The sequence below is a fragment of the Bartonella sp. CL436QHHD genome (assembly GCF_042195105.1).
Taxonomy (GTDB): Bacteria; Pseudomonadota; Alphaproteobacteria; order Rhizobiales; family Rhizobiaceae; genus Bartonella.
On sequence record NZ_JBHINR010000044.1, the window covers coordinates 1 to 57671 of the forward strand.

Below are 57671 nucleotides of genomic sequence, written 5' to 3' on the forward strand. Positions count from 1 at the left end.
TAAAAGAACTTCATGAAACCTCTAACAAGTCCACTCAAAACAGCCACTGCCCTATGACGCTTTTAACAAAAGCACATGCCTTTGTGACCAAAAAAGTGACACCCAAAAACTGCTTTATTTTAACTGCTGAAGATCTCTCCCCCACATCTATATAAAGAAACCTCTAAACAAAACTGTTTAGCCCGTCAATGGTTAATACATCAATATCCCCAGTTTAATGCTACAATATATTTATCAATAATTAGAGATAAACTCACTCTCCAGCTCCTCTAAGCCACTCAACACGCATATAAACGAGACATCATGCGATCAAGCACATCCTGTCGTCAAAAACCATCATAGAAAACAATAAAGAAACGTCTTTTAAAACTTTCTACTCAAATAGGCAAAACTCTCTGTACAGCCCATTAAGCACCCGTTCTCCAAAGATAATGATCTGAGTGACCTTATCAGAAGAGTTTTGTCAGTCTTGTCAGTTCATTCTAGCTCCTATATTATTTTTTTTAAATGAGAGAAAATTAAAAACATTATATTTCAATATGTTAGTATTTTAACGATACAACCTATATCGACAATACAACCTTAAATACAATCCATAATATATATTTGTCAGTTTGTGTCAGTAAATTGAACTGACAAAATAGACTATTTTAGTGACTCATAAAACCTATCAAAATACTCATTATGATATCTTAAAAGCACATGCTTCATTTGTCTTTTTTCCATAAAATAAACAGCAAATTTCACTATTTTGCTGATCTGACCCCGTGTCATGGGCTGTGGATAAACAAGCTTTAAAAAACTTTTTGAAAAAATTATCCGCTTTTTTAGCATTTTTCTGCATTTTTTCTCAATTCGTTCAAAATGGATTTAATAAGCTTCATTTTGATTCTTTTGAAGAGAATTAATCAATAGAATATATTGTCATGGAGTTTATTCTTTATGCTTCGCCCTCATCATTCTGATAATGAACATGTCACTTTACGCTCTCTCTTAGAATATTATCGTCAACAAGCTAAATCACCCCGTGAATTAGGAACCATGTTTGAAAACCTTGTCATGGCTTATTTGACAAACGACCCGCTTCAAAAGCAGGAATACGAAAAGGTTCAGACTTATTTGGAATGGGCTAAGGAGCATGATAAAGATGGACGTGATATCGGCATTGATCTGGTCGCTACAATCCGTGATCAAGGAGGTTATGCGGCTATTCAATGTAAATGCTATGATGCTTCTCACATAATTAAAAAGAAGATATTGATAGCTTTATCGCTACCTCTGGGAAAAAGATTTTTACGCGCCGTATTTTGGTTGATAGCACCGAAAGCAATTGGAGTGATAATGCTAACAACACTTGTGATGGTCAAGAGGTTCGTATTCAACAGATTAATCTGTTTGATTTAGAAAACAGTCAAATTGATTGGGGGGCTTATAAAGAAAAAGGTGAAGCTACCTTTAAAGAGCAACCTAAAAAAAAGCTTTTAGATCATCAAAAAGAAGCTCTTGAGAAAGTCTGTGAAGGTTTGCAAGAAGCAGACCGTGGCAAGCTGATTATGGCATGTGGAACGGGCAAAACGTTCACTAGCCTTAAGATAGCAGAAACCATAGCAGGAACTGGCAAGCGTGTGTTGTTTCTGGTACCCTCCCTTGCTTTGATGTCACAAACAATCCGTGAATGGACCCTTGATACAGAAGTGCCCTTGCGTTCCTTTGCGGTATGTTCAGATACACAAGTAGGTAAGCGTCGTAAAGGGAAACATGATGATGAGGCTAGTCTCGATGCCTCTGATCTTGTCTTGCCGGCTACGACCGATGCGCAAGCACTTGCGCGTAAAGCCAATAAGACTTCTCTTGATGTGATGACCGTGGTCTTTTCGACTTACCATTCAATCCAAGTGATTTCGGATGCGCAAAAAAAGTATAATTTACCCGAATTTGATCTGATCATTTGTGATGAAGCCCATAGAACAACTGGTGTTGTGTTGGGAACAGAAAAGCATGAATCTGAATTTATCAAGGTTCATGACAATAGCATTATTCGAGGCAAAAAACGCCTCTACATGACAGCAACCCCAAAGATCTTTAGTGACAAGCTGAAAAGGAATGCTTTCTTATCCAATAACGTTTTGGTGTCCATGGATAATGAAAAACTCTATGGCAAACAACTTTACACTTACAACTTTTCACGTGCTTTAGAGGATAAGCTGTTAGCACCTTGTAAAGTTATCATATTAGTTGTTAACGAAGAAGAAGTAAGCCAATCCATTCAACATCTTATTACCGATAAGAATTATGAACTTATTCTTGACGATAGGACCAAGATTAATGGCTGTTATAGAGCTCTTACTAAAATGGATCTAAAACTTGATCTTAAAGATGACCCCAAGCCCATGCGTAGAGCTTTAGCTTTTTGCAAAGATATTGAGACTTCTAAACGCATATGCAAGAGATTCAAAAAAGAAAAAGTGCAAGAATCTTTGCGCGCTCTTCATAAGAACTGTAAAGATACTCCTCCTCTTAACTGTACCCTTGCCCATATTGATGGAACCTTTAGTGCTAAAGAGCGCACAAAACAACTTGAATGGTTAAAGGAAGATGCGGGGAAAAATACCTGCCGTGTACTTACCAATGTACGCTGTCTTTCTGAAGGTGTTGATGTTCCTGCTCTTGATGCCGTTCTATTTTTACACCCGCGCAAAAGTCAAATTGAGATTATTCAAGCGATCGGACGCGTCATGCGTCGAGCAGAGGGTAAAAAAAGAGGTTATATCATTCTACCCATTGGGATACCCGCTGACATTCCGCCGGAAATAGCCTTAGAAAACAACAAAAAGTATAATGTCATCTGGCAAGTTCTCAATGCTTTACGTGCCCATGATGACAATTTTAATAAAATAATTCACCATATGCACAAAAAACAAGACGTAAGCGATTCTCTTGAAATCGTTGCTGCTTCTCAAGAACTTGCGTTAGAAGATACGACCACGGTTATTGATGATTTACCTATACGCTCAAAATTAGAGTATTCAGGACTTAATATTGGATTAGCAACTTACGAATCTTCTCACACATGTGAAGAACAAGGTGAACTCCCCCTTTTTTCTAAATGTAAAGATGTCATTAAAACTGCTATTGTTAATAGATTTTACGACCCTAGCTATTGGAAAAAATGGGCAATAAATGTTGGTGATCTTGCTCAAACTCATATCATACGCTTAACTGAGGTTTTGACGAAATCAGAAACTGAAACACGGCAGGTGTTTAATGATTTTATGACCGAATTACGTAACAATTTAAACACAACCCTCTCCGAAGAAAATGCGATTGAAATGCTTGCGCAACATCTTGTGACGCGTCCAGTCTTTAATGCTTTATTTGAGGGGCATCAGTTTGTTCAAGAAAATCCCGTATCTTGCGCTTTACAACGTGTACTCAATGCCCTTGATAAAGTTACTCCTAAAGAAGAATCTCAAGATCTCAAAAATATTTCTAAGAGTGTACAATTTTACACGCGTGGAATTACCACTCTTGAAGCACAACAAAGTTTAATTGTAGAGCTTTACAATGAATTTTTCCGTTATGCTTTTCCGCGTACAGTAGAAAAATTAGGCATTGTTTATACTCCCATTGAGGTTGTTGATTTTATCATTCATTCTGTTGATGATGTGTTGCGTCATGAATTTGGAAAAAGTCTAGGATCACGTGGTGTTTCTATTCTTGACCCTTTTACGGGTACTGGAACCTTTATCACAAGGCTATTACAATCCAATCTCATCAAACCAGAGGATATGGAATATAAATACCGTCATGATATCCATGCCAATGAGATTGTTTTGCTTGCCTATTACATCGCAGCCATTAATATCGAAGCAACCTATCATGGTCTTATGAAAGGAAATTATATCCCTTTCAAGCATATTGGTTTGACTGATACGTTTCGAATGATTGAAGAAAAAAATTTGATGGAAGGTATTCTCAAAGAAAACAGTGAATATTTAGAGCATCAGAAAAATCTAAACATTGAAGTTATCTTTGGTAACCCTCCTTATTCTTCTGGTCAAAGGAGTGCTAATGATAATAATACAAATGTAGAATATGAAATACTTGATAGAAGTATCCAAAATACGTTTGCACTTAAATCTCAAGCAACATTAAAAAGAAATCTCTATGATAGCTATATTAGAGCGATTAGGTGGGCTAGTAATCGCTTAAGTTCCCAAGGTGGTATTGTAGCTTATATTTCTGGAAATGGATGGATAGATAAAGCCTTTGCGGATGGCATGCGAAAATGCTTACGAAATGAATATTCTTCTATTTATATTATTAATCTTCGTGGTGATATTCGAAAAAATATAAAATCAAAAGAGCTATCAAAGGAAGGAGGCAATGTTTTTGGTTCTGGAAGCCAAAACGGAATAGCTGTAACGATTTTTGTGCGCAATCCAAATAAAAAACAACCGTGTAAAATTTATTATCACGACATTGGTGATAATCTTTCTACCGAAAAAAAACTTGAGATGCTTCAATACTTTGATAGTGTTGGTGGTATTACACGTGAAGATGGTTGGAAAATAATTACACCGGATGAACATGGGGATTGGCTTCATCAACGTGATAACAATTTCAAAACATTTTTAGCTCTAGGTATTAGAAAAGGTCATGATAAAAAGCTCTTTGAAACGTTTTCTCTTGGGGTTGTAACCAATCGTGATGCTTGGACATATAATGCAAGTCGTGAAGCTTTAGCAAAAAACATGAGTAATATGATCACATTCTATAACAGCGAAGTGGAACGGTTTAATAATGCCTATGGACATGTTGATCGCAGAATACGTACAAAGGCTGTAAATAATTTCGTTGATACAGATGAGAGAAAGATAAGTTGGAGCTATAATGTTAAACAAGAATTAGTAAGAGGAAAAATCTTTGAACTTGAAGATAGATGCCTTATTCAAAGTCTTTATCGTCCTTTTACAAAACAATGGCTCTATTATAATCGCGCCTTTAATGAGAGAGTTTTACAAATGCCGCGGATATTCCCTATGGGAAAAACTGTTGAAAATAAAGTAATTCAAGTTACAGGTACCGGAACTCAAGCGGGTTTTTCTGTACTTATGGCAAAAAGTTTACCTAACCTTCACGCAATAGATACAGGTCAATGCTTCCCACGTTATATTTACAAAGATACTGAATCTTTAAAAGATAAAAGTGAAAAACAATCCCATTTATTTACGAATTCTACAGACGACAGCACATCAGCTGGTTTACAGAAGCGTGATGCCATTACTGATGAAGGTCTAGACTATTTTAAAGCGGCTTATCCTAATGAAGCCATAACAAAAGATGATCTATTCTATTACGTTTATGGAATTTTACATTCGGAAGATTATCGCACCCGTTATGCTGATAATCTCTCTAAAGAATTGCCTCGCATTCCTTGTGTAAAAACTGCTGATGATTTTTGGAAATTTGTGACAGCAGGGCGTGAACTCGGTCATTTGCACGTAAACTATGAAACTGTAGAACCTTATCCTGTCACCTTTAAAAAGGGTAATCCAAAAGTTACAGAGATCTCTAATCCCGAAAAATTCTATTATGTAACTGAAATGAAATTTGCAAAAATTAAGAATAGTAAGGAAAAGGATAAATCAACTGTTATTTATAACAGCAATATCACAATAACAGATATCCCTCTTGAAGCTTATGAGTATATCGTTAATGGTAAACCAGCTCTTGAATGGGTTATGGGGCGTCAATGCGTTAAGACTGATAAAAAGAGCGGCATTGTTAATGATGCCAATCGCTATGCTGTTGAAACCATTGGCAACCCTGCCTACCCTCTAGAGTTATTTCAGAGGGTTATTACCGTAAGTTTAGAGACAATGAAAATCGTTAAGAACCTACCAAAACTAGAAATTAGAGAAACTGAATAGACTTGGCTTGCTAAACTCACAAGGGGTATAGAGTCTTATAACCATAATCTATACCTCTCTTGTTAAGTTGATTAGATACAATCTTTAAAAAGAGTGCTTATATGCGTTATTCTAAAAAGAAATCATTTGCACTTTTAGATACTCTTATTTGGATTGCTTTAAGACTTTTAAGAAACCCTATCTAAAGTGAATTAGATTTTTTTACATTGCCTTTAAGAGGTTATACCGTAATCTAAAATGATAGCTTTATGCTTTTCAAAAGCTTTGTTTAAAGAGAGTTATATATATTCATTTTCTTATATTACTTATAGGTTTTGAAGGTTTCTCAAACCCTCAAAATACTCAAAATCTTCAAAACTCATAACCATAATGGTCTTGATAGCACTTCTTATGAGTTACAAACTATCTTTTGAAGGCTTTAAAAGAGCATATGCTTTTCATAAAGCACATTTTAATCACTCACTAAAATAATCTAGTTTGTCAGTTCAATTTACTGACACATAACTGACAAGTTTTAATTAATTCACATCATTGGTTATCTTTAAAGATTGTACTCTTGATATGAATTATGTCTTAAAAACATTAACCTATTGAAATATTATGTTTTTAATTTTCTCTCATTTAAAAAAAATAATATAGGCTCTAAAAAGAACTAACAAAACTGACACGGTCTATTAAAAGGGATTTTGCTCATCTCTATAATGATCAGTTTCTATTGAGATATTTTCATAACAGTCTATAAATTACAATTATCCTATTTATCAACTAGTTGTATAACATCATCTAAGGTATAAGTTTTCATGAATCTTCCCCTGCATACTCTTTAATTCTTTTGCAGAGAAATTCATAAAAATTACTTGCGTAATATTCGGAATCTTCAGATGTATACTTGAGATAGAGAGGGCATTCACCATCCCTAAACTGCGTATAATCAAAATAAAAGGTTTCACCAAAATCAGTTGTGCAGATAACAAGTTGTTTGGGGTCCGTAAAGCCATCTCTTCTATCGAGCAAATTTCGGTAAACAATATCACCAGCAGGAATACCTGCACAGATTTCATAAATACTGAATATTTCTTCACCTCCAATTTCTCCTCCTCCATAATTTTTTAAAAAATTCTTATAGGAAGAGGTAAATTGTAAACCAAGAGTGTTCTCAGCTGTTTTAATCCGTACATCATCAGGGGCATTATCTTGAGTACCAAAATTAATAACATGACTATGCATATCAACATATTGTGCAACATCTGATAAAGTATAACTTTTCATAAATTTTTCTCCATAAGTCACAGCGTGTTTTTACTCATAATGAGTGTTCCTAATGATCAATCTTTTTCTACTATAGCCAATGGAATTGAGATGAGATTGATAAAATCATAAGAGATATGTTCTTGACGGAGCTCTTTTCTCATCTGTCTCTGTACAATCATCTCGCATTTACAATATATGATGGAATTAAAGGAGGTGATCATTAAAGTTTAGAGAGCGCCTTTTAGGGATATTATTTCAATATTTGCAATAATTACTCTTTCTTTTTTCCTACTTAGGAATTTTTTTTGAAATCCAACAAATAACTTTTCTGATAAAATTTGTCTTTGGATTCATAGGAGCAAGCAAACTCCTGCCTTGATAAAATGAGTAGAGAACCTCAACGAGAGGACTATCTTGTTCTTGTGTCACAGGATGTAACATAATAGGTCTAAAATCGACTCCAATAGGTGCTCTTCCTGATACCATTCTTTCCACATTTGTACCCGTTACTATCTGTCCTTCTTCTTTCCAAGAAGAAACTGTTTCAGGCTCAAACAGTTCATCTTCCTGATAAACTTTTTGACCTTTAAATTCCACAGGCTCAGCTGCCCCCATACTTTTTTTCTTTATCCATTTCATGATTCATAATCCCCTCGATTTTTTTCAAAATAATCAATGTATTCTGTGTTCTAAATAGACTTAAATAAACTCTCCTTCCAAGAGCGAGGTTATTCCTCGCTAGAAAGCTCTGAGTGATCATCAAAATCTTTTGCTACCCGTTCAATCAAAGCGTAGCTCACTTGCTTCACCTTTGCTACTTCTTTGGCTAAAGCTAATGCACGTTCAAGGTGGGTTTTGTTGATGCTTTCGTCAAAGCCTAGGTGATCACCTGCCGTAAAGCTTTGCTGATAAGATTGTAAGGTTTCAGTATCACCCAACAAAGCAAGAGCGCCAAGATGAAGTAAAGCATAATCCGTATCGTTTGCTTTAGACGTGGCGCCTTTTTCCCAAGGAGCAGTGCCATAATCAGAGCGAAGTCTTTTAGAAAGGTCAATGTCTGTTACCGCCCATTTTAGCGCGTCATCAAGTGCTTGCTTTAAGCGATCCGCAGTAACTTCTGGTTCAAAGATTTCTAAACCCTTTGCTTCAAAATTAAGCTGTATATCTGGAATATCTTCCGTGTGGGTAGGATCAATGAATTTACAAGCGGTGGAAAGAATGCCAGTACTAATCATAAAAGCGCTATCAAATTGTGGGTAATCTTTGGCAATTTCGTCGTTATAAAGAATGTCTACTTCACGATCAGCCAATTGATAGCTTGCCATATGGTCATTCTCATTGATTTTCTCGGTTGACCAGCCTAGGCTTTTTAAAAGTGCATGAGCACTTTCCATGGTGAGACGATCATCAGTGTCATCTGCTTCATCCACTTCCTCTGCCACTTCAACAGAAGTTGTTTTAGAAGCAACAGATGCTGCTTGTGGATCCAAGCTTAAAATCGGAGCGTTTTTTGGAAAACCCGCTCGATAACCCCGCGCAAGAGTAAGAGCGTTGTCAATATCATATTTTGTGATAGTATCTACAAAGCCTAGACGGTTTTTTCTTTGAAAACTCTCCTTATAAAACTTAAGTTTTTTGACATTGCCAGTCAAAATAAGTGCAATAAGGTGAAATTCTGCAAGGAGAAATTCACTTTTTGTTGGCAACGCCGTATAATCATAGATGATTTGGTTGGTGTTTTGGTTATCAGCCCATTTAAGAATATCCACACAGATTTGCTTTAGTTTGCCTTCTTCAACTTCAACACTAGAAACTGTATAAACTTCTTCTGCCTCTTTGAGAGCTATATATTGAGGATTCTCGGGAAAAACATCCCTATGAGCAGTGGAAAAGGCAAGTGTTGAAAGTGAAGCCTTGAATATAAGGATCGGTGTTTTTCCTTTTGTATCAAGGCTGTACATTATATTAATGATACGGTCTTTACTTACAAAATAAGCATTGCGATCATAGTTCTTATCGCGATAAACTGTCCACCCCATCCTTTTTAAGTCTTCAGAAACTGTATTAAGAAAAGACAAATCTTGCAAACTAAGACGATCATCTATGGCTTTTCGCTCATTAAAGATTTTCAGATGCTCTTCAGCAAATTGAACTGCGTGATTAACATACTTCTCCACTTCACGGTCTTCTAAATGTCCAGAAATCGTACCGGCTTCTAAAAAATTTTGATAAGATTTCAGGATATCAATTTGACCTGTCAATGCTAAACAAGCCAAATGCCAGACTATACGTATATTGTAGCTATACTTTTGAACACGTGTTTTGCTTTCTATTGATGCTTGTAAATCTTGGGCACGTGCCCATTGTATTATTCGCTCAGAGATTTTGATAAGCTCTTGCTCATCTAATGTCTCTACACAAATATCAATGCCTTTATCAAAACCACTAAAAATCCCCCCCAATCGTGTTAAAAGAATTATAAATATTTGTAGGTGATATGCACCGATACTCCCCACTATAGTGAATATATTTACAAGCTACAGAAATCATTTCATTAGATATTTCAGCTTCAATACGGACATTGTAATTATCATGAAGACGTATAAAACCAAAATCAAATTGAATAAAGCGGTCGGGCAAAACCAACCACATTTTTCTAGGCTCCGTAGAAAACCACCCTTGTGTTTTAAGAACGCGCATTGCTGCTGTGAGACTCATCTGTTGCTTTTTTGGCTTTTTACGCATTAGAATATCGTCTAATTCCCCATTTTTATAGGCCTGTGCAAAAAAAAGCAGGCGATCATCCGATGTCATTGTTTTATAATCTGCAAATTCTGGCACAGATAGTTTTGGGGTAGATCTATCACTCCTTAAAGCCTCCATATCACCAAGTAATGCTTGTGCAACGGCAGAATGATTAGTAGTTTCCTCGCACAACTTTTTTTCAATATCCTGTGCTTGCGCCCATGCAATCACTCTATTTAGAGCGTCCTTAACATGGCTTTCTGAGAGATCTGAAGCTGTAACATCGAAATCCTCTTTCGCAGAAAACAGCGTATCTTCATACTTATCCTGTGATACTTCACCACTAGCATATTCCCAAGCAAGGCAATAAGCAGCAGTGGTAAGATTAGCCGATAGCCGAAACTTTCCCCCATCCTCTCCATAATCTACAACATCATAACTAATGCCTACAATGCGATCGGGAAGATGATAATGCGCAAACATACTACCATCTTCAGCACGATAAGGTTCCCAGCCAAGCGTTTTTAAAATCTCTGTCACGTCTTTAGTTCGCATCGCTATTCACTTTCATTCAAAAAGTCCTAGACAATGAAAAACGTTAATGTCTGTTTTGTCTAACTTATTACTCAATTGTTCTTTAACCCATTTTTTACTAGCTTGGTTTAATTCTTTGCCACTTCCTTTAAAATCTTTGAAAGATTCTTGATATGCCTCTAAGAACTCTTTGTTCTCTTTAAAAAATTTTATAAATTTTCCTTTTGTGGACTCAGCATTTCCTTCTTTATATGCCTCTTTCAAAATCTTTTGTTGTTCACTTAATTTAGCATTCTTCCCCGTTTTTACCTCGCCAATTTTTATTTTACTATTCTCTATATAAACGATATCCGCACGAGATCTTACTACCCCCTTATCCGTCTTAGTTTTGAATACTATTTCTGTTTTGCATGTTCTACATCCTTCATCATTTAATTCTTGTTTTTTCTCATCGCGTTTTTTTTTCATGATGCTTCCTGACTTGTCCAAGCCTTTTACCCTTTCCATCATTATCATCATTATTGTTTTGTGGATTTTCATTGCCCGTTTGAGAATTTTTATTTTTTTCTTCTTTTGAGTTTTGGTTTGTTTTTTCGCTGTCTTCTTCTGCATTTTTCAATGCAAACAAATAGCCAAAGAAATCCGTTATAGCCGTCTTATTGCTAGAGGATCCAACAACAGTTGCTCCGCCAGCCATAAAAAGAGACAGAGCTGCCAACTCTTCTGGTGTAAGCGACACAATGAATGCTGCTAATGCTGCTACCGCAGGAAGAAAATTATTCTCCGCGGCATTTCCAGCGGCATCCGCGCCAGTATTGACATCACCACCAGCAAGGGCAGCAGCAAAGCCCCCTGTAATCCGTGCGACATCAATGGCACGATCGCTAAAGTCAGCAAACTGTGCTTCAATCTTTGCATTTATACGCGCTTGTTCTTCTGCCGTTGGAATACGACCATCCAATGCTGCTATTTCTTTTTGTATAAAATTGGGGGACCACAGTTTAAACTGGAGCATAGCAGTGGCTTCGCCCACAGGCCCCGCCGATAGCACCGGCAGAGCAAGCGCCACTCGCAACCGCGCCTTTTAAACAGCCAAGACCAGCGTGGGCAACGATCTGTGTGACCGTGTCTATTTTGCCTTCTGCCTTGGCGGTACCGATTTCTTCTGCCAACGATTTGCCAACTGTATCAGACAGGGCAATGCGCAGATTGTTAAAAAAGTTCTTGTCAAGAGAGCCGCCCTCAAGAGCCGTTTGCACGCCTGTGCCAATGGCGGCTTTGATCAGGTTCTTTTCCGCTTCACGGGCGATACGATCGACAAAAGGAGCGGTTTTTGGCAAAGATTGTCCAACACCTGCCATTTCCGTTATTTGACTGGTTAAGCCCGCCATTAACATCGATGAGACAATGCTGGGAACATTCTTTGAAGAGCCAAGCTCATGCAAGGCGCCGGCAATATTGCCGCGATTATTGACAAAAGCCACAGCGCTTTTGTCAATCAATGCTTGGACACCTGCCTGTATCACCGCATTCATGGCGGTGCTCGAGCCAAGCCCCAATGCACCGGTAATGGCACTGGCAGCACCCAAGGCTGCTCCGCCCGTAACCGCGCCCCCGTGACAGCCAATGCCACGATAGCCGCACCGGCTTCTTTCAGCCCTTGGGCTTTATAATCCCAGTCTTTAAACTCAGCCTTAACTGCTAGCCAATCAACTTTCCTTACAAATCTTAATCAACCCAAAGTAATAGCCTGAAATAGCCGTGTGTCGTATGGAAAATTAAAAACAAAAACCGAATGAAGAAAATGTACTTGAGACTTGCATATGGCTTCACAGGTTTATTGCTGTAAAAGCTTCAAATGATGATATCTCTAATACTTTTCGCTTGTTCTCTTGTGGTAGCTTCCACATGCGAAAATATATGGACTATAATACCTCTTCTCAAGCTTATCAAACTGAACTCAAAGATATTTCCTTATTGATTTTGAAAGAGTCCTTAAAACGCATTTTGCAGAGCAACGTAGAAAGCATGTCTAAAAAAATCATTCCAAGAGCAACAGATTTTTCTAAGTATTGTGAAGAGATTGAAAAAGACCTTCTTTCACGCACCAAAACTCTTCATGAACTAATGATAGGAGAGTTTAAAATAGATTTCTAAAAAGTAGCAAAATAGTGAAAAGTGCTGATCATTTTTGGATTGGATATGCATTTAAAGAGTGATTAAAAAGTTTTTTTAATGTACAATATATTTCTAGAAGCTAAAATAGCTCTATAGTATCAAATTTATAAAGTAAATAAATCCATTAATACAAATTAAGGATTTTAGGATACGCGAATTTCAAAATATTTGTTTTTTAAAACATGAGTAGCCAGCATCAGCGCAAAAAATGTTGCGGCAATTATGATTCCCTTTCGTGTACTTTTGAAATAACAGAGCTTTTCTTTAATCTGTATGAAAGGGTTGCCAGTGCGATGGGCTTTGTTGAAAGGTGGATTTGGGTATCAAAATGCAAGCAAGAGTTTGGGATTATGGAGCTCTGTGTTTAAAGCTATCATCAACTATAGATAAATCATAGACGAGGTTAACTAAAATATTAAAAGCAACTGGATGCAATAGAAGACATTGCTATTAAAAGAAAAGCAAATGCTAAAAAGACTAAAAGGTAGTTTGTGTTTTTATATCAGAAAATAATTTAAGAAATTGAGATCATAATTTTTTCACAGGAAATAAATATGTTTACAGATAAGAAGAGAAAAGCCTTGTTTGGCGTTATAATTTTTATATTTGTATGTTTTTTAGGAATAAGAAAAAATCTTGACTTTATTCAGGGTATTTTGACATTCGCGTCTATTTCTTTGGTGATCGTAACAACTGTTTTTGCAATTTTATGCAATTCTAATATCCCTTCTGAGTTGCAAAACAACCCACAATATAAATGCGGCAATACAACAGGTTGGAAGACATTAACATGTGAGTTACATCAGTATATGCACAGTCTCCTAAAGTTAATAATTTTAGCGCTTGTCGTTTTAATTTTCCCAAGTAGTTATAAAGAAACTGTTTCTTTGCCTGTCATTTCTAAGTACGTGGAGCACAAGTTTTCTTTTTCATTGGATACCGTACTTTGGTACTTAGATATTGCTCTTGGATATTCAAATATTATAATTTGGTACTTTTTTTTAGTCTGTGTATTCTTCCTTATGTTGCGTACACGCAGTTTAATAAATATATCTATTTACACGCTACAGTGCTCTATTAAAGAGATACAGTAAAACTTACGATTTCATGCTTTAATTTTTCTTTTATATGACCTTCATTATACATACCATTATCATTTTTACTTGTTTTAATAGCAAATTTATGTTGAAAAGTTTCAGTATTAAAGATTATATCAAAATTATTATGTGTCTTTCCAACAAAACTTATGTTTTTAAATGCTGGATTTAATTTATATTTTTTAAAAAGATTCAAAAAATAATTCTTTAAATTATTTTTTTCTTTAAATTTGATACCCAAGTCAAGTTCCATTTCAGAATAATCATCCGTGGGAAATTCACCTAACAAAAGTTTAGCCATCTTTAGCAAGTTGTCTTCTGATTGCATTGCAAAAAAATCTAATTGTTTTGGTTGTGTATATTTCAGTTTTATTTCTTTAATTAAAAGCAATTTTTTTTCGAACTCTTCCTTACCAACAATATCAGGTGAGATATCAATCGTTTTCGGGGGAAAAGATTTTTTGTAGTGTAGCTGCAAGAATTTGTTTAACTCTTTATTTGAAGAAAAAAGAGTAAACTCTATAGGAATCAAAATTCCAAAATATTGCTTATTCTGTTCAATCTGATTTTTAGAACGTGGGTTAGGAATATTCTGAAAATCGTTTTCAGAATCAATAACTTCAGGATTATAAGGACTATTTTCTCCCGTTAAAACATAAATCCAATAGCAGATCTTCGAGTTCACAGAAAAATTTTCGATTACTAAAGTAGCACATTGATTATCACAGTTAAAATCGTATCTTCTTTCCTATAAAAATTTATCAGCATCATTGATATTAACTAATTCTGAGGCTGGATCTATTTTATATTTATAAGAAAGAAAGTTAATGGTATTCATAAAGTTAACATAATTACAATGTCTATAGTCTTATCAGATGGCAGGTGCTTCCCAAGTTATCTTAGTGATTATGGGAAGATAGTGTATCCAAAATATATTGTATTGTTTAGAATCAGTTAGTTAAAGATCGAAGCTATACAATTTTAATTGCAAAGCAATACGAATTTTAGAGAACTCTGCAGTGAAAGCTGCTTAGATTTTTAGAATATGGGCTCCCCCTTCCCGGCTTTTAAGTGGAGGAGAAATCAGTGCATTGAACGAAGCATAGTATCACGTAAAATGGCGTTAATACGCATTTGATATCCTTTCCCTTGACTTTTAAAGTCACGCTGGAACGTCTGAATCCACACGCACTGTTGTGACAGTTTTGGGTGGTTTATAGAATGGATTGCGAACGGCATTTTTCCAGAACACATCATTGAGTGACGGAATATCTCTATAATCAATTGCATTGTCCGGCATTACAGCCAGTTTATCAACTTCAACTCTCTGTTCATCTGTCAAAGGTGATAAGTTACCTACCTCAATTTTATAACGAACTTTCTTCTTTATAAAGTTTCCTCTCTTTCAAATTGGCTCGCCGTGCTGAAATAATACGGATTACCTCTATGCCATTTTTATCGTCATGGACAATATGCGCTACGAATAGTAATAAAAAAACATCCATGAGCCATAAAGCTTGCTAACCATACTCTCCATTTTCAATACGGTCTTGTTTAGCCATGGAGAATGGATCAGAAAAAACATATGCAGCTATTTCAAAACTTTACACGGTGCTTTCTAAGATTACTTTTTGTTTTAGCTTCATTCCATTCAAATCTCATTTTTATACCTTATATTAATACATTTATAAGGGCACTATATACATCAAGAGTTTTTAGATGAACACTAAATTATCCATGTTTTTATACAATTAATATAATTTAACACTTTTAAAATTAGTGATTAATTAACTAAAAATATTAAAAAAATAATAAATTATTCTAAGGCTTTATGCATATAATATGCAAATCGAATAAAACTTACAAGCCTGTTGAATAAAATGATATTAATTGGCTATTTAGGGGCTGCTCCTGAAAGAAAAAAGAATTTTGGTGTCGAAATATTCAATTTTCGTATGGCTACCTCTGAGAGCTATGCAGATAAAAATACCAATAAAAAGTAGACAAAACAAAATGGTATTCCGTGGTGCTTTTTAATCTACATACATTTGGAAAAACTTGTTCTTCAGTACAAAACTGCCCCTTTTTCCGAATGAATGAGAGGAACGGTTTTTTTTATGGTCAACGCTACAAAGGATGCAATCAGCACTTTCAAGAAACCACTAACAAAAAAACCTAATGAACTTATTAAAACTGTCAGCAAAGGAACCTGTGTCATATACGCTACCCATGGTATTCCAAAAGAATAGACTATCCCAATGCCACCCACAGTATTTATCATAAATAATATTATAAAATTTAACCGCTGCCAAAACAATTCTACCATAAAGCCAATAAAAAATGCAGCAAATGGAAAACTAATCAGATAACCACTTGTAACTCCTGAAAAAACACTAATTCCACCACGACCACTAGGCAATAGAGGTAACCCAATCGCAATAAGAACAAGGAAAAGAAGTGATGCTAACGCTCCCCTTTTTGCTCCAAGTATAGAGCCTGCTAACATCGGAGCCATAGACTGAGCTGTAATAGGGACACCCAGCAAAAAAGGAAGATAAATAGGAGGAAAAAGACTCAAAATAGCGTAAATAGCGGCAAATAAAGCAATATAAACCAAATCTTTTGTATTCACTGAATTATTCCTTCACTAGGGAAAAGCTTTCGTTATTGTTGTACAATTAATAAAAAGTATCAGATTTATAAAAGTACACTTTAAATGCCTTAGATATAGAGAAAAATATTATAATAATTTATTTTAATAATATTACTTATATAAATCATATTAGATTCTACAATGTTTAATTATATCATAAATTACTATAGTTAAATTCAATAATAGTGATATACGAATATTATATAACAACAGCATAACAAAATAATACATTTATTTTAGTTATTATGCTTTGAATGCATGAGAGGAACAGATCTTTTAATCGCGAGTGCAATAAAGGATGCAATCAACGCTTTTAAACAATCGCCTATCAAAAAAACTGATGAAGCCATTAAAACATTCAGTAAAGAAACTTTGGTCATATACGCTGTCCATGGAACCCCAAAAGAATAAACTATCCCAATGCCACCAAAAGTATTTATCATAAATAATGTTATAAAATTTAACCGCTGCCAAAACAACTCTACCATTAAACCAATAAAAAATGCGGCAAATGGAAAACCTATTAAATAACCACTTGCAATCCCTGAAAAGACACTGATTCCACCACGACCACCAGACAACAGAGGTAATCCAATCGCAACAAGAACAAGAAAAAGGAGTGACGCTAAAGCACCCCTTTTTGCCCCAAGTATAGACCCTGCTAGCATCGGTCCCATCGATTGAGCTGTAACAGGTACCCCTAGAAGAAAAGGAAGATAAATAGAAGGGAAAAGGCCCAAAATAGCATAAATAGCGGCAAATAAAGCAATATAAACTAAATCTTTTGTATTCATTTAATTCTTCTTTTACTATAAAAACTCTGATTATTACGAGATGCTGTATCAATAGTATCAGCATCATAAGAACGCGCTTCCAATGCTTCAGACACTTCTGACGCCATTCTTATGGTCCGTATAATTAAAGGTATCGCAAGAGCAACAATGTTAGTATTAAGTCCCCGTGCTTGCTGTGCTTCATGTACCTCATTAAACTTTTCACTCAAAAGAGGAATAAACCTGATCGCCATAGAGATAACCATACTCACTTTTGATGGATTTATACCAAAACAACGAAAGGGCTGGAGGCCTGCTTCAATTGCATCCACCATATCTGACACTTTTGTTGTGAATGAAATAACTGATGATAAAGAAAAGAGGATAACAAGACGTAATATGACCTCAACCCCCGTAAGCCAACCGCTAAAAATAGTTTGAAATACAAATAGAAGAACTAAAAGCAATCCCATCGATTTAAATTGCTTTATCACAGTTTTGAAAGGGATCTTGGCGACTCTATAGAATAAGATGACAAACAACAAAAATAAACCAAGAAGCGCTATGGAAGAAACCATTATTATAAAAGTTCCACACGCCGTAAGAAATAATAACTTAACTCCAGGCCTTAACCTATGAATAAATGTATCCCTCGGAATATATAAACCGATCATGACATTCTTCTTATATACTCCTTTATAGCAACAAAAGGTACATCATCAATTGCTATCTCCCCCTTATCAAAAACCAGCACTCTATCAAACTTTTTCAAAAACTCTAAATCATGCGATACAACTATTGCAGTTTGTGGTAATTCTTCTATCACTTGCGTAACGCGATGCTTATTTCGCAAATCAAGTAATGTCGTCGGCTCATCAAAAATAATATAGTCTGGTTTCATTGCAACTACACCGGAAATAGCAACGAGTTGTTTTTGCCCACCACTTAATAAATGGACAGCGTGATTTCTGAAATCTTGAAGTTCATAGCGCTGTAAAATTTCATCTACACGCTCCTTAATTTCATCTTTATTAAGCTTTAAATTTTTGAGACCAAAGGATAAGTCCTCTTCAACTAATGGTAAAACAATCTGATTATCTGGATTTTGAAAAACAAATCCAACTTTACGCTTTACTGCTTTTGCATCGCGTTTTGTATCAAGCCCATCAACGCTTACAAAACCATGAGATGGTAATTGGAGCCCATTAATAAGACGAACAAATGTACTTTTTCCAGAACCATTCGCACCTATAATAGCAATTCGTCTTTCGGTAAGCTGTACAGTAATATTTCTTAAAACACACAAGTCACCAAAAACTTGTGTTACCTCATCAAATTTTATAATCCCCAAAGTTTATTCCAATCAATCCCTTTTATTAGCTCTTCTTTCTCTATCGTTTCAGTTTATAACCTAAAAGTAATAACAAGCACCATAGAGGAATAATAATGACTGCCAAACTCATATCAGGCATCTGTACAGGAATATATGTTTCAAGAAAAGGCACGCTTATTCCTATCATATCAAAAAGTCGAGTCATCAATCCATTTTTCCCAAAACCACTGACAAACATAATGCAAAACAATAAAGCAAGAAAGCTGAGGCAAAGATAGTTAGCGTAAGGATATAAACCAAATGCATAAATAAAATCGCCCTTTCTGTTCTTATATGCATTGCGAAATTTCAAATGAACAATAACAATAATAGCCCAAGTAATCACTGCTGCTGCAGTTGCAAGAGCCATGATCCGCATGAAACTATTATCAGGAACAAGAGCATTAACAACAACAATCAACGCCGTACATAATGATGAAAAAAGGATAGCAATATAAGGAACACGAGCAGCACTCAGTTTACTAAAAATATGTGGTGCATTTTTTTGTACAGCTAAACTATAAAGCATACGGCCATTAGAATAAATGCCACTATTGTAAACAGAAATAGCAGCCATAATCACCACAAAATTCAAAATATGACCAGCAGCAGGAATTCCTATAGTCTCGAAAATTGTGACAAAAGGACTACCATTTTTTCCAATCATATTCCAAGGGCTGATTATCATAATAACGCTGATAGAACCAATATAAAAAATTATAATCCTCCACATAACTTGACGAATAGCCGCTGGAATTGTTTTTTGTGGATTAGATGCTTCTCCAGCAGCAATACCAATAAGCTCCGTTCCTCCAAAAGAAAACATTACTACAGAAGTTGCTAAAACAACCCCTACTGCTCCATAAGGGAAAAAACCGCCATGGTCCCAAAGATAATGAATATTCGCTTGATTTTCCCCTAGTCCAGTGACAATGAGAAAAATTCCCAAAATAATCATACCAATAACAGCAGCCACTTTGATCAAAGCGCAAACAAATTCAAATTCTCCATAAAAACGAACATTAAACAAATTAACAAATGTAACAAATAAAAGAACAATGAAAGATGTCTTCCAATGATCAATCAAAATCCAATGATCAAGGTAAAACCCTATCACTGTAAGTTCAGCCATGCTCACAAGAATATAAAGAAACCAATAATTCCAACCTGTTATGAAACCAGCTAATCTCCCCCAATATTTATAAGCAAAAAAACTAAATGCTCCTGAAGACGGTTCTTCTACTGACATTTCACCAAGCATTCGCATAATGAAATACATAATAAGCCCGCCGACAAGATAAGATAAAATAACTGAGGGACCAGCTAATTGAATTGCCTCGGTTGACCCATAAAAAAGTCCCGTCCCAATAACGCCACCCAAAGCAATCATTTGAACATGGCGATTTTGAAGGCTACGCTTCAATTCCTCGTGCTTTTTTTCAGACATCATGCCTCACTACTTTTGTTGAACTTAACCTCAACTTTTATTGAAAAATTAGGCACCTCTTTCAAAAAACACAAAACAAACGTAAACTTATTTTCTCATCATAATGCAACTCCTCATTTTTTTGTGCATTATACGTATGTCCCGTTGAAGTTTTAAGAAAAAATATGCTCCACCCTTTATTTAAATTAATGTCCTTCATTTTCGTTACACTAACCATTATAGCATTGGTCATTGATAACGCACACTCTGTAATCACATCACATTGGACAACAACCCCCTTTAATAAAATTTTAATAAACCTTCTGCAAACAGATATCTATCACCTTAATCAATCTCTATGCAAGGTAATGCCTGATTTTCTGTCCTCAATTTGCATTACTCTCACTTATTTACCCGCATGGTCTATCTTTGGTGCTTTAGCAATAGTATTTTGTATCTTAAATTACGAAAAACAAAAGCCTTTTCACAAAATATCATATACATATAACGAAGAGTACATTTGATCTTGAAAAAAACTTCTAGAGCTCTCTGTCCTATAACATAATCTATGTCGCTTAAAACCCCTCACTCTATAAAACAACTGAAAATCACTTGATCATCAGAACAAATTAAAACGCTTTATTATAAATATAGACGCTCACTTATGATTTCTATAGATAACGATAACATCACTTCATCTGTATCAATTTAAAAAATTAGCGAATAAATCTACCTCCCACCTATAAGAAAACTCTGTACAGAAAAAACTTAAAATATTGCAGTTCATATATTTTTCTATGGCTGCTTCTTTATACTCTACAAAAACTTTTCTTAATTTCGTACTAGAAACCCCATGTAAAAAAACGTCTTCTAATATCAGCTCTCCTTATAAGATTAGAACTTATTAGAATTAATAAAGAAGCTTATAAAAATTATTCTACAAGTCTAACAAAATGCGTGAAATAAAAACTCATCTGTAAATAATTGCAATTATGATAAAAAATATTTAGCACCTTCTCCCTATTGAGAAAATGGTAAGATAACAGCTTCAGTAACACTCTGTTCTTTTAAATCTGAAAATCGTCTCGCTAAAATATCAACTTTTTAGATATCTCATCCAAACTTTTCCATTGATTAATTACCTCTCGAGAAAGTTCTTCAATGAATTTTTCTTGGTAAGCTAGCTTCATTTCTAGTTCTATCAGCCGATCTTCATCCGACATGATTTTTACTCCCTCTTAAATAAAAAAACGTGATTAATTTTATTAATCCTCCTCCCTTTTTCTTCCCATAAAAATGAGAAGTAACTTTTAAACTAATTCTACTCATCTTATTTGCACATTATAAAGGGTTTATGATGATCTTTATTTTCCCAATCACTTATGCAACAAATTTCTTTCTCAAGAACCAGAAAATGTTTTTATCTTTACTAAGATATCGTAACACCATTTTTCATCCTAAAGATCTACATTCCCAGCTTCTTAATTTAAGTGTTATCTAAATTGGAAAGCATTTTATAGCATTAAGGTCAAAGAATACTTTCCTCTGACTTTTACATACTTCTCCTTCAAATTATTATCATATTTATAAATTATTGAAAAAATGCATTCTTGCTTTTATACGTACTTTTAGCTATTACCCTCAAATTAGTTTTGTTTCATTGACTTACAAACCTATGCCGCATTAGCTCAGTTGGTAGAGCACATCATTCGTAATGATGGGGTCGCTGGTTCGAATCCGGCATGCGGCACCATTTTATTTCTTAAACATATTGAAATATATAGATTTTTTCTTTAAATAGCCATTTTCAGACCACCTTTTAGACCACCTTCTACAGTTTATATAATTTTACCTAATTTGTTCTTATTTTCTCCTTATTTTTCGTTGAAGTGAATGCTAAAATCTCTTTTTTCCTTCACCTTACTGCTCTCCCTAGCTTGCATGGCTTTGGAAATACACCTGAGGCATCTAATGGCGAATCGTTGTTGTGGATACACTAAAAAGCTGTGCACATTCACGGATTGTTACATATCTATCGCCATCATCAAATATCATTTCATTGCCTTTCTCTTTTTTATGTTATGTAAATGGGCTGGGGGGCTAGGAGGAGAGAGCTTCCTATATCTTCAAGCGGCTTTTTGTCAAAATCTTTTTTGTCTCTTGTGCTATTGCCTCTAAAAAGATTTCAATAGCTTGATTGATTTGTTTAAGACGCTTCTGGAAACGTAGCCAATACATCACCAGACAAAGATGATACCATTGGCCTCAAATGCCCCATAAAACACTTCATATGAAAAAGACGAAAGCGTTATTCATATGGAAAAAATATATGAAACCGAAATCATCGTTCAAGTTTATTACAATACAATATTCTTTACAACACTATCCAATATCATTGGTCCATATATTGAATATGCTCCACTACTATATTGTTTTAGTTGGAAACAGACTACTAGAGAGGGAGAAAATATCGATTATGTTTTATATAACATTTTATTTAAAATCCTTCATAAAGATATTTTTAAGAAAATTAAGCAATTAGAGGAAAAAATAAATAATAGTTAAATTCACTATAGATTTTTTTATTAAATACGTATAATACGTTACGTGTATATCGTGTTGATTCTAAGATAATTTGTAGATCTATAATATTCAACTGTAATGTTTTTTTGTTTTTATGAAAATAATTCTATGGTGTAATTTATGGGTTATGCAATTACTTGAAAATCAATACCTATTATTTCATTACTTATTATATCTCTTATTTTTTTGTTAAAAAATGCTTTTTTTCATCAGGATTATTGAAGTTTTTTAAGTAAAGTTCTTCTAAATCATTCTGGATCAACTGTAAGAATTTATGAGTAAAATCTATCTGATTATAAATGGATCTATTATAAAGTTATTATCTTGAGATGGAGATCAATTGCTGCAAAATGAATGGTGTTTAGCATAATATTTGTTCAAAAAACGATATGGATTTTAACATAACTCACTATGGAGACTTTGAATTTATTATGCCCTTTCACTGTTCTGTTCTTAAAAATGAGTAGATGTAAGTTTTCGATTCATATCCTGCTTTGTGTAGGTTTTTTTATAGGTAAGAATAATGCGAAAAATATCAAAAGAAGGGCTTGCATTGATTAAGCAATTGGAAGGCTTACGTTTATCGGCTTATGAATATTCTGGTGGTGTATGGACAATTGGTTATGGACATACAAATGCTGCTGGTGCTCCAAGCGTCCACAAAGACATGCAAATTACGGAAAAAGAAGCTGAAAAAATCCTTTGTCAGGATTTGAGAGAGTGTGAACTCGTTGTTGAAAAAGCCGTTACCGTTCCTTTAAACAATGAACAATTCGCGGCATTAGTATCATTTTGCTATAACGTAGGAATAACAGCCTTTTGCAATTCTACACTTTTAAAAAAGCTCAATAAAGGTGCATATGAAGTGGTACCAACTGAATTACAAAAATGGACAAGAGTAGGAGGAAAACGTATCCAAGGTCTTGTCAATCGCCGAGCAGCCGAAGCAGGATTATGGGCGAAAGGATCTCATGTTGCTCCAAATTATCATGTAGTAGAATCAGAAGGTGTAACAGGTATTTGCAAAGTAGAAGCTCTTGCACCAATCATAGGTTCTTTTTCAGGGCTTGGAGGGCTTTTTTCAGGAAATGGTCCTGTTCAATGGGTTTTAGCAGGCATTATGGTTTTAGCTGCTTGTACAGCTATGGTATACATTGCTAAACGCTTTCAAGAACACCGCCTATGATCTTATGGATAAAAAAATATCTAACAATGACATCAGTGACCATAGCAGCTTTTCTTATAGCTTGAGTCAAAGCCTTTTTTCTTGGGAAAAAAGTTGAGAAGCAAAAGCAAACAAAGGAAGCTTTCAAGATAGCGACAACACGGCTTGAGATAGAAAATGAAATTAATAGAAAAGTGATGCTGATGTGCGCACTAAGCTTTCTAGCTGGTTGCGCGACGAATGAATGAACTTCTTGTATTGGATGGCTGCCAATTTATTTGAATCGACAAGATATCAATGTCATTAGTCCAAATTTGGCGAGAGATATTTTAAAACATAATGAACAAGGTGAACGTTTATGTGATTGGAGACATAAACGGAAAATAAAGTGATAAAAATATAATTTCTCTGAAACATCTATCAATGAAAAGATTTAAAAGAGGTGGATACATTCAGATTAGAAAGTAAAAGCACTTAAAGGATTAAAACACTCTGGTGGTCGATTGGGTTTAATTAGAGTGACTAAGGGACGTTTAAGTTGAAACTAAAGGATTCAACAGGTTATATTTGTGTAAAATGATTAAGTCTATTGATGTATTCTAAGGGCATCTTTGTTATCTTATCAAAAGAAGATGAGAAAAGATTTTATGGATTGCACTGCTGTCGTCGTTCAAAGAACTGATCATACACAAAGGTTCTGTTTTCAACAAAAATAATATCTAGGAGCCGGCATGCTTGAAGAAAAGCAATCTACGGAACTATATAATGAATAATGGTATAGGCTCTATGTGATTTGTAAATGACGTTGCTTCAGCTTCCTAATTATAATAATGATGTTGACGATAAGGCAAATACTTTCGCACTATATCTGCTTTTTCATGCTAAAGTGGCGGGAACACATTGTGAATGATCTTGGCTGTTAATTTTTCTATAGGTAAATTTCCTATGTGGGAAATAACATGCAACTCCAGTAGAGAAAACCAACAACCATTTTTTCTTTTATTTTTTAACTTAGCTTTTTTACTTTCAAAATTGGCCTGGCAATTTCTTGGAAAATATTGCTTTGCTATTTTAAGACAATTTCTTCCTGAAATAAAATCCTTCTTTTAAAATATCACTGTAATATCTTGCAAACTCATGTACTGCTCTTAGAGAAAGTTTGTAATAGGACCGTGCCTTTCATGGCGTTTATTTTGATGTGTATAACGGAAAAATTAAGAGCGCGTATTATCTTTTCGACACTCAACCACAATCTTACTTTATCACAATATTTATCTTGAGAAGGTACTTTTACAAAGATACTGATAATCTATAAATCGCCCTCACCTAATTCACCTTCTCGCTCATCCTTCCATGCATTGCTCGTCCACCTTTTAAACTACCTTCAATTTTTGATATAGAATTTTTTCTTTAATTTTTTTATTGAATCATAAAAATGATATGTCTCAATCTCACCTCTATGCATCTTTATACGCTTTGATTCTTATTTCTAAAGCCCAGACAGCCCGCATATCGCACTGTTTTTTATATTTAATATATATTTTTAGATTTATTCGTAACTTGTTAGAAAAGTTGCTATATTTTGATAGAAAATCTTCTATCAATTCACTTTTTTTAAAAGGTTCTGAAAGGATTCTTAAAAAGTCTGTAAAGTTAAAGACTATTTAATACGTATTGTTTCTTTTTTAGAAATCAAAATTGGTGATGCCCCATTCCTTACCAGCAATTGTGTTATTTGCAGAGCAATCTGTATAAGATGGTGTAATCTCTTTTATGAAGTTAACTAAAGTTTTTTGAATTTCTAGCATATTGCTTAAAGACAAAAAACTCTCCTTTATTTATGCAAACAGCTTAGACATCGGCTGATAATCCTCTCGCTTATAAAAATCCTTTCTTTATAACCTTCAGAACCACAATTAAAGTGGTAAAAGATAGAACAAGATTTTTAGACGATCATAACGCACAATAAAAATAGACTAGTTTAAATGTTCAATGCTAACACCTGCTAAACAGAGGAAAATAAGTTTTAGCACGCCTTCAAATTGGAAGGGCTTAAGCCCGCGCGCGCTACGATGGGTTTCACCTCTCATCGTACGATTTACTTTCTCTCAAAAATTTAATCGCTGTAAATATAAAAATCTTGAAGCCCGTTCTAAATCCGTGAGAGTTTCTGGAGCTTGCTGTATTAAACGTTGAAACTCCTCACAGCTGCTTATCTGAAGTGCTAACATTTTCATAAAAGGACGATAGTGGTGTTGAAACATCCCCAAAAAGTTTACGCCATAACCTGAGAGATTATTGCTGATTTCAGGGGATAGAATCAATTTCAGCTCAAAGAAAATCCCACCCATACCAACAAAAAGGTTTAGTCTACATGCCATGAGGAATGTCCTCAATAATTTTGATAATTTTTTGGTAAAATTTCTTTTGCCACCAATATCAGCTGCAACAGGTGTGGAATTAACAGGATTATAATTTTTTATCCTAAAATGTATCCATCATTTTTTACATTCTTTCATCTATCTTCGCCTTCTTTTCACAGCTTCAAGTGATAAAAAGTAACTGCAATTTAAATTATCTTGCATCGAACAAATTGCTCGCAAACTATCCCTATTGGCTAGATGACAACCCATCCTCTCTTGAAAGAGAGAAAAACTTTTATTTTTTATTCAGCGATATAGTAAATATTATCCAATTACTTATGAGAGTAATTCGATCAAATGGAAACTGCTAATCTGAGTAATCTTGTACCCGTTTATATAGGTTTAGGAAAGCGTGCTGTTATGAATATTCATAAAAATGCTTTAAAAATTGATATCAGCAAAACTTCTGTTAAAAAAAGGAAAAGATGTTCTCTTACTTGCTACTGAAAAAACTGTTCAGATTTGTCTTTATATTACTGAAGAGCTTCAAAAAACATGAAGTTATCCCAATAATTACAAGTGTGCCAACAATTCAACTTTGAGATAATATATCTGTGCTAGAGTTATGCCAATCTCACCAATCTGTTGTTGTCTGTGAAGAGCATAGTATCCATGGAGAAGCTTGGAGATGTAATTGTTAAATCGATTATGGAACATTCTATGCCAATTTGTATCATTATGAATACACAACGACCCCATCTGTAATAAAAATAAACTGGATATTTTTAACAAATTATGAAATAAATCTAGAACACATAAATAGTGTTAGAAATGACATACTATACAAAAAAATATTCAACTGCTTCCTAATATGTTCGCCAGTTCAAAAACATCATAAATCATTGAGTATGCAAGAAAAGCACATTAATTCACGCAGTCTTGCTCTCAGTAAACCAGCTTTTTTTAAAGATAGTACAGGTATTTTTTTCATTGCTTAAAAACGTACTCCATAAAAACAATATCATATCCTTATAATATATTATTCAATAAAATTAATATAAATAATATATATATTATAGAAAAATTATTTATATTGATCCAATTTTATTATAATTAAATGTTACAATAAATACATATTGACATTTTTAATAATTTTATTTATATATCATAATTAATATTATTCTATATTAAAATAAAACTAAATGAGGTTTATATTTTATGCTAATGTGGAAAAAGAGTGATTAATATATTATGTTTTTATATATAGGAGGGAAAAATGCTCACAGCATTATTTATATCTATTTTTTCTATATCAACAGTTGTTTTGCCTTTAATATCAGCGCTTGTTCCTTTTTATCCATAGAATGAGCTGTTAATAACGTAAATAAAAGATGTATGCAATGTTATTAGTATTTTTTTTGTGTTTATTATTATTAAGATTTTTGCGTTAATATTATTGTATTTACTTAGTATTATTGTAGTTACTTAGTATTTTCTGTTATTTTATAGAGGAGCTTCTTGATCTTTTCTATTTAAATTTAACTATCAACATATTTGTAAAGTATATAATTATGCTCCTCTATAAAAAGACTTTCTTTTTCTAAAATAAGTTATAACATATTGATTTCGTTACTTAAAAACATCTATATTCACTAAACTTTTGCGTGTAATATCTTTGATTGTCTGAGTACCGGTCAGTGTCATAGCTACCCGCATTTCATTAGCAAAAAGATCAAGGAGATGCATAACACCTTTCTTACCTGCTGCTGCAAGCGCATAAACAAAAGCACGACCAATCATAACAGCATCCGCACCTTGTGCTATCATGCGTACAACATCAAGACCAGAACGAACACCTGAGTCCACTAAAATAGTCAAATGATCCTTTACAGCATCCGCAATTGCAGGCAACGCTCGTGTTGTTGATAATACACCATCAAGCTGACGTCCGCCGTGATTAGAAACAACAATACCATCCGCACCAAATTTTACTGCTTCTCGCGCATCTTCTGGATCAAGAATACCTTTCAAAATCATTTTTCCTTTCCAAAAATCGCGAATCCATTGTAGATCATGCCAACCAATTGATGGATCAAAATTTGCACCAAGCCAACCAACGTAATCATCCAATGCAATTTTCTTTTTGAGATAAGTGGAGACATTTCCAAGATCATGAGGGCGCCCCATAACACCAACGTTCCAAGCCCAATATGGATGAGTCAAAGCTTGTAAAAAACGACGTAAACCAGCATAAGGACCAGACATTCCCGAATGCGCATCACGATAACGTGCACCAGGAATTGGCATATCAACTGTAAAAACCAACGTGCGTACACCAGCCAACCAAGCCCGTTCTAGTGCATCACGCATGAAACCGCGATCTTTGAGAACATAAAGTTGAAACCAAAATGCATCTCCAACCGCCTCTTGTACTTCCGCAATGGGACAAACTGAAACAGAGGATAGAGTAAAAGGAATCCCTTTTGCCGCTGCGGCACGCGCTGCTTTTACTTCTCCACGACGTGCATACATGCCCGTTAGCCCAACAGGTGCAAGTACAATCGGTAAATCAAGTGTCTGATCAAAAAGCTTGATTGAAAGATCAACTTCACCAACTTGCCTTAGAATCCTTTGACGCAGTGCAAGTGCTTGAAGTTCTGTACAATTACGTCGCATCGTTTCTTCAGCATAAGCCCCACCATCAATATAGTGAAAAAGAAAGGGAGGAAGACGACGCTTTGCTGCTTTACGATAATCAAGTGTTGAAGAAATAATCATTGATGGCACCATTGTTCCTAAATAAAAAAAGAAGACATCCTAAAACGCATAAAAGCGAATCCGTATACCTACCTATTCGACATCCTCCCAAAACGCTCTATTGAATAGATAAAAGCAACAGAGATTGCAACTTTCTAAAAAAACTAATTGATAAAAACAACGTCTTTATTTCTCTTATCCAAATTTAAAATCTCACAGTATGCAGTATCATTAATAACGTATCTACTCATATATCGTTCATGTGCAATTGAAATGTTATACTCTCGTTAAACCAATACCTCTTCGAAAGCGATTGCTCCGTAGCTTAATTAGTTATAATTTAAAGTCGTTTCTCCCTCCAAAGGTCCTTACATTATCAGTTATTAAGAATATAGAGTGTCATTAAGTATAAACCATAACCTCCTCCAAAAGATGAAAAAATCCTTTATTAATACTGTAAATAAAGCTGTCGCATACATCCATAAATCTTCTTATATCAATATTCAAAACTGAAACCTGTTACTTGTTCATGAAAGTTTATAAAAATATACAGTGTCTAATTCACATAAAGCATAAAAAAACTTTTAATGTTCATACTAATAGAAGCTCTTCATATTTAATTGAATAATTTTCTAGCAATATTATATCTTGAGGCTATAAATGAGTTACTAAAATTAGAACAATGTTTAAAAAAATTGTTACTAAACTGTAGTGAAAAACTTATTTATTGGCTTTTAAGGATAATTTTTATACGAAATAAAATATACTGGTCATTTAAGCTCTAGAAAAATGGCGCCAAGTGTAGCATCCAATCTCGCATATTTACTTTGAAAAGTGAATACGCTACTGTTATATTGAATTTTATTAACCTATTGATTTATTATAATAATAAATATGAATAACATATTGAATATAGTAAAATTCTTTCATTGTAGATTTTGTCATGATGAAATAACCAAAACTATTCTTTTGCACATCATAAATGGAGTTTGTATAGATAAAACCTCTTTAAAAAAGAAGTAAAAATGCCTCTCATACCCTCCCATAACTTTGAAAACTGAAAATAAAATGCATAGTGCCGGTTTTATGAAGGATAAATTTTTCTTTTATCTAAAATACGCTTTCTGCATACATGTTATCAAAATTCGTGGTTCCCAACTCATTTAAAATGCTTGGACAACTTTAAACCCTGTGCTTGATAATGTGATCCAACATCATGTCCATAAAGGGTTGATGGTCGATTAAGCATATGCTCATAGACCAAACGGCCAATAATTTGACCATGCTCTAAGATAAAAGGAACTTCATGGCTCCGCACTTCTAAAACCGCTCTTGCTCCTTTTCCACCCGCCTCCTTATGCCCAAATCCTGGATCAAAAAAGCCTGCATAATGCACCCTAAACTCACCAACTAAAGGATCAAAAGGAGTCATTTCTGCGGCATAAAGCGGAGGCACATGAACAGACTCTCGGGAAACTAAAATGTAAAATTCATCAGGATCAAGAACCAACTCTCTCTGACCACGATCAAAAAGAGGTTCCCAAAAATCTAAAACGTGGGCAACAGCACGTTTATCAATATCAATAACACTTGTATGATGTTTACCACGATAACCTATAAGCCCGTTTTCGTCTCCCTTTAAATTAATGGAAAGACCAATACCACCAACACTAATATTAGGAAAATCATCCGATATCAGTGTTTCTTGCCTTTGCAAAGTGTGCAACTCTATTTCATTTAAATAACTTTGCCCTTTTCTAAACCGAAGCTGTGATAAATGTGAGCCTGTATGCACTAAAATTGGAAATGTGCGTGGACTAATTTCCAAATAAAGTGGACCATGATAACCAGCACAAATTTTATCAAACTCTTGAGCATTATCCGTAATGACACGTGTAAAAATATCTAATCGGCCTGTAGAACTTTTGGGATTGGCAACAGCAGATAAAAATTCTGGTAACGCTAAACTTTCCAAAAGAGGAACAATATAAACACACCCCGTTTCCAAAACGGCTCCGTCTCGTAAGTCAAACTCATGCAACTTTAACCGTTCAAGCTTATCCAAAACTTTTGTATTAGGGCCCGGCATAAAAGAAGCACGTATACGATAAGCCTTCTCCCCTAAACGAAGATCAAGGCTTGCTGGTTGTATTTGAGATCTATCAAATGGATACTGAGCCTTGAGAACGTTATTCTCAATCAAAGCTTGTATATCACTATCTGCTAAAATACCGCTTATACGCGCCATATATATTGCCTTCCCTTTTTACATTGTTTCTTTTTTGACCTAGATGATAAATTGGTGCAAGCTATTTTAAAGTGATAAAAACTATTTCTATGTTTTTTCCAACTGATTTGTTAACATAAAATAAAATAGGAGGTATTGTAAAAATAATACCTCTCAGCTCTCTTGTTCTTGAATGTCGCGCAAATGATGTTATCATAATTTTCTATAGAACCCTTAAGATTCCTGTTAGAATTTATTATGATTATACGCCATCTTAGCGAAAATATTATTAATCAAATCGCCGCCGGTGAAGTTATTGAACGACCAGCAAATGTTGTCAAAGAACTTGTTGAAAACGCTATTGATGCTGGTGCAACACGCATTGAAATTATTACAGCAAATGGTGGAAAAAATTTTATAAAGGTGAGTGATAATGGTTATGGAATTCCTGCAGATCAGTTAACTTTAGCAGTTTCTCGCCATTGTACCTCAAAGATTACCGATGACGTACACAATATCTGCTTCCTTGGATTTAGAGGAGAAGCCCTCCCCTCTATTGGTTCTGTTGCTAAACTTAAACTCATTTCACGAACAAAAGATGCTGAGAGCGCTGCTGAAATTTCCGTTACTGCAGGAAAAATTGTAGGACCCAAACCAGCTGCTGCAAATCTTGGAACAATTGTTGAAGTTCGTGATCTTTTCTTTGTCACGCCGGCACGATTAAAATTTATGAAAACTGATCGGGCTGAAACAAATGCTATTAGCGATATGATTAAGCGAATTGCTATTGCATTTCCACATATCCGCTTTTCTCTTTCAGGATTAGACAGAACATCTATGGAACTGTCTGCTACAGAAAATAATATTCAAGGACAATTACAACGTATTACGCAAATTATGGGAAAAGAATTTGCCCCTAATAGCATTGCGCTGAATGCTGAACGCGAAGCGGTGCGCTTAACAGGTTTTGCCTGTTTACCATCTTTCAACCGAAATAACAGCCTTCATCAATTTGCTTATGTTAATGGGCGTCCCGTGCGTGACAAGTTTCTATGGGGCGCTATCCGAGGTGCTTATGCTGATGTCATGACACGAGATCGTTATCCTGTCGCTATACTTTTTATTGATCTCCCACCTGCTGAGGTAGATGTTAATGTTCACCCAGCCAAAGCTGATGTACGATTTCGTGATCCAGGATTAATTCGTGGTTTGATTGTTGGAGCTATTCGTGAAGCATTGCAGCAATCTGGTATTCGTCCTACCTCAACCCGTTCTGAAGCAATGCTTGCTGCATTTCAAACACAACAATCATTGGCACAACAATCATTGGCACAACAACCATTAGGCAATTTTAAGAACACGCACCTGTCCTCTTCTTACAGTTCACAGCCTCATCATTTTACCAGCGCTTCAATGGTCCAAAAACCATTGGATAGTACTAGCTCTTTTGATTTAAAAGAAGATGCCGCTCCTATTATGGAGGGCTTAAATACACCAAGTGGGGATGCATACATTCCAAGCACTACATCTTCATCAGAAGAGTTATCTTATCCATTAGGAGCGGCCAGAGCACAAATCCATAAAAACTATATTATCGCCCAAACACAAGATAGTTTGATCATTGTCGATCAGCATGCAGCTCACGAACGATTGGTTTATGAAGCACTCAAAAATGCACTTTATTCCAAACCGCTTCCTTCACAGTTATTACTTATTCCTGAAATTGTAGAACTCTCTGAAGAGGATGCAACATGTCTTTTAACGCATAAAGATGCTTTGCAAAAATTTGGATTAGGAATAGAACCATTTGGACCAGGAGCAATTGTTGTGCGTGAAACACCTTCCATGTTAGGAGAAATCAACGTCCAAGCCCTTATTAAAGATCTCGCAGATGAGGCCGCTGAGTATGATACAACAAATAATTTAAAAGAAATGCTTGATTATGTTGCAGCAACGATGGCCTGTCACGGCTCAATACGGTCAGGGCGCCTTTTACGCCCCGAAGAAATGAACACACTATTACGGCAAATGGAGGCAATACCTAATACAAGTACATGTAATCATGGACGCCCTACTTATATTGAACTCAAATTGGCAGATATAGAACGGCTTTTTGGCAGAAAATAAACTCTTCATCATTTTGACAAGAAAAATATTTTTAAATTAACTCTCGACTTTATAATATATTTTATGGCACTTTTCTTGAATCTCTTGTATCAAGCAAAAAGGAGTTATAATGTTTTCCGATAGTGAACGCGAAGCAAAAATTCATTATTCTAATAACGGATATGACATTATAGAATATGGTACCTATACTATTTGTGCTGTTAGCGGGCAAAAAATCCCTATAGATGATTTAAAATATTGGAATCATCACCGCCAAGAAGCATATGCTAGTTGTGAAATCTCCTATCAACGTGAACTTGAGTGCAACCCATATCTCAAGCAATTGTTAAAAACAAAAGAAAAATAACCCTTTGAAAGCTATAAATTTAGCCTTTGCCTTTTAGACAAGAAAACTCAAGGGAACGTTTTCTAAAGCGGGTCATGACCTCCTCAAGGACCATGCGACAGAAGTCTTTTTGAACAAAATCGACATTCACATCAAAGACAATAAGATTTTTCAAATCTTTTTGCGTGTGAATTGTCTGTATACGGGTATAATCTTTAGCTGTTGTTGCGAGCCATAAATTGTGCATTTTAGCCTTTTGTATAAGGCTTTTTAAATTTTCATCTGTGAAAAAATAGTGGTCTGGATATATATAAGTTTGCACCACATGACCAGACAATTCTTTAATAGATTTAAAAAATTTATCTGGATTGCCAATACCGGCAAATGCCAAAAATGATTTTCCTGAAACCTCATCAGAAGCACTGGCTTTAAGATGAGCACGATATAAAGGCTTTCCAGTACGCGAAACAAGAAAAGCAACATTATCAGGCACATCGGAGTGACCAATCAATAAAACACTATCCATAAAAGAAAACTGCGTTTTTAATGGTACGCGCAAAGGTCCTGCTGGAAAGACAGCTCCATTACCAAAACCGCGCATCGCATCAACAACGAGTAACGCATAATCCATATAAAGACGGCGACTTTGAAATCCATCATCCATTAAAATAAGATTACATCCCTCTTGCTTAAGCCGTTGCGCCGCTGCATAACGATTAGGTGATACAGCTACAAAAGCATGCCGTGCAAGTAAAAGTGCCTCATCTCCAACATTGTGTGGAGTATCATATTTCTCATTTACAAGATGTACCCCTTTAACTGATCCACCATAACCACGAGATACAATACCAGGTACAAAACCAAGTTCTTTAGCCACCTTGGTAAAAGCAATAACAACCGGCGTTTTACCCGCACCACCACATGTAAAATTTCCAATACACAAAACAGGCAGATTAATCACGGGAGGCTGTCTTGCCATAAAACGACTTGAAAAATAACCATACCCCCATGAAACTGGGGCTAATACAAAACGCAAAAAGCTTTTATTTTTCCACCAAAAATGGGGGGCGCTAATATGCATATCTACCCTGACGCTGACGTAAACCTGTTTGTATTACAAGGGGTTGTAAAAATGGATCTAAAATCTTTAATGTGCGCTCAAGTGCACCTGCCATACCTGTCGCCACTTCATGAGCCTTATCAACCATTTCTTGTCGCAATGTTTCATTTGTTAAAAGCTTATACACCTGAATAGCAAGCTGTTTTGTATCTTGAACCATATATGCTGCATCATGCGTTAGAAATTGTTTGAACATCTCTTGAAAATTTGAAACATGGGGCCCTGTCAAAATAGCGGAACCAAGTAAAGCCAATTCCAATGGATTGTGTCCACCATTTCCACATAACGATTTACCAACGAAAGAAACTTTCGATAAGCGAAGAAAAAGCCCCATTTCTCCAATGGTATCTCCCCATAAAATATCGGTATTCATGTTTGGAACAGCATCTCTACTCCTACGAATAAAACTTAACCCCTTATTATCGCATTTTCTGATAAGATCTTCTGAACGTTCAGGATGACGAGGCACAATAATTGTCAATAAATCTGGCAAATAATTTTTAACAATCTTATGGACCTCAAAAGCAATCTCCTCTTCCCCTTCATGCGTTGAAACAGCTGCCCAAACTGGGCGATTGCCGATAGCATTACGATAACGTGCAAGCAATGCTTGATTTTCAACCAGAAAAACATCAGCCTTGAGATTACCAGAAAACGTAACAGATTTTACGCCAAGTTTATGGTAATAAGCTACATCTCTTTCGTTTTGACCAATCGCCAAATCAATATCCTTAAAAATATGTTTGGCAAGAACGCGTCGTTTTTGCCAAGCTTTAAAAGAACGTTCAGACATATGGGCATTAACCAAAATCTGCGGAATACGCATTTTTGCAAGTTCTTTAATACGAAGGGGCCAAATTTCTGATTCACAAATCAAGACGAGATCAGGCTTCCAATGACTAATAAAACGGCGCACTGCAAAATCTAAATCCAAAGGAGCATATTGATGAATCAACCTATTACCAAAATGTTTTTTCACAAGAGTAGAAGAGGTCACAGTCCCTGTTGTCATTAATACATTGATTTTCAATGATAAAATATAATTTACAAGTGGAAAAAGTGCAAGTGTTTCTCCAACACTTGCTGCATGCAACCAAACTAATGAACCTTGGGGGCGTACATGAGAACTTTTACCTAAACGCTCTTTTTTGCGACACCACTCTTCTTTTCCACGAATAGCACGAAAGAACAAATAAAAAGGAATAACAGGACATAAGCAAAAACCAATTATCCGATAGCTTAAAAGAGCCGTATGTGCCTTTAATTCTACCATTTAAAATCACCTCATCCAGCTATTTTAAGATATCTATATGCTTATTTTGTTAAAAAAATCATCAACACTAGTGGTTGCTTCCGTATTTTTTTAATATCATCCATATCTTAAATAAAAAACGCTTAATCCATGAGAAAATTCAATATATAAAGGACAAAAAATGCAATTTTATCACCATATTTTTTTTAAAACTTTCCTATAAAAATAACATATACACATTATTTAAATCTCTTTTAATGAAATTTTATCACTTCATTCTGCACCCTATAAAAATCTTACTCAAAAATAACAAAACTATTTTTCAATCAATTATAATTTTGAAAATATAAATGATAAATACCATACAACCTATGACATATTTTTTCAGCTCACTGAATAAATACTTCTTATGATTTTAGTGAGGCTTTGAATTGTACACGTTGGTATTTTAGAGAAAAAAACTTATTTTTACATATGTTAGGTATTGTCAATTTTTCAAAAAATAATCCATATAGACATTACAACCTAATATAAATAAAATATGTTTAAAAGGAAGCTCAATCTCTATTGTTTCATTTCAATAAAATGAATATGTCAAACAAATCTTTAAAAAAAAACTTTTGAATGGTATAGAGTTCTCATTTTAAATTGTGATATCATCTCTTAAAGGTAATCCAGAAAAATCTAATCTTGTTTAATAGAGAATTTCTTAAAAGTCTTACAGCAATTTAAATAAGAGTTTTCAAAATTTTAAATCCTCTCTTTTCAGGAGGTTGCATGATATCTTATTCCTTTTAAGATTGTATATAATCAACACAAAATGACTAACTTATAGATTGTAGTTTTAAACGAGTACTCAAGAAGCCCTTATGAGGTAAGTTAACTTTATAAATCTATTCAGTTTCTCTAAGTTTCTAATTTTGGTAAGTTTCTAACAACTTTCATGGTTTCTAAGCTTATAGTAATAACTCGTTGAAAAAATTCCAATGGATAAGTAGGGAGTGCTAATAATCTCAATAGAGTAGTAATTCGTATCATTAATAATGCTACTCTTTGTATTAATCTTAACGCATTAATGTCTCATACCCATTCAAGAGCAGAGCGACTATTCACAATATAATCATAAACTTCGAGTGATCGCTGTCATGATAATATTGCTGTTGCAAATAGGTTGATAGAACTGTCTTGCATTTTTATTAAGCGCAAAGATGGTGGTGCAACAATGGATTTTATACCTTGCACGAACACTATTATGAAATGGGTTTGGGTGCCTTGAGAGATGTTTTTTTTAAGAAAACATATGAATTTTAAACAACAAGCATATTCTTTTTTACGACGTTCTATTTTACTCGAAGAAAGTACCTATGAAAAGGACGACTAAACAAAAGCGTGCAGCAATCTACAGGCTATAATAACCAAATATTCAAGCTTTATTCTGCATCGCCTAACTCAGCATCAAGAAACTGATGCAAATCTACAATGTAATAACGTTGTAATGCATTATCTACACTGCTTTGCGCTTTTGCCTGCCATGCTTCTTGAGCGGATTTATAATCTGAGAAAATACCAACCACATCTAAATCATCGGGATTCTTGAATTGATTACTGTTAAGATTTTTTAATTCCCCACCAAATACAAGATGTAAATATTGTTTTTTTTCGTTGGTTTCAGTCATATGTGCCTCTATATTATTTAAATTATTTTAGCATGCTTTTACGTGATTAAACTAACTTTGTTTGACGAACAACATCTATCATATCTTGACAGCAATTATTTTTACCAGCAATTAAAAGTCCATATTGGTAAGGTTCAATTCCATAAGATAGTAAAGAGGCATCAAGCGATAAAAAACACCCTCCACACTCCTGCAAAATAAGATCAGCAGCGGCAATATCCCATTCATGACAATTTGGACGAACTAATACGATATCAATTTCATCTTGAGCAACAAGAACAATACGATAAGCAAGAGAAGGAAGATAATGGTAAAGACTAACTTGATTGAGGAAATCATCTGGTAATTTTTGTGCGAGCGATTTATCAAGTGAAATTTTATATTTTCGATGAACCTGAAAGGCTAAACGAGGAAGTTTTATCCCATTTAATGTTGCCCCTCCACCCGTTACAGCTGTATAAACATCTCCTTGAGCCGGACATTGTAGTACGCCCACAATAGGACGCCCATTCTCAATAATGGCAACCGAAATACACCAATAAGGACTGCCAGAAAGAAAACCACGCGTTCCATCAATAGGATCAACAACAAAAGAGCGCTCATAATAATCTTGTTTTTCTCGATTATCTTTTGTTTCTTCTGAAATCCATCCATAATTTGGACGTGCCCCTAGAAGCTTCTCTTTCAAGAAATGATCAACAGCAAAATCTGCTTCACTGACCGGGGAATCACCTTCTTTAATCCAGACATCCAACGTGCATCCAAAATACCGCATTGCTAAATCTCCTGCCTCTCGACAAACGTCACGCAAAAGATTTAAATCAGAAGAATGATGCGTATTATTTTCCTGCAAGTGTCATCCCTTCAATTAATAATGTTGGAGCTGCTGTACCATAACGCCGATCAATATCATTGGCAGGTGTTAAATGTGCTAACATATGAAGCAAATCAGAGCCTAGCGTTACTTCACTCACCGGATAAGCAATTTCACCATTTTCAATCCAAAAACCGGAAGCCCCACGACTATACTGACCAGTAATAAAATCAATGCCATGACCGAATAATTCGGTCACATAAAATCCATTTCGCAAATCTTTTATCATATCGCAAGGCGATACTAAACCCGGTTCAATAGCAAAATTTGTACTGGTCGGCTGCACTAATGATGCTGAACGCACACCATGTCCATTTGTTTTAAGTCCCAGTTCACGTGCTGTAGATGATGAAAGAAGCCAATTTTTTAAAATACCATTTTCAATAATATTGAGTGTTTGTCCCTCTACCCCTTCTCCATCAAAAGGATGAGAAGCATTTCCACGTAATCGCAAAGGTTGATCGGTTACATTAACATTAGGCTTCATCACTTCCTTACCTAGGAAATTCTGTAAAAGACTCGTTTTTCGAGCCACAGAGGCTCCATTGACCATAGATGCGATATGCCCTGCAATTCCACGAGCCGTACGCGGATTAAAAATAACATCAACGCCCCCAGTTGCCGCACGAACTGCACCCAAACGTCGAACTGCACCAAGCCCTGCATTCTTTCCCACAGTTTCTGCTGCCTCTAAATCAGAAAAATGTAAGGCTGTTGTATAATCATAATCCCGCTCCATCTGTGTTCCTTCACCTGCAAGAGCACTACAAGAACGTGAAAAACAACTTGAGCGATAGGCTCCACAAAAACCATCGCTGGTCACAAGAATAAACCCACTACGGCCATAAGCTGTTGCAGCGCCACCAGAATTGCTTACACCTTTAATATCAAGAGCTGCTGCCTCTGTTTTTAAAGCATCTTCTGTTAAAAAATGACTGCTAGGTACAAAATCATCAAAAAGATCAAGATCTTTAGGATGCTTAACCAAACACTCTTTATCTGCCAAACCTTCAAATAAACTATCGGGAGAAGCTTTAGCCATCGCAACAGCACGTTCCGCAAGTTCTTGCGGATAAGATCCTAAATTAGCAGAAACACTTGCTACTTTTTTTCCAACAAAAACCCTTAGAGTAAAATCATTGCTCTCTGCTGCTTCTGTCGATTCAACTTTCCCAAAACGAACTGATACACTGGTAGAATGAGCATGAACAATAACAGCATCAGCAGCATCTGCCCCAGAACGCCTTGCTGCTTCAACCAGCGAAACTGCTTTCTCAATCTGGTTTTTGTCAGTCATCATAGACTCCCTAAAATATTTTATTATTTACATTGATAAGCATTCTGACAAATTTATACAAATCAGAATATAACTCTTGTGTGTTTATTCATAAGATTATGCATATTTCATGCATTCTTTTTTTTAATGCATTAAATCATTTCCCTTTTAGCTTCTTTATGAAAAGACGTAATATGCTGTATATGCCGTAAAATCTCTTTAGTTTCAAGATTTCTCATGGGCCCTTATCATTTTAGATAATCCAATCTGTACTGACAATCAAATCAACCGAAAATTTGGCAATTAACAAAAGGCCTAACAATAACATTTGAATTTAAGCCAAAATCCTCAAAAATTCGAAAAGTATAAAATGACTTAAGTCACAAGCCTTATGTCCTCTGGATAGTCAAATAACTTCCTTCATTCCTATAGCATTCTTTAATTTCCAAGCAAGAATCAAGAAAATGCCTTATATTTGTGTATACTTCTTTGCTTCTATAAACTCTCTCATAATAAGATGGCAATCTTGTAAACAAAAAAATATAAACGGAATAAAAAAATTTTTCTTGCGTTATTGCTTCAACAAAATGAGCAGTCATTAGCTTCTTTATTCTCATAAGCGTGATATCACAAAGAACTCATTTTTTATATTTATCAGAAATAAGTTATAATCATAACATTCTCTCTCGTTTCTAATGCGTCTAATCAAGAGCATCTCATTTTTCATGCCTCATCCTTAACTGGTTATTTTGTTACTAAACAGATATAACTTAATAGACTCTTTTTCCTGAAACAAAAATCCCAAAATACTGGATAGATTTTGATTTAAGAACTACACTCCTTCCTCTTTTCCTTCCATTAAAAAATAAAGAAGCGTAATATTGTTATAAAACGATAATCAATAAAACTTTTATATAAAACTCAATGTTGTATCTATTGTTCAATTCAATCTACAATAAGCATATTCTTCCAATTAATTTGGGCAAGTTTATCGCTCATAATTGTTTTAATAGATACAAAAATATTTGCAGAAACTGGGATATCTGTGCGCATTTTAAAAAATCGCTTTTTAAACATTTAAACCAAATACATACAACGATACGAGATTAATTTTTACGAAAATTAAGGGAGGTTTTATTTTATCATCTAGAGCCTTTTAGAACTGCACTCTCTAGAAAAGTAATCAAAGAAATTATCTGTTCTTATAATCTTTTAATCAAAAAAACACTTTGATTTATAATCATAATTGATCATTTTGTAATTTGCATAAAAGAATCAAATATCATTAAATTTTCTCCGTTTCGAACCTATTCATGTTGAATCAATCACAACTATTTGCAAGCATATCATCAGTAAGGGGCGTATGAATAAAAACTATTTAAGAAGGAGTCAAAATGTCTTTTATGAATGCTCTCAAATCAAAAACTATCGCAACATTAGAAACTGGCAAATATCATGACAATATCAACCTACAGATTCACAAGAGCAGAAATAAGCTTCTACAACTTTCTTTATTTTCAGTAAAAATGCGCGCCTTATAAGCTTTTATATATTGAATAAAATTCAATGGCTTTTATAAGATCTTTGGTGCAAAATTAATTTTCTCAGATGATTTGACACGATTTCAACGACTAACTAAAAAACAGATCATAGCTCATCGATTTGCTATATACTCATAACTGATTTCATTCTAACAAGGCTAAGATTTCTGCACCTTTTTTAAGGTATTAACTTCTTTATAAATGCCCCCCTTACGAGATGCTTTTGTTTTCAGTAAGAGCACGTCTGCTCATTTCAATCATTGCATCGCGAAGATGTAACTTAATTTTTGACCCAATAATCATTCCAAAGAAAGGAGAAAATAAACCAGACATGGTTACAGTATGACGAATTTTATTATTTGAAGAACCCGATTTTGTTGAACAAATATATTCATGATCAAAACTCATACGTGTAAAAGGAAGTTTAGCATAATCAGAAAAACAAACATTTTTTATAACTTTATCAAGTGTAAAAGTTACTGTAGGTCCCTTTTTAGGTTTCATGCGTCCTATAGCACCTTCTTTGAAAGGACCAGAAAGTTCTACCCACTCAAGTTCACTATCCCAGCAAGGCCATGATGCCACATCTTCCCATATAGCCCAAATTTGCTCAGCACTTGCTTCTGTACTAATCTCTTCACTATATATCCAATTAAACACGATAATCTCCCCTTTTTTACAAATTACTTATCTTTAGTGATAAAGAATAATATAAAAAAGTATCCTTAAAGCTGCACAACGATAAGATACTTAATACTCTCAGATTTACTTAATATGTAATGACTAACTCAACAAGCGATATTACTAAACTAAACACACAAATATTCAGGATAAATGAACAATATTTTCAATACTAAACAAAATATCTGTTTTAAGTTCATACAATAACAAAAATAGAAGTTACGCATCATATAAGATATAAATGCAGACTGCATAGCTTAAAGCTTTCAACTGCTGATGAAATGTGATGATTAAGGTATGGCAGAAAGAAATTAGATAAAAAAGATCATAACTATTATCGAGGAATATATATCCTATTGGAGAAAAAACATCCTTCTGTATTAAAGCTAATAAAAATTCATCAATTCCTTTAACATTAGAATCTTTTATTTATTTTCTGCTTAACCTTTTAAAAACCATATAAAATGAAGAAAACTGTGAAGAAGCATTTTTTCATCCTATCGGATAAAAACAAGAACTTTCTCAAGATGTAAGCGATCGTAATTTATAGAGACGTATTGCTGTCTCACCATAAAACCGCTCATCATCTAAATAAAAGACATCAGGTAAATGAATCATTGTATCTTTCTTTTCTTCAAGTATGAAGAGTGTATCAGCTTTTGCCCACCCCCCTCGCAAAGCTTCTACGAAAGCACGTTCACCTAAACAACGGCTATAAGGAGGATCAGCGCAGATAACATCAAATGGAAGCATTGTGCCAATATTGCCAAGTTTGGTCGCATCACGACGTAAAATCCGTCCTATCGACTGTAATTCAAAGGCTTCTATATTTTTTTGAAGCAACCCACGCCCCTCAACCGAGTTTTCAACAAAAACAGCCGCCTTTGCTCCACGTGAAAGTGCTTCGATGCCTAAAGCACCAGTACCAGCAAAAAGATCAAGAATGCGTTTATTGGTCCAAAATTGTTCTTCACGGCTAGAAAGAATATTAAAAAGGCTCTCACGTGTACGATCACTCGTTGGGCGAATCGACTGATTAACAGGCGAAAACAAAACACGCCCAGCAAATTTACCGCCTATGATCCGCACGTGGACCTCCAAATCGCTTCGAAGTTTTTGCACCGTCCCTATGTGGTTTAGATTTTTTCATAGCACCACCAAACGATTTTTTCTTTCTCTCAAAAGAATGTTCATCATGACCACCTTTTATCATGTTCTCTTTATCCTTTAAAAAGCGATCTTTCTTACCAAAGGGGTGCGTCTCATCATAAGATGTTTTGCCACGTTTTTGAACAAAACTTCCCCTCTTCTCTTTGTGTGACGGACTTTCTTTTAGTTTTTCCTTGCCTCGATGAAAGGATTTTTTACCATCCAAACCGCTCTTATGATCATGCGATTTCTCCTCACTATAGGAAGGCTTTCTACGTGCACTCTGGGGACGCGCACCAGGAGCCATCCAAACATTAGCACGGCGAGAACGCGGTAAAAAACGCTCTGCTTTTCCTTCTTCACTTTTCTCCTTCTTTATATTTTCATGAGACTTTGTACTTAATTGCGCGCGACTATGTTCAACAGAACCATCTCTTGGTCGGCGCCGTATCGCCCTTTCACTTGAGAAAACCCAACCATCATTTGCAACAGAAAGATCTTTCTGGCTTTGCTTTTCTGCAACAACTGCAGAATTTGAAAAGGGTTTCAGAATAGGAGCATCAAAATCTGCATTGGCTTGCATAATCAAACGCTCCCCCAACTGATCTCGTAACATCCGCCCTTTTAACTCTTGCACGGCTCCTTCTTCTAAATCAGAGAGATGAAATGGACCATAGGATACACGGATTAATCGATTAACTGATAATCCCAATGCCCCTAAAACATTCTTTATTTCACGATTTTTTCCTTCACGCAACGCAACAGAAAGCCATATATTCGACCCTTGTTCACGTTCAATTGATGCTTCAATCGAACCATAAAAAATACCATTAATCGCAATACCATTTTTAAGGTTATCCAGCGCACTCTGTTTTACTCTTCCATGAGCACGGACGCGATATTTGCGGACCCACCCCGTTACAGGAAGCTCTAATACACGCGCTAAGCCACCATCATTGGTTAAAAGCAAAAGCCCTTCCGTGTTAATGTCAAGCCTTCCAACAGAAAGAACACGCGGCATTCCTTTTGGTAAATTACTAAATACTGTAGGTCTGCCTTCAGGATCACGGTTCGTGGTGACAAGACCTGCTGGCTTATGGTAAAGCCATAAACGCGTTCGTTCTATAGGAGGTAAAGGTTTGCCATCAACTTTAATAACATCAGAGCGGCTAACATTAAAAGCAGGCGTTGTCACGACTTTACCATTCACAGAAATACGACCTGCAACAATCATCATTTCTGCATCTCGACGCGAAGCAATACCAGCACGCGCTAACCTTTTAGCAATTCGTTCACTCTCATTATTTTCATTCATTTGCGTTTCAAACCAATCTTTGCAAGTATGTTCAGAAAATTATTCACATGCACCATACCGCTTATCCTGAAAAATGAAGTAGCATAATCATTTATCATTTTCTATCCTTTAACGACAATAATGTATCTGCCGACTTGCAAGTTTGTTTTAAACTCTTAAAAAAAATAGAGGTATTCTTTTCATTATAAAAGCGTAATAAATTATTCATTCTATAGCATTCCTTATCGAGATAACCTTTAGATTTTCTATACCTTCAGTAGAAAGAATATTATGACTTTGACGCCCATGGAAATAGCCCTTTTAGAAGCACAAGAGGCTGCAAAAAAAGATGAAGTTCCCGTAGGTGCTGTCATTACACGTGGAAAAGCTATCATTGCACGCGCTGGTAACTTTATAAAATCTGCATATGACCCTACAGGACACGCAGAAATACGCGCAATCCGTATGGCTTGCGAAACATTGCAAAACGAAAGGCTTCCTGATTGCGATCTTTATGTAACACTTGAGCCTTGTGCTATGTGTGCTGCTGCCATTTCATTTGCACGCATACGTCGTCTCTATTACGCAACAAATGATCCCAAAGGGGGTGCTATAGAAAATGGTCCACGTTTTTATCAGCAACCAACCTGTCATCACAAACCTGAGATTTATTCTGGTTTTAAAGAAAAAGAAGCTGCTCAATTACTTAAAGATTTTTTTGTACAAAAGCGATACTAAAAACAATTCTTCTTCCATAACTTTCACTCTTAAAAAACTATCCTACTTCTCAAAAAGACTATTAATTCTTCTGACATATATAGTAAAAGCTATTTCAAAGCATTTTTCTCTCTTTTAATCCTGCATATTGCTTCTATTAGATGATACATTCATTCATAAGAATAATTCATTATTTTGTATAATAAAATATAAATTCCAACATATCGTAGATCTACTCTCTTTCAAATTACATTGAAGCAATAAAAATCACTTTTTTGCACATCATAAGCGGGATTATCGTCTGGATAAAGAACGTTGTAGAAAAGACTAAAAATGTCTCTTATGAAGGCTCTCAAATGCAAGAATTGTCGCAACTGGAGTCTGGAAAATAAAATGATGGTATCAGCTTTCTCCTTCCTAAGCATCAAGATAGTGGAGCACAATAGATTTTACGTTATACTATCCACATGAACGATGTTGCAAAATGAACTTGAGAAATATTTCTTGTTAGGAAACGCATGAAGTACTCTCTCGATGCTGTTGTCATATTGCTATTTCATGAGAATAACACCCCTCCTCCAACAGCATTATAACTGTGCATGAATGAGAGCTTAGTATCATAAGTAATTGGAAAAATACTTTACTTTAAATATTTTGTCTTTCCCTTATCGACCAATAGGTGCGGTTTTTGCCGGTTGGCGATAACTTAAAGGTGGTTCAGTGAGATAGCGACGGTATTTTGAACTTCCAACTTGTGCTCTCTGACGACGTAAATATTCCTGTCGTTGCTTCGCATTCAACTGTGAAGGGTTTTCTGAACCAGCGCCATTAACTGACGATCCTTTATGAGGAAAAGGAGTATTTCCTTGATTCTTCTTCGATGCTGCCATTTCATTGACAGATCTATCTTGTTGTGGTACCGGCAAAAATCTGCGTGAACTAGGGCTTGGTATTACAAGTTTTGGATGAGGTTTCATAACAATCTGGCTGCTATTATTTGTTGGTGTTAATGAAGTAATATTAGCAACATCTTCAAAAAACTGTATCGAAACCGGTTTATTGGTACCATAGGTAGGAGCGGATAAATTGCATCCCGTTAGAACAAAGCACATCCCTAAAATTCCTATTGGAAATATTTTTACTTCACGTTTTCTCACTGCCTATTCCATTTCCTAAGTATATGGCTGATTAATATTCCCGTTATTTATGAGAGAACGGTCCATACACAAATTTCCCCCCTGCAGAAAAAACAACGGAATTTACTTTGTACCACAAAAAACTATATTCATCAATATGAGAAATATACTTGTACTCCTTTCCCTTGATTTAAAATTTTAAATCTTACCAAGAATCTGTAGTTCCCGCAAAGCAGCTGCATCACGAGCAGATACATCCGGATAAGCTGGATCACTCCCAACATCTTGTGTATAACGCCATGATCGAGCACATTTTTTTCCTAATGCCTTCTCTGGATATACACCAACACCTTCAACATCATTCAAAGTAAAAGAATCGGAAGGTATCGTGTCCTGCCTAATTGTGAGTGCACTGGTAATACAGATCTCCGCCATATCCACATTTTCTAATGCCTCTCGTAAAACCAGATTGGAAATAAAAACAATAGGCGCAGCTTCCAAAGAGGATCCAATACGCTTATTAGCACGTTCAAGCTCTAAAGCACCTGTCACAACTTTACGGACCTGCCGAATTTTTTTCCAACGCTCAGCCAAAGATTGGTTTTGCCATTCTTCTGGTACAGAGCGAAATTGTTCCAAATGCACCGATTGGCTTTCTGGATAACGCTCTAACCAAGCTTCCTCCATAGTAAAAGGCAACATTGGAGAAAGCCATGTTACCATACGCTCAAAAATCTCACGGACAACCTGCAAGGAGGCCTTGCGTTTTTTTGATGAAGGCGCATCACAATAAAGAGAATCCTTGCGGATATCAAAATAAAATGCCGATAACTCAATGATTGAAAAATCCAATAATGCACGCATAATCTTTTTAAAATCAAATTCATCGTAAGCGCGATTAATCAACTGATCAAGTTCAAAAAGCCTATGCAATATAAATTTTTCAAGATCCGGCAGTGCACCATAAGATATTTCTTCCCCATCATCATGTGCTAGAGTTCCTAGCATCCAACGAATTGCATTGCGTAGTTTACGATATGAATCCACATTTGTTTGAAGAATTTTTTTGCCTAAACGCTGATCTTCCCAATAATCGGTTGTCATAACCCAGAGACGAAAAATATCAGCTCCAGATGTTTTAATGATCTCTTGCGGAACAACCGTATTGCCTAAAGATTTAGACATTTTCTTACCATTCTCATCCAAAGTAAAACCGTGTGTGATCACGGCTTTATAGGGAGAACAAGCACGCGTACCACAGCTTTCCAAAAGAGAAGATTGGAACCATCCGCGATGTTGATCTGAACCTTCAAAATAAACATCAGCAGGCCATTTCAAATCAGCCCGATCTTCTAACACAAAGCTATGGCTTGCTCCAGAATCAAACCAAACATCCAAAATATCATAAACCTGTACCCAAGGCTCATGTGCACGCTCACCTAAAAAACGTTCACGTGCTCCTTCAGCAAACCATGCATCTGCCCCTTCTGCTTCAAAAGCCCGTAAAATACGCTCGTTCACACCTTCATCTTTTAGAATAACACCATCCTCATTCGCAAAAATACAAATAGGAACCCCCCAAGAACGCTGACGAGAAAGAACCCAATCAGGACGATCCTCTATCATAGAAGCTAGGCGGTTTTGTCCAGAAGATGGCACAAAACGCGTTTTTGAAACAGCTTCCAAAGCCCGACTACGTAAAGTTGAACCATCCCCAAAATCTTTATCCATTGAAATAAACCATTGTGGTGTATTGCGAAAAATAACGGGTTTTTTTGAACGCCAACTATGGGGATAGGAATGCTTTAAACGCCCCCGTGCAAACAATCGATCTGCTTTAATTAAAGCGTTAATGACCTCTTTATTGGCGTCACCCATTTTTCCATTATCATCAATAACACGTGCAGGTCCTCCTTCACGATCTGGTCCTAAACCTGGAACATCTTTCGTATAGAACCCTGCATCATCAACAGGAAACGGTATAGATGAATCAATCCCCGCTTGCTCCAGTAAGGACTTATAATCATTCCAAATTTCAAAGTCCTCACGCCCATGGCTTGGTGCTGTATGGACAAAACCTGTACCAGCACTCTCTGTTACGTGCGAACCATCAAGCAATGGAATTTTATAATTATACCCTCCAGCTAAACCTTTGAGTGGATGAGAAAGAACAAAAGCTTTCAACTCTTCAGAAGAAATAACACGCAAACGCTTCAAAACAAGTTTGGCTTTTTCTCCACAACTCATCGCTAAAGCGTCTGCAAAAAGAAGCTTTTCTCCCACTTGAGGACCAAAATCATTTTCAGCACTTTCAACTTCGTAAATACTATAAGAAATTTGCGAAGAATAACTCACTGCACGATTGCTTGGAATTGTCCACGGTGTTGTTGTCCAAATGACGACATGAGCACCATATAAATCATCAGAATTTGCTTCAAAAACAGGAAACTTAACCCAAAGCACCTCTGATTCATGATCATGATATTCAATCTCAGCCTCTGCCAAGGCCGTACGCTCCACAACAGACCACATCACTGGCTTGGAACCACGATAAATCTGATCTGACATAGCAAATTTTATCAATTCACTGGCAATGCGCGCTTCTGCATGAAAAGCCATTGTAGTATAAGGCGCGTTAAAATCTCCCACAACACCAAGGCGTTTAAATTCTTCACTTTGAACGGTTACCCAATGCTGTGCAAATTCACGGCATTCTTGACGAAACTCGTTAAGAGGTACCTCATCCTTATTTTTTCCTTGTGCTCGATATTTTTCTTCAATTTTCCATTCAATTGGAAGCCCATGGCAATCCCAACCAGGAACATAATTTGCATTAAAACCGCGCATTTGGAATGAACGGACAACCACATCCTTTAGAACTTTATTTAAAGCATGCCCGATATGAATATGACCATTTGCATAAGGTGGACCATCATGAAGAATATAAAATGGACGATCTTTTGCTTGTTGGCGCAATTGCGCATAAAGCCCCATATTTTCCCAACGCGCCATCAATTCAAGCTCTTTTTGCGGAAGCCCTGCACGCATAGGAAAATTTGTCTGTGGGAGATAAAGAGTTTTTGAATAATCTATTGTTTCATTTTTCACAGCCATTGTGAAATATCCCTGTCCACTTTTACGATTTCATTTTTGCATAACTTCCCTGAACCCTGCAACTCTGGTTTTTATCTATAGGGAAAGCCGAGCTTATCATTCGTATTAAGCAGCGATCAGGAAAATATATCATCACACTCTATGGGCTTTATCATGAAATTCACAAGAAAAGAAACCAAAAAGTGATCTTTTAAAAAATAAAGGCTCCACTGACAGTGGAGCCTCTTAGAAATTTACTCTTTAAAAAATTAGAATTTATAAGCTACACCAACACGGAAATCATTGGTTTTGTAGTTAACTTCAAGTTTTTCCTTTGCAAATTTCTTTTTACCAAAATCAGAGTAACGATATTCTGCACGTACAATCACATTATCCAGAAGCGAGAAATCAACGCCACCACCAAGTGTGTAACCAATCATGGTTTTTGTTTCATCAGCTAAGTTCTTAGAAGAAACGACTCTTCCATCCTCATCCTTAACGGATATTGATACAGTGTCTTGGAATTGCCCATAAGCAATACCACCAGCAAGGTAAGGCATAAAGCGATCAGCAGCAAAACCAATACGTACCCGTGTAGCACCACCCCAATTTTGTTTGAAAGTATGACTTAACGTTTCAACTTCATACTCTTGATCAAGACCAAGTTCAGAAGCCATCTTTTTTATTTGTTCTATACCATACACACTGGAATCGTTCTTATCCACCACTTGTGTACTTTGTGCACCGTGTCCAGCCATATTCTGTCCACCATGAGAACTAGAAGCATGTGGATTAGCACCATGCGCATGAGCGCCAGAGCCATGCCCACCTGCATGAGATGCACCACGCGAATTAGCATTTCCGCTACCATGGGAAGAACTATGATAACCTCCCCGTTGGGCTCCGCTTGTTCCATTAGAAGCGTTTGTCTCTGAACCAGAGGATGATCCTGATCTCGCGAGGACAAGTGATGAACTCGGTACTGTTCTTTCTACTGCTGATGGTTGTGATGCAGGTTGTACCGATGTGGGTGCTTTTGCTGCTGGCTGTACTGCTGGTGTGGACACATTAGGTTTTACTGGTGCAGGCACTACTGATACAGTAGCTGATCGCGATGCTGACCGCACTGATGTTCCTGCTCCTGTTGTAAGGGGTGTCGATTTAGGTGCAGCTGGTTGTGATCCACCTACCGATGCCCCTCCTGTATCTGCTCTTCCCAATGAGGACGATGCCGATTGCACTGATCGGGAGGAGGCTGATTGTGCTACTGGCGATGCAGATGGCGTTTTTAAAACTTCTAGTTTTTTTACCTCCGCCACCACTGTTTTTCCTGCTGTTGCACTAACATCGCTAGACTTTCCAGTTGTTGCTGATTGACTTGATTGTGCTGCTCCTGCTCGTGACGGTTGAACTGCAGTTACTGGTTGAGTTGCAGTTACTGGTTGAGCTGCAGTTACTGGTTGAGCTGGTGCTTGACCGGATCGCGTTCCAGCAGATTTTTCTGAAGCGGATACTGCTGTTAGGGTCCCTCCTGTTGTAGCCCCTGCACCTGCAGATGTTCCTGCACCTGCGGATATTCCTGCGCTTGCAAGTGCTCCTGAGGCGCCTTTTTGTGTTTGTGTTCCTGTTGATATCACTGCTTGTGGGGTTGGAGATGTTTGTGGTTTTGCGGATCTGCGGGATCTTACGACTGCATTTTCTACTGTAGTGTTATCAGCTGCACCTATGGTAATGGTCTTTGTGTGTTTTTTTCCAGATATCATTAAATCCGTATCGATGCCAAAAATAAAGTTGTCACCGAGATCAATATTAGAACCTGCATAAAAACCACCTGCAAAACCTGAAAGTTTAGGAGAGAACTCTTTATCCAGTGGTAAACTCTTTTCTTGACCAACAAGAGCCATATCAGCTTTGCTCGAAAAACCACCCGCTTGGACACCTAAATAAAGACCTGCCCATGAAAAAGTAGGCGCGATAATGGTAGAAGAAGTCGATGATGCTGGCTGATGAGGAATTATAACATCAGCAGCTAGTGCTGTAGACGCTGAAATTAAAGAAAAAATAGACGCTGTTATTAAACGTTTTGTATTCATAAAATCTCTCCAAATATCCAAAATGAAATGTATATAGAGCATCTTTTTTGAAAGATCTGTAGCAAAAATGACACACTCACAAAAAAATAAAGAATTTTTGAAAATAAGGCTTCTTAAACTTTTAATTTTGCATTCAATGAGAATTTGTAAACTAAATCACACTAAACTATGTGTATTAAAGTTGGATTCATTTTCATTAAAGTTTCGCATAACTGTTAATGATAATATTCTTTATAAATTTCTTTTTATCAAAATCTAAATAACAATATTCTGCATACAATAAACTATTATCTGTTATTGCAAAATCAATGCCAGCGCAAACAGTGAAATCAAATATTGCCTTTTTTAAAACCAAGCGCCATCAAAGTTTCATCTATTTACCAGCATGATTTACTTTTAGTACTTTAGCAATAGTGTTTTGTATCTAAAATTCAGAAAAACAAAGGACTTATTCAAACACTCGCAAAAAAAACTTTTAGATTCTTTGCATAAACATCTTCATCCTGCTACAACAAGATATTGATTTATAAGGATAACTTATTGTTTTCATATTGAATGAAAAAACTAATACTGTAGGATTCTCTCATTTTAAATCTGTTTATGTTGAATCAATCAAAACCACTATTTGCACATAACAAGTGGGATGAGTGTGTGGATCAAATTTGTATAAGAAAGGATTAAAAATGGCTCTTATGAACCGTCTTAATGCAAGGGCTGTCGCAACACCCACGAGCTGGCAAATATAATGATGGTGCCGGCTTGTTACTTCATAAGCGTAAAGATGGAGGTGCTCAATGGATTTACCGTTGTACCATTCACGGATTGTTTGTGAGACTAAAGCCAGAGAAGGCACTAGAAACAAAACACGTTTGCCTTTCCCAGCTATTGTTTCTGCTATCTTAAGGCTTGTGAAAGTCTTGCCCGTCCCACATGCCATAATCAGCTTGCCACGGTCTGCTTCTTTTAACCCTTCACAGACTTTCTTGATGGCTTCTTCTTGATGGGGACGAGGCTCTTTTGTTGACTTAAGAAGAACTTCTTTTTTGGTTGCATAGATTTGCCAATCTATCCGACTGTTTTCCATATGACGAAGGTCAATGCGATAAACGGGTATCGCTTGTCCTTTAATCATGGCATTCACATTGTCACTTAATTCCACTTCCGTGCTGTCAACGAGAAGACGATATTTAAAGATGTCTTTCCCAGATGCTGCGATAAAGCTATCAATATCCTTTTTACTAATCTGATGATCTGCTTTTAACACTTACATTGAACAGCCACATAGCCTTCTTGATGACGAAGCTTAGCCACCAAATCAATGCCGATATCATTTTTATTCCAACCTTCACGCTCGTTAGCCCATTCATAATAGGTTTCAACCGTTTCATAGCGTCCATAATGAAGAGGGTCTTTCATCAAATAAGCTATGACAAGATTTTCGAACAGTGTTCCTAATTCACGGGGTGATTTTGCTTGTTGACGATAATATTCTAACAAAGAGCGTAAAGTGACATGTTCATTATTAGACTTAATAGATTGAAGCATAAATAATAGACTTCATGGCAATATATTCTATTGATTAATTCTCTTCAAAGTAATCAAAATAGAGTTTATTAAATTGATTCAAACCAAATATCGAGTGCAAAATGAATTAAAGTCATTCCAAAGCGGATAATTTTTTCAAAAAGTTTTTTTAAAGGTACTTATCCATAGCCTATGAGAGAGATCAGATCAGCAAAATAGTGAAATTTGCTGTTCGTTTCACGTGTTAATCAAGACACATTCGATATGTGTTTTAAAACATCAGAATTAGTATTTTGATAGGTTTTAAGAGGCATTAAAATAATCTATTTTGTCAGTTCAATTTACTGACACATCACTGACAAATATATATTATTGATTGAATTTATGGGTTGTGTCTTAATAAGGGCTGTATCATTAAAATACTAACATATTGAAATATAATGTTTTTAATTTTTTCTCATTTTAAAAAAATAATATAGGAGCTAGAATGAACTGACAAGACTGACAAAACTCTTCTGATAAGGTCACTCAGATCATTTTTGGGGAGAAAAGTTCCTTGATGAGAATGCCGTAAAAAGAGTTTTGCGTGGTTGTCTTAAAGACTTCAAAAGAGGTTTTTTATTGTTTTATGCTGTTGTTTTTAACCAAAGGATGCCATTCATACCGTCTATCAGGGCGCCGACCTAATTCATTCCCCTCTATAGGAAATTCACGAATATAGTTACAACGACATAAAAGCTCTAAAGCTTGCTTAACGGTTTGATTATCTTTTTAAGAACTCCAACATCGTCTATAGATATCTCTTGCCGTAAAAACATCGGGTAAAAGATCACAGCGCTCTACAATCAATTTTGCACGCTCTGCTGTTACCTTATCCCCCGCCGCATAAAGTCTTTTGACATGGCTTAACAGATATTTTTCCCAACGCAAGGCTGTTGTAATGGCATAGAGTTCAATTTCAAAACGACCACTATCAAGAAGTTCAAAAATCAACGCAAGGCTTGCTATGGTCTTTGGCATTTTTAAAAGATGCGATTGTAAGCTTTCAGAAAGGTTATTCTCTTTAGCTTTTTTAAAAATCTTTTGCATCCACTCACGAAAGATCTCTTGAGCATCAGCAGAAAAACGCATGACAAGCGGGTGTTCAAGAGAACCAAGGGGTTTATATCATAATGAAAACGTATTATGCTAAGAGGAGATGCCAAATTCTCAAAGGAGAAGTGCAATGCACCTTTACGAGTTTTTTGGACTTCATGATTTTTTGTACAACATTATGCCCCCCAAGATTATGTGCCCTTAAGCAGCTACAGTCGTTGATACAATATCCTCAGCAAGCATTTGTTCATCTTGCACATATATTTTTAGTATTTTTAATAAAATTTTTTGGAAGATTTCTTGGTACGGCACGCGATACATCAGTGCTAACGTTCTCTTAAAAAACACACAGATAATTAATCAGCTTCAAAAAACAACCTTACCAATGAAGTACTAGCTAGAGGGTTGCATGCACAACGCAATAATGGCGCACTGATTCCCACAAGCGTGCTTCACATATTGTACGCATAGCCTGTACAGAGTCTACCGCTCCTAAATACTCAGACGTAATGCTACTGGATCGTACAGTGACCGCAGTTGCACCCTTAAACACCGGTTCCTACCATATCATAATGCTTGACAAAAGCATCATGCCATCATAGCAACGGCTTTGCGTAGGGGTTCCACAACATAGTTCTAAAAATTGTTGACGCATTGCCAAGCTAACAGTTTTCTTGCCCACCTATGCCAATGAGACCATCACTATCCTCTTTTTGAATCGTAAAACAAAATGATTTCCCATGAGCGATAAACCATCTGCTCAAAGTCCAGCTAGCTCAAACTCATAGCATTCTAAACCTTTAGGCTCGCTCTTCCCCCAAGGGGGCATAGTCAGATATATCACTTCCCTCACCTATTCACGCGCTGGGATAAAAAAATCTGAAACTACGAGGCAACGCTGCATTTGTATGCAGCGTTTTTGTTAGGAATAAGCTTCTATTGAGATAGTTCTAATGGGAAGCACCCACAGCTAATGGTATAGGGATTAATTTGGATTCTTTCGAAATGCTATATATAAATTTAATGTGCCGCCCCACAACACACCACCAGTAAACCCACTTAAAAGACCAAAAAGAAGGTTAAAATCAAATGCATATTTCAAATCAGGTACAACCTTGAGAAAAACAATCAATGTGAATTTGATGACAAAAGCGATAAGAATAAATGTCAGCGTCAACGGCGTACCAGGCAGAATAATGAAATCCGTTCCCTCTTTGATTTTTAAACGCGCAGTAGCACGCCAGAGCAACCAGCCAACGCCAAAGCCGATCATCAGCCCTGCCAACATTGCGATTGCTCCCCAGCGTGGGAAGGCCAGCTGGTTAATCACATCGCTTGCGCCCAAAAAAAGAAAGACTAACGGCAAGAGAAAAAGGCGGTAAACCTTCGTTTCCCTATCTTTCAATGCGATTATTCCCCTCGCAATGAGAAAAATAAGCAAAATCCAAGCCCATAAAGGGGTTCCGGTCAGAATGTTAAACAATGACATATTATGCTCCATGATGTTTGATGCGATAAAAATATTGCATGATGTTAGGAAGATATTTAGAAAAAAGAATACCAGTACAAATTAAACCCATAGTGATTAACCAAATCTGGGGGGTCCATGTAAAAAAAGCCACTAGAAGACCATTGGCAAAAAAGATGATTACCCAAATCCATGTAATATATTTATTGATGAGATAAAATAGGATATGTTTGCGTTTTTCTTCAGAAACACCAGCACTGGCGTAAAAAATGGTAAAGGGTTTCTTTACCAGCAAGCTAATCAATGAAACCAGAGCAAGTGACAGATAGCAAAAAACTGTGGGGTAGTTCAGTAAAAGTGTAGACCATCCAGCGAAATAATTAACAAACAGGACAATAACTGTCAGAATGTTAGTAATCATCACGGGTTCTCCCTGCCGGACAATTTTAATATTCACAGCAATAATGAACAATAAAATCACAGTTAAGATGAGAGAGCGTTCGACCAGAGTTAAAAAGTTTCCATTGATAACCCAGGAGTAAATACTCCACGGAATAAAAGAGATTATTATGTTAAACATGGCGCATCCTCCTTTTTATATTTGATAGAAAACTTACCGCAAGTGCTTCGTTTTTTAGTTTCCGTATGAATATAAAAAACGCCACCCGGTTCATACTCTGTATCCTGTTTAATGGTCAACTGATAGGTATCTCCCGGATAAACTGCTTCAATGAACTTTACTTTTTTCAGCGCAACAGATGCGATATTTTTCGTCCTACCCTGCATGGCTAAAGCCAGAACCATCTCAATCAATAGTGAACCAGGACATACGGCGCGGGAGGGGAAATGTTCCTCAAAAAGCGGGTGATGCGCATTAAAGGAAAAAGTACAAGAATCTCCGGTTACGGAGGAAATCTTACATAAATCGCCTAGTAATGGAAGAGCGACTTTCTGAGAACACGAGCCAAGGAAGCAGACCTTACTGACCATGATGATTGCCTGCGCAATAACGGCCTTTCCATTGTCATATGTGCTAGCCTTACAGTGAATACGATAGGCCTCATTAATGCGTTCAATATGTCCTTCAACGCATAACCGATCGCTATCAAAATGGGTGGTAGAGAAAAACTGTTCAACCATAACAGGGAGATAGCGATAAGTGAGATCCGAGTTTTTAGCCACCATGGTGGCGAATCGAACTGAAAACTGATGCAAGGCTTCGAGTAACAAGCCCTGTTTCAAATAGTTATGGGCTAACTCCCAGTGAGAAATATCGATTTGCCCGCAAGCACGCATCGGTGCGGTTAAGGTAATACTCTGACATATACCCAAGAAATTTGGCTCGGTGTGATGCTTTATAGCCATAATTGGGAGACCTTTTTATATTTTTCTCTTAAATCCTTTGATGATAAACTGAAGGAATGAGTGCTAAACCGCGCTTGATAGTGCGCGAGAAGTATAGGCATACGACAAACGAAAAAAGCCAACAATCCCAGCTCAGGAGAAGCCCGATGTTTGCTCATGATGCTTGCAATTAGAAAATCGACATTGGGTTGCAGTCCTGTATTGTCCGAAATAGATCGCACAAGCGAACTGAAGGGGCACATAGGCACCTGAAAGCGTGAAAAAAAGAAATAAACACGGACATCCCATTGCATAATCGGGTGACCAAACCTTGGCCAGGGTTTGTCTTTGCAATAATGCGTTACCGCCGCCTCAAGATTCCCGGCTTCAATCTCATTGAGGACACTAGAAAGTCGCATGATAGCATATTTGCAGGCTCTCATATGCACGGAGCCAATGGCACAAAACCCACCGATTAGTGCAGAAATGACGTCGCTCTTGGTACTGATAATAAATCTTACCATGGTGGTTGTGGGTGTCACAGTACCAAACCCGCCCAGCAGTAGAGACATGCACCCGCAAAGCACATTAATATCCCAGTCGGAAGAAGCTTCCTTGCTAGTTAATACTAACCAAAAAGCAAGCTCCAAGGTATTGCAATTTTCGATCGCCGGCAAATCGGAAAACTGTTGGGAAGAGCACGCCAATGCAATAATCCACGGCATCAGCAAGATAATTTTAAGACAACCACCGTCGCTTACGGGAGCCATGACCTTACCCTGAGCCGCCGAAACCTCAACTTGCGATAATAACATCATAAATCGCTGCG

38 protein-coding genes, 1 tRNA gene and 10 pseudogenes (1 of these 49 running past the window's edge) are annotated in these 57671 nt (G+C 36.0%); 12 read left to right on the forward strand and 37 right to left on the reverse strand.

Translation table 11 applies throughout. The features are described from left to right. Positions 1–942 precede the first annotated feature (942 nt). Positions 943–5933 (forward strand): annotated as a pseudogene (locus tag ACFIKN_RS06125) (DEAD/DEAH box helicase). A 798-nt stretch (positions 5934–6731) separates the two neighbouring features. Here the strand turns inward: ACFIKN_RS06125 and ACFIKN_RS06130 are convergent. The 5 genes and pseudogenes from ACFIKN_RS06130 to ACFIKN_RS06150 form a co-directional block, all read right to left on the reverse strand. After that, entirely contained in the window at positions 6732–7202 is a 471-nt protein-coding gene (locus ACFIKN_RS06130) for an SMI1/KNR4 family protein (protein WP_375621053.1), read from the reverse strand. Between the two features lie 270 nt (positions 7203–7472). Next, a complete protein-coding gene (locus ACFIKN_RS06135) occupies positions 7473–7823 on the reverse strand; it encodes an HNH/ENDO VII family nuclease (protein WP_375658084.1) in 351 nt (116 codons plus the stop codon). Positions 7824–7912: 89 nt separating this feature from the next. Beyond that, positions 7913–10484: pseudogene (locus ACFIKN_RS06140) on the reverse strand (DUF6990 domain-containing protein). Positions 10485–10496: 12 nt separating this feature from the next. Beyond that, positions 10497–10931, reverse strand: coding sequence for a hypothetical protein (locus ACFIKN_RS06145; protein ID WP_375658085.1), 435 nt, complete (start codon positions 10929–10931; stop codon positions 10497–10499). A 301-nt stretch (positions 10932–11232) separates the two neighbouring features. Further along, positions 11233–12183: pseudogene (locus ACFIKN_RS06150) on the reverse strand (DUF637 domain-containing protein); the annotation flags it as partial. Positions 12184–12371: 188 nt separating this feature from the next. On the opposite strand from ACFIKN_RS06150, the gene ACFIKN_RS06155 reads away from it, so the two are divergent. Together ACFIKN_RS06155 and ACFIKN_RS06160 are read left to right on the forward strand one after the other, a co-directional pair. Next, a complete protein-coding gene (locus tag ACFIKN_RS06155; RefSeq protein WP_375631044.1) occupies positions 12372–12620 on the forward strand; it encodes a hypothetical protein in 249 nt (82 codons plus the stop codon). 575 nt (positions 12621–13195) lie between these two features. Next, on the forward strand, positions 13196–13735 hold the full coding sequence (locus tag ACFIKN_RS06160; RefSeq protein ID WP_375637497.1) for a hypothetical protein: 540 nt from the start codon (positions 13196–13198) through the stop codon (positions 13733–13735). On the opposite strand, the gene ACFIKN_RS06165 is transcribed toward ACFIKN_RS06160, so the two are convergent. From ACFIKN_RS06165 to ACFIKN_RS06175, 3 genes are all read right to left on the reverse strand, one after another. Beyond that, a complete protein-coding gene (locus ACFIKN_RS06165; RefSeq protein ID WP_375658086.1) occupies positions 13719–14423 on the reverse strand; it encodes a hypothetical protein in 705 nt (234 codons plus the stop codon). The genes ACFIKN_RS06160 and ACFIKN_RS06165 overlap by 17 nt on opposite strands. A gap of 477 nt (positions 14424–14900) precedes the next feature. After that, entirely contained in the window at positions 14901–15080 is a 180-nt protein-coding gene (locus ACFIKN_RS06170) for a hypothetical protein (protein WP_375658087.1), read from the reverse strand. A 25-nt stretch (positions 15081–15105) separates the two neighbouring features. Then, positions 15106–15243, reverse strand: coding sequence for a hypothetical protein (locus ACFIKN_RS06175; protein ID WP_375637499.1), 138 nt, complete (start codon positions 15241–15243; stop codon positions 15106–15108). 363 nt (positions 15244–15606) lie between these two features. On the opposite strand from ACFIKN_RS06175, the pseudogene ACFIKN_RS06180 reads away from it, so the two are divergent. Next, positions 15607–15782 (forward strand): annotated as a pseudogene (locus ACFIKN_RS06180) (single-stranded DNA-binding protein); the annotation flags it as partial. 21 nt (positions 15783–15803) lie between these two features. Here the strand turns inward: ACFIKN_RS06180 and ACFIKN_RS06185 are convergent. The 6 genes from ACFIKN_RS06185 to ACFIKN_RS06210 all read right to left on the reverse strand — a co-directional run bounded on the left by ACFIKN_RS06185 (position 15804) and on the right by ACFIKN_RS06210 (position 21185). Next, entirely contained in the window at positions 15804–16370 is a 567-nt protein-coding gene (locus tag ACFIKN_RS06185; protein WP_375637500.1) for a biotin transporter BioY, read from the reverse strand. Positions 16371–16627: 257 nt separating this feature from the next. After that, on the reverse strand, positions 16628–17185 hold the full coding sequence (locus ACFIKN_RS06190; RefSeq protein WP_273790434.1) for a biotin transporter BioY: 558 nt from the start codon (positions 17183–17185) through the stop codon (positions 16628–16630). Continuing rightward, positions 17182–17838, reverse strand: a complete 657-nt coding sequence (locus ACFIKN_RS06195) for an energy-coupling factor transporter transmembrane component T family protein (RefSeq protein WP_375631038.1) — start codon at positions 17836–17838, stop codon at positions 17182–17184. Before ACFIKN_RS06195 ends, ACFIKN_RS06190 begins: the two co-directional genes overlap by 4 nt. After that, positions 17835–18515: an energy-coupling factor ABC transporter ATP-binding protein gene (locus ACFIKN_RS06200; RefSeq protein WP_273790432.1), complete on the reverse strand. Its 681-nt coding sequence runs from the start codon at positions 18513–18515 to the stop codon at positions 17835–17837. Before ACFIKN_RS06200 ends, ACFIKN_RS06195 begins: the two co-directional genes overlap by 4 nt. Before the next feature lie 40 nt (positions 18516–18555). Beyond that, the gene (locus ACFIKN_RS06205; RefSeq protein WP_375658088.1) at positions 18556–19983 is read right to left on the reverse strand and encodes an amino acid permease; all 1428 of its coding nucleotides are present in this window, start codon (positions 19981–19983) and stop codon (positions 18556–18558) included. A 1067-nt stretch (positions 19984–21050) separates the two neighbouring features. Then, a complete protein-coding gene (locus tag ACFIKN_RS06210) occupies positions 21051–21185 on the reverse strand; it encodes a SlyX family protein (RefSeq protein WP_273790429.1) in 135 nt (44 codons plus the stop codon). 454 nt (positions 21186–21639) lie between these two features. On the opposite strand from ACFIKN_RS06210, the gene ACFIKN_RS06215 reads away from it, so the two are divergent. Continuing rightward, positions 21640–21715 (forward strand) — tRNA-Thr (locus tag ACFIKN_RS06215). 99 nt (positions 21716–21814) lie between these two features. Here ACFIKN_RS06215 and ACFIKN_RS06220 read toward each other — a convergent pair. Next, positions 21815–22017: pseudogene (locus ACFIKN_RS06220) on the reverse strand (helix-turn-helix transcriptional regulator). A gap of 1051 nt (positions 22018–23068) precedes the next feature. Between ACFIKN_RS06220 and ACFIKN_RS06225 the strand changes: the two are divergent. Both ACFIKN_RS06225 and ACFIKN_RS06230 read left to right on the forward strand, forming a co-directional pair. Then, complete coding sequence (locus ACFIKN_RS06225; RefSeq protein ID WP_012754682.1) at positions 23069–23731, forward strand: lysozyme; 663 nt, start codon at positions 23069–23071, stop codon at positions 23729–23731. Then, a pseudogene (locus ACFIKN_RS06230) lies at positions 23728–23954 on the forward strand (hypothetical protein). The gene ACFIKN_RS06225 and the pseudogene ACFIKN_RS06230 overlap by 4 nt, the downstream one beginning before the upstream one ends. Positions 23955–24594: 640 nt before the next feature. Here the strand turns inward: ACFIKN_RS06230 and ACFIKN_RS06235 are convergent. The 4 genes and pseudogenes from ACFIKN_RS06235 to ACFIKN_RS06250 form a co-directional block, all read right to left on the reverse strand. Continuing rightward, positions 24595–25036, reverse strand: a pseudogene (locus ACFIKN_RS06235) (integrase); the annotation flags it as partial. Between the two features lie 782 nt (positions 25037–25818). Continuing rightward, entirely contained in the window at positions 25819–26091 is a 273-nt protein-coding gene (locus tag ACFIKN_RS06240) for a hypothetical protein (protein WP_375658089.1), read from the reverse strand. A gap of 1611 nt (positions 26092–27702) precedes the next feature. Beyond that, positions 27703–28851: an FMN-dependent L-lactate dehydrogenase LldD gene (lldD, locus tag ACFIKN_RS06245; protein WP_273790428.1), complete on the reverse strand. Its 1149-nt coding sequence runs from the start codon at positions 28849–28851 to the stop codon at positions 27703–27705. 1138 nt (positions 28852–29989) lie between these two features. Continuing rightward, positions 29990–31078 (reverse strand): 2'-deoxycytidine 5'-triphosphate deaminase, encoded by a 1089-nt coding sequence (locus tag ACFIKN_RS06250; protein ID WP_273790427.1) that lies wholly within the window; start codon positions 31076–31078, stop codon positions 29990–29992. Between the two features lie 237 nt (positions 31079–31315). Here ACFIKN_RS06250 and mutL point away from each other — a divergent pair, with 237 nt between their 5' ends. Continuing rightward, positions 31316–33184 carry a DNA mismatch repair endonuclease MutL gene (gene mutL / locus ACFIKN_RS06255; RefSeq protein ID WP_375631035.1) on the forward strand — a complete coding sequence of 623 codons (1869 nt, stop codon included), beginning with the start codon at positions 31316–31318 and terminating at the stop codon, positions 33182–33184. Positions 33185–33293: 109 nt separating this feature from the next. After that, the gene (locus ACFIKN_RS06260; protein ID WP_273787833.1) at positions 33294–33530 is read left to right on the forward strand and encodes a DUF2093 domain-containing protein; all 237 of its coding nucleotides are present in this window, start codon (positions 33294–33296) and stop codon (positions 33528–33530) included. A 19-nt stretch (positions 33531–33549) separates the two neighbouring features. Here ACFIKN_RS06260 and lpxK read toward each other — a convergent pair whose 3' ends face one another. From lpxK to ACFIKN_RS06285, 5 genes are all read right to left on the reverse strand, one after another. After that, positions 33550–34590 (reverse strand): tetraacyldisaccharide 4'-kinase, encoded by a 1041-nt coding sequence (gene lpxK / locus ACFIKN_RS06265; RefSeq protein ID WP_273790425.1) that lies wholly within the window; start codon positions 34588–34590, stop codon positions 33550–33552. Further along, entirely contained in the window at positions 34580–35902 is a 1323-nt protein-coding gene (waaA, locus tag ACFIKN_RS06270; protein WP_375637504.1) for a lipid IV(A) 3-deoxy-D-manno-octulosonic acid transferase, read from the reverse strand. Before waaA ends, lpxK begins: the two co-directional genes overlap by 11 nt. Positions 35903–37311: 1409 nt before the next feature. Next, positions 37312–37557: a DUF4170 domain-containing protein gene (locus ACFIKN_RS06275; protein WP_273790423.1), complete on the reverse strand. Its 246-nt coding sequence runs from the start codon at positions 37555–37557 to the stop codon at positions 37312–37314. Positions 37558–37603: 46 nt separating this feature from the next. Beyond that, entirely contained in the window at positions 37604–38410 is an 807-nt protein-coding gene (locus ACFIKN_RS06280) for a 3'(2'),5'-bisphosphate nucleotidase CysQ (RefSeq protein WP_375658090.1), read from the reverse strand. Then, positions 38397–39728: a TldD/PmbA family protein gene (locus ACFIKN_RS06285; RefSeq protein ID WP_273790421.1), complete on the reverse strand. Its 1332-nt coding sequence runs from the start codon at positions 39726–39728 to the stop codon at positions 38397–38399. The genes ACFIKN_RS06280 and ACFIKN_RS06285 overlap by 14 nt, the downstream gene beginning before the upstream one ends. A 1373-nt stretch (positions 39729–41101) precedes the next feature. Here ACFIKN_RS06285 and ACFIKN_RS06290 point away from each other — a divergent pair. Next, a complete protein-coding gene (locus ACFIKN_RS06290) occupies positions 41102–41248 on the forward strand; it encodes a hypothetical protein (protein ID WP_273790420.1) in 147 nt (48 codons plus the stop codon). Positions 41249–41458: 210 nt separating this feature from the next. Here the strand turns inward: ACFIKN_RS06290 and ACFIKN_RS06295 are convergent, their stop codons facing one another. The 3 genes from ACFIKN_RS06295 to ACFIKN_RS06305 all read right to left on the reverse strand — a co-directional run bounded on the left by ACFIKN_RS06295 (position 41459) and on the right by ACFIKN_RS06305 (position 44393). Continuing rightward, on the reverse strand, positions 41459–41908 hold the full coding sequence (locus ACFIKN_RS06295) for a hypothetical protein (protein ID WP_273790419.1): 450 nt from the start codon (positions 41906–41908) through the stop codon (positions 41459–41461). Between the two features lie 543 nt (positions 41909–42451). After that, positions 42452–43018 carry a 16S rRNA (guanine(966)-N(2))-methyltransferase RsmD gene (gene rsmD, locus ACFIKN_RS06300; protein ID WP_273790418.1) on the reverse strand — a complete coding sequence of 189 codons (567 nt, stop codon included), beginning with the start codon at positions 43016–43018 and terminating at the stop codon, positions 42452–42454. Continuing rightward, positions 42999–44393 (reverse strand): pseudouridine synthase, encoded by a 1395-nt coding sequence (locus tag ACFIKN_RS06305; RefSeq protein WP_375654438.1) that lies wholly within the window; start codon positions 44391–44393, stop codon positions 42999–43001. The genes rsmD and ACFIKN_RS06305 overlap by 20 nt, the downstream gene beginning before the upstream one ends. Before the next feature lie 270 nt (positions 44394–44663). On the opposite strand from ACFIKN_RS06305, the gene ACFIKN_RS06310 reads away from it, so the two are divergent. Further along, positions 44664–45110, forward strand: a complete 447-nt coding sequence (locus ACFIKN_RS06310) for a nucleoside deaminase (protein ID WP_273790416.1) — start codon at positions 44664–44666, stop codon at positions 45108–45110. 644 nt (positions 45111–45754) lie between these two features. Here ACFIKN_RS06310 and ACFIKN_RS06315 read toward each other — a convergent pair. From ACFIKN_RS06315 to ACFIKN_RS06325, 3 genes are all read right to left on the reverse strand, one after another. Continuing rightward, positions 45755–46246, reverse strand: a complete 492-nt coding sequence (locus ACFIKN_RS06315; RefSeq protein WP_375631029.1) for a hypothetical protein — start codon at positions 46244–46246, stop codon at positions 45755–45757. 177 nt (positions 46247–46423) lie between these two features. Further along, the gene (gene ileS, locus ACFIKN_RS06320; RefSeq protein ID WP_375658091.1) at positions 46424–49339 is read right to left on the reverse strand and encodes an isoleucine--tRNA ligase; all 2916 of its coding nucleotides are present in this window, start codon (positions 49337–49339) and stop codon (positions 46424–46426) included. Positions 49340–49587: 248 nt separating this feature from the next. Beyond that, on the reverse strand, positions 49588–51411 hold the full coding sequence (locus ACFIKN_RS06325) for a porin (RefSeq protein ID WP_375658092.1): 1824 nt from the start codon (positions 51409–51411) through the stop codon (positions 49588–49590). A 683-nt stretch (positions 51412–52094) separates the two neighbouring features. Here ACFIKN_RS06325 and ACFIKN_RS06330 point away from each other — a divergent pair. Further along, positions 52095–52233, forward strand: a pseudogene (locus ACFIKN_RS06330) (DUF4102 domain-containing protein); the annotation flags it as partial. Here ACFIKN_RS06330 and ACFIKN_RS06335 read toward each other — a convergent pair. The 7 genes and pseudogenes from ACFIKN_RS06335 to ACFIKN_RS06365 form a co-directional block, all read right to left on the reverse strand. Next, a pseudogene (locus ACFIKN_RS06335) lies at positions 52223–52956 on the reverse strand (DEAD/DEAH box helicase family protein); the annotation flags it as partial. The pseudogenes ACFIKN_RS06330 and ACFIKN_RS06335 overlap by 11 nt on opposite strands. A gap of 597 nt (positions 52957–53553) precedes the next feature. After that, positions 53554–54099: pseudogene (locus tag ACFIKN_RS06340) on the reverse strand (DUF3987 domain-containing protein); the annotation flags it as partial. Positions 54100–54427: 328 nt separating this feature from the next. After that, positions 54428–54583, reverse strand: coding sequence for a hypothetical protein (locus ACFIKN_RS06345; protein WP_375658093.1), 156 nt, complete (start codon positions 54581–54583; stop codon positions 54428–54430). A 432-nt stretch (positions 54584–55015) separates the two neighbouring features. Continuing rightward, a complete protein-coding gene (locus ACFIKN_RS06350; protein WP_074380593.1) occupies positions 55016–55519 on the reverse strand; it encodes a DUF6622 family protein in 504 nt (167 codons plus the stop codon). Position 55520: 1 nt separating this feature from the next. Next, on the reverse strand, positions 55521–56078 hold the full coding sequence (locus ACFIKN_RS06355) for a hypothetical protein (RefSeq protein WP_375641074.1): 558 nt from the start codon (positions 56076–56078) through the stop codon (positions 55521–55523). After that, positions 56066–56863 (reverse strand): beta-hydroxyacyl-ACP dehydratase, encoded by a 798-nt coding sequence (locus tag ACFIKN_RS06360; RefSeq protein WP_375658094.1) that lies wholly within the window; start codon positions 56861–56863, stop codon positions 56066–56068. Before ACFIKN_RS06360 ends, ACFIKN_RS06355 begins: the two co-directional genes overlap by 13 nt. Then, on the reverse strand, positions 56854–57671 hold the 3' portion of the coding sequence (locus ACFIKN_RS06365; protein WP_375658095.1) for a citrate/2-methylcitrate synthase. 256 nt of this gene lie beyond the right edge of the window; only the last 818 of its 1074 coding nucleotides appear in the window; its start codon lies off the right edge, out of view — the gene reads right to left on this strand; its stop codon occupies positions 56854–56856. The genes ACFIKN_RS06360 and ACFIKN_RS06365 overlap by 10 nt, the downstream gene beginning before the upstream one ends.

What these genes read in the sequence shown, in the direction of transcription:
- ACFIKN_RS06130 (WP_375621053.1), bottom strand. Translation starts at nt 7,202, where the DNA reads ATGAAAAGTTATACTTTATCAGATGTTGCACAATATGTTGATATGCAT.
- ACFIKN_RS06135 (WP_375658084.1), bottom strand. Translation starts at nt 7,823, where the DNA reads ATGAAATGGATAAAGAAAAAAAGTATGGGGGCAGCTGAGCCTGTGGAA.
- ACFIKN_RS06145 (WP_375658085.1), bottom strand. Translation starts at nt 10,931, where the DNA reads ATGAAAAAAAAACGCGATGAGAAAAAACAAGAATTAAATGATGAAGGA.
- ACFIKN_RS06155 (WP_375631044.1), top strand. Translation starts at nt 12,372, where the DNA reads ATGCGAAAATATATGGACTATAATACCTCTTCTCAAGCTTATCAAACT.
- ACFIKN_RS06160 (WP_375637497.1), top strand. Translation starts at nt 13,196, where the DNA reads ATGTTTACAGATAAGAAGAGAAAAGCCTTGTTTGGCGTTATAATTTTT.
- ACFIKN_RS06175 (WP_375637499.1), bottom strand. Translation starts at nt 15,243, where the DNA reads ATGGATGTTTTTTTATTACTATTCGTAGCGCATATTGTCCATGACGAT.
- ACFIKN_RS06190 (WP_273790434.1), bottom strand. Translation starts at nt 17,185, where the DNA reads ATGAATACAAAAGATTTAGTTTATATTGCTTTATTTGCCGCTATTTAT.
- ACFIKN_RS06195 (WP_375631038.1), bottom strand. Translation starts at nt 17,838, where the DNA reads ATGATCGGTTTATATATTCCGAGGGATACATTTATTCATAGGTTAAGG.
- ACFIKN_RS06205 (WP_375658088.1), bottom strand. Translation starts at nt 19,983, where the DNA reads ATGTCTGAAAAAAAGCACGAGGAATTGAAGCGTAGCCTTCAAAATCGC.
- ACFIKN_RS06210 (WP_273790429.1), bottom strand. Translation starts at nt 21,185, where the DNA reads ATGTCGGATGAAGATCGGCTGATAGAACTAGAAATGAAGCTAGCTTAC.
- ACFIKN_RS06225 (WP_012754682.1), top strand. Translation starts at nt 23,069, where the DNA reads ATGCGAAAAATATCAAAAGAAGGGCTTGCATTGATTAAGCAATTGGAA.
- ACFIKN_RS06240 (WP_375658089.1), bottom strand. Translation starts at nt 26,091, where the DNA reads ATGGCATGTAGACTAAACCTTTTTGTTGGTATGGGTGGGATTTTCTTT.
- lldD (WP_273790428.1), bottom strand. Translation starts at nt 28,851, where the DNA reads ATGATTATTTCTTCAACACTTGATTATCGTAAAGCAGCAAAGCGTCGT.
- ACFIKN_RS06250 (WP_273790427.1), bottom strand. Translation starts at nt 31,078, where the DNA reads ATGGCGCGTATAAGCGGTATTTTAGCAGATAGTGATATACAAGCTTTG.
- mutL (WP_375631035.1), top strand. Translation starts at nt 31,316, where the DNA reads ATGATTATACGCCATCTTAGCGAAAATATTATTAATCAAATCGCCGCC.
- ACFIKN_RS06260 (WP_273787833.1), top strand. Translation starts at nt 33,294, where the DNA reads ATGTTTTCCGATAGTGAACGCGAAGCAAAAATTCATTATTCTAATAAC.
- lpxK (WP_273790425.1), bottom strand. Translation starts at nt 34,590, where the DNA reads ATGCATATTAGCGCCCCCCATTTTTGGTGGAAAAATAAAAGCTTTTTG.
- waaA (WP_375637504.1), bottom strand. Translation starts at nt 35,902, where the DNA reads ATGGTAGAATTAAAGGCACATACGGCTCTTTTAAGCTATCGGATAATT.
- ACFIKN_RS06275 (WP_273790423.1), bottom strand. Translation starts at nt 37,557, where the DNA reads ATGACTGAAACCAACGAAAAAAAACAATATTTACATCTTGTATTTGGT.
- ACFIKN_RS06285 (WP_273790421.1), bottom strand. Translation starts at nt 39,728, where the DNA reads ATGACTGACAAAAACCAGATTGAGAAAGCAGTTTCGCTGGTTGAAGCA.
- ACFIKN_RS06290 (WP_273790420.1), top strand. Translation starts at nt 41,102, where the DNA reads ATGTCTTTTATGAATGCTCTCAAATCAAAAACTATCGCAACATTAGAA.
- ACFIKN_RS06305 (WP_375654438.1), bottom strand. Translation starts at nt 44,393, where the DNA reads ATGAATGAAAATAATGAGAGTGAACGAATTGCTAAAAGGTTAGCGCGT.
- ACFIKN_RS06310 (WP_273790416.1), top strand. Translation starts at nt 44,664, where the DNA reads ATGACTTTGACGCCCATGGAAATAGCCCTTTTAGAAGCACAAGAGGCT.
- ileS (WP_375658091.1), bottom strand. Translation starts at nt 49,339, where the DNA reads ATGGCTGTGAAAAATGAAACAATAGATTATTCAAAAACTCTTTATCTC.
- ACFIKN_RS06325 (WP_375658092.1), bottom strand. Translation starts at nt 51,411, where the DNA reads ATGAATACAAAACGTTTAATAACAGCGTCTATTTTTTCTTTAATTTCA.
- ACFIKN_RS06350 (WP_074380593.1), bottom strand. Translation starts at nt 55,519, where the DNA reads ATGTCATTGTTTAACATTCTGACCGGAACCCCTTTATGGGCTTGGATT.
- ACFIKN_RS06355 (WP_375641074.1), bottom strand. Translation starts at nt 56,078, where the DNA reads ATGTTTAACATAATAATCTCTTTTATTCCGTGGAGTATTTACTCCTGG.
- ACFIKN_RS06360 (WP_375658094.1), bottom strand. Translation starts at nt 56,863, where the DNA reads ATGGCTATAAAGCATCACACCGAGCCAAATTTCTTGGGTATATGTCAG.